The following is a 57,671-nucleotide window of genomic DNA, read 5'->3' on the forward strand; positions in this document are numbered from 1 at the left end:
TGGCTGCGCCCGGGGGGTTGCTCTAGCGGGCCCCCCCGGCGCGGGTGTGCGTGTTTTTTTTTCTGCTTCGGGGGCGGGGGTTTTTGGTTTTTTTTTTTTTTTTTTTCCCCCAACCCCGGGTCGGGGGGGGGGGTTCTTACTTTCTAAAAAACACCAAAAAAAACCGTTTTTTGGTTGTTTTTTAAATTTTATTTCCAAGTTCCCCCCCCGACCCCGTCTTCTGTCAGGCGAGCTTCGATACCGCTTCGCCGATGCGGCCGACCGCTTCCTTCAGCAGCTCGAGCGAGGTCGCGTAGCTGATGCGGACGTGCTCGTCGTTGCCGAACGCCGAGCCGGGAACGACGGCGACCCTCGCCTCGTCCAGCAGATATCGCGCGAACGACGCGGAGCTGTCGATCCCCGAGCTCGAATAGAGCTCGCTCACGCGGGGAAAGACGTAGAAAGCTCCCGACGGCGGCTCGCAGTCGAGCCCCGGAATCTCGGCGAGCGCCGGAACCAGCCACGCACGCCGCTCCGAATAAGCCTCGATCATCTTTCCGATCGATTCCCGGCCGTTCACCAGCCCTTCGACCGCGGCCCACTGCGAGATCGACGAAGCATTCGACGTCGTGTGACTCTGAATCTTTCCCAGCGCCCTGATGATGTCGGGATGCGCCACGGCCCATCCGATTCTCCACCCGGTCATCGCAAACGTCTTCGACATCGAGTTGACGATGACGATCGAGGGGGAGAGCTCTTCGAACCACTCCATCGCCGAAGCGTGCTCCGCCCCGTCGTAGACGAAGTGCTCGTAGGTCTCGTCGAAGACGACGATGATTCCCTCCGAGTGACACAGCTCGGCGATCTCCCGCAGGTCCTCCCTTCCGATCACCGCGCCGGTCGGATTGGAAGGGGAGTTGAGGATGAGGACGCGCGTGTGCTCCGTAATCTCGCTCCGGATCTGTTCCGCCGTGACTCGGAAGCCGTCGTCGGCGCTGAGGTCGACGATGACCGGGGAACCTCCGACGATCTCGACCTGCTGGGGAAAGCTCACCCAGTAGGGGCTCGGAATGATCACTTCGTCGTCCTCATCGACCAGTGCGAGCATCAAATTGAACAACTCCTGCTTGCCGCCGTTGCCCGCTATGACCTGAGCGGGGGAGACGTCGAGCCCGTATCGCTCGTTGTAGTAGTCCGCGATGGCCGTCCGAAGCTCGAGGATGCCGTTCGAGTCGGTGTAGCGCGTATGTCCCTCACCGATCGCCCTGACCGCCGCGCTGCAGACGTTTTCCGGGGTGGCGAAGTCCGGCTCGCCCGGCCCGAGATCGATCACGTCGATCCCGCGTTTGCGGAGCTCGGCGGCATGTTTCGCAACCGCGAGTGTCGGTGAGGTCTCGAGGCGGCTGAGACGACCTGCAAATCGAACCATGCACCGATTCTACCCGAGGTACTGATTGACAACATCCCGAGCGAGTGAATAACCTCCGGGCATGGCACGACCCGTTCCCTTCACGGCCCATGGATGGTGGAACGAGTTGTAGACGGGGAGTGCTGACTGGCAGCGCCCCGGTACGGAAGGGGCGCGACACTCATGAAGACCTCTTCCGATGCCGGGAGAGGTTTTTTCATGAGCGAAATCTTTCTGACGATTCACGAGCCGGACGCCGCGGCGGCATTGAGCGCCATCGCGCAGGAGGGGAGCGCGCCGCTCGACGGGTTCGAGATCCGCGCCGATGCAATCGACCCGGATCGAAAAGGGATCGATCTCGCCGCCTTCCGCAAGGCGACCGATCGTCTCCTCGTCCATACGAGACGCTCATCCCCGGGCCAGGCGCGATTCGATCGCGAGGAGGCGGAGCGTGCACTGGCGTCGGGATTCGACCTCGTGGACGTCGAGTGGTCGCCCCGGCTCGATCCGGAATGGGTGCGTCTTCATCGAGACCGTGTGATCCTGTCGCATCACGACGCCGCGATGCCGGAGCTCGATCCTCTCGCGGAAGAGCTTCGACGTTTTGGAGCCGCGCGGATCAAGATCGTCGTGACGCCCGAATCGTTTCGCGACGAGCTGAGGATCCTCGAGCTCGTCGCCGGCAGCAGTGCGGCAGGCGATCTGACGGCGTTCGGGATGGGCGAACGAGCTCTGTACAGCCGGGTGGTCGCACCTTCCCTCGGGTCGAGGATGACGTTCGTCGCCAGGGAGGGACGTCCCGGCGCGCCGGGACAGTTGACCATCGATGAGATCGAAAGGGCGGACGTCACGCGACCCGGTCGCGGCTATGCGATCTTCGCGGTCGTCGGCTCGCCGGTCCGTCACTCCCGCTCGCCGGAGATTCACAACCGGATCTTCCGCGAGCGGCTGCTCCCGGCTCGATACGTCTGCATCGAGCCCCGAACGGTCGCGGAGGTGATCGATGAAATGGCCGACGGGCATCCGCTTGCGCCGCTCGGAATCAGCGTCACGACTCCCTTCAAGAAGGACGCTTTCGACGCGGGGAAGAAGCGTGGCTGGAGAATCTCACCCGAGGCAGTGCGGGCATCGGCGGTGAACACGATCGTGATGACGGGGGGACCGGGATTGGCGGCGAACACGGACGTCGACGGCTTCGCACGCCTTCTGGGAGGCCGCCCGTCCGGCAGCCGCAGCGTCGCGGTCATCGGTGCCGGCGCGACTGGGAGGGCCGCGGTCGTGGCATCCCTGGCAGCTGGACTCGATGTCACGCTGGTCAATCGCGATTCCGAGAATGGTCGTCGCACCGCGCGCGAGCTCGACGTACGATTGCGCTCTCCCGGCCGGGCGCCAATCGAGGAGGACGTCGTCATCGACACGCTGCCTCCCGGTCTGATCGACGACTGGGCGGATCTGATCCGGCCCCGGAGGATGTTCATCGAGTCGAGCTATGCTCGCGGTACGGGGGCCTTCGCGACCGCGATCCGCAGGGAGGCTGGTCTGCAGATACACGACGGAATCGATCTCCTTCATGCGCAGGCCGTTCTCCAGAGTGAGCTCTTCGTGCGGGCGATCCAGCGGGCCGTCCGGAAGGAACGGAGTGAGCTATGATTCGGTTTCGATCGTCAGTCGGGCAGCGGCTCACAGGCCCCACCGCGCGTCCCGAAGGCGATTGTCCGCGCAGGACCTCCAGCATCTCATTGATGGGCAAAACTCTATGAAAACTCTGAAGTACCGCACTCCTCAGGCGAGCCGGTGGCTCCGAAAACAGACCGAGCAGCGGGCCGAAGCGCTCGCCGAAGCCGCCGAGGCTGCCGCGGTGATCGTGAACGAAGTTCGGGAAGAGGGCGATCGAGCCGTATCGCGATCGATCCGGCGATTCGATCGCGGCTCGCTCCGGCCGAACGAAATCCTCGAACGGCTCGGACCGAAATCGAAGTCCGGATCGGATCTCGATGCCACGGTCGACCGGACGATCGAGCGGATTCGTCAGTTTCACAAGCGTCAGGTGGAAGCGGATTACGCCGTCGAGATCAAGGGGCTCCGTCTGCAGCACCGCGTCCGGCCGATCGAGCGTGTCGGCGTTTACGTGCCGGGAGGGAAAGCGATCTACATCTCGACTCTTATGATGTGCGTCGTCCCCGCCAGGCTCGCGGGCGTCGACGACATTGTCGTGGCAACGCCGATGTCCGCGGCGAAGGCTCCGGAGTTTCGTGCGGTGTGCAGGAAGCTCGGCATTCGCGAGATCTACCGGGCCGGGGGTCCTGCGGCGATCGCCGCGATGGCTCTCGGCACGCAGACTTTGAAGAAGGTGGACAAGATCGTGGGCCCGGGCAACCGTTACGTGGTGGCGGCCAAACAGCTTCTCAGCCCCGAAGTCGGGATCGACATGACCGCGGGACCGGCCGAGATCGTGATTCTGGCCGACGAAACGGCGGACGTCGAAATGGTCGCGGCCGAGCTGCTGGCGTGCGCGGGTGTCGGAGACGGCACTCTCGCGATCTGTGTGACGCCGTCGCCGAAGTTCGAGAAGGATCTCGTGAGCCATCTGAGGAGCTCGAAACGGACGCATGGACGGTCGATTGCGGCCGAGCGGTCGCTCGAGCGCAGCGGGGCCATCCTGCTCGTCAGCAACGAGAAGGAAGCCGTGCAGTTCATCAATGAGCATGGACCGCAGCAGGTTCAGATCATCACCAGAGAGCCCGCAGAAGTCGCTTCGCACATCGTCAACAGCGCGAGCATCGTCCTCGGTGCCCGAACGCCCGTCACGCTCGGAAGCTACGCAGGTCCGAATCACGTCCTCCCGACCGACGGAACCGCTAGGTTCAACTCACCGCTCGGTGTGTATCACTTCTACCGGAGGACCAACATCGTCGAGGCAGGCGAAGACCTCGCTCCGGAAATCTTCGACGATGCGATCGAGCTCGCACGAGCGGAAAGAAAACCGCTCCACGCGGCATCTCTCGAATCGAGTCGGGAGGGAGGCGAGTGAACGGTTTCACGGTCATCCCCTCGATCGATCTTCTCGATGGCAAAGTCGTCCGCCTTCTGAGGGGCGACTTCGACGAGGTCACGCAGTACGGGGATCCGATCTCGACGGTCGAGCGGTGGCAGATTCCGATGGGCGTGCCCATCCACGTGGTCGACCTCGAGGCTTCGCGAAAAGGGACGCCCACGGAGGTTAAGACGATCGCGAAGCTCGCACAGCTCGGCTACCCCACGCAGATCGGCGGAGGTGTCCGCTGTCTCGAAGACGCGAAGCTCTGGATCGATGCAGGGGCCTCGACGCTCGTCATCGGAACCATTGCGGCCGAGGATCCGGTGATGCTCGAAGCGATCGTACGGACCGTTGGCGCGGAGAAAGTGCTTCCCGCCGTCGACATGAGCCAAGGGGTGGTACGCGTGTCGGGTTGGGAGACGAGCTCCTCGAAATCGGCTCCGATGATCTTCGAGCATCTGGAGAGAATCGGGCTCACATCGGTCCTGATCACCGACATCTCCAGGGACGGGACAATGGATGGGCCCAACTTCCGGCTCTATCGCGAGATCCGGGAGCTCACGAAACTGCGGGTGATTGCTTCCGGCGGAGTCGGAACGCTCGAGGACATCACGTCGCTCGCACGCATCCCGGCGCTCGATGGGGTCGTGATCGGAAAAGCGCTCCACGAACGGACGTTTACCTGGGCCGAGGCGCACGCGCGCGCGATGACGGCTGCGTCGCTTCCGGCAAAGGTGGTTCCGGTGATGGAGATTCGCGACGGAAGGCTGATGAACGGCTACCCGGGAACGCGTGATCCTGGAAGCCCGTCGGAGCTGGCGGCGCGATGGGAAGCGGATGGCGCCGACGAGATTCTGATCATCGAGCGATCCGAGACGACCGGCGGAACCGAAGCCGGCATCGCCGTGATCCGTGAGATTACGACGCGCGCGTCGGTGCCGATCGTGGCGGGAGGCGGGATCAGCGAACGCGCCCAGGTCGCCCGTCTCCGCGAGGCCGGTGCTGATCGTGTGCTCATCGCCGCGGGGGAGCTCGATCTCGATTCTCTAGCCGCCGCCGTGGTCGAGTACGGCTCGGGCGCAATCGTCGCTCGGATCGACGTCCGGAATGAGGGGGGGGAGATCTCGGCGATGGGGCAGAACGGGGACGAGCTCGATCTCTCCGTCCTTGCCACGCGGCTGGATGCGATGGGAGTCGGCGAGATCCTCATGGCGTTCGACAAGGACGGCGATCGTTCGTTCTCTCCGGTCCCGGCGCTTCGAACGGTGGGCGCCGCGGTGCGGACGGGTGTCTCGATCCTGATGAACAGCGCCTCGCGGGAACCGATGCTCGATGCGATCGAGGCGGGCGGGGCCCGCGGAGTCGCGATCCGCGATCTCGGAGAAGCGGGCTCGAACCGACTCCTCGCGATCAAGGACGAGCTGCAGCAGCGAGGCATCCCCACACGACACAAACGGAGAAGGGCGCGGTGAAAGTGCAGTCGCTTCCCGGTTTCAGGGATTTCGATCCGGAGCGGATGGCGCTCCGCAACCACATTCTCTCGACCTGGCGGGAGGTTGCGCTCGCCTGGGGATTCGAGGAATACGATGGCCCGCCGCTCGAGCCGCTCGAGCTCTACATCGAGAAATCGGGCCCGGAGATCGTCGAACAGCTCTTCAATTTCACCGACAAGGGCGGCAGAGAAGTCGCGCTTCGTCCGGAGATGACGCCGACGATCGTCCGGATGCTCGGCGGCCGGATCAAGGGGATGCCGCTTCCGGTCCGGTGGTTCTCCATGCCGCAGCTCTTCCGCTACGAGAAGCAGCAGCGCGGGCGGCTCCGCGAGCATTTCCAGCTCAACATGGACATCGTCGGGGAGACGTCCGTCGATGCCGATGCCGATCTGGTCTGCGCGGCGTTCGAAGTTCTCCGGCGTCTCGGGCTGACGAGCGACGACGTCGTCGCCCGGATCTCCGACCGGAGAATTCTCCGGCAGCTTCTGCTCGAGAGTGGAGTTCCGGAGAATGCCCTCCACGTCGCGTACAACGTCATCGACAAGGTGGAGCGGGACCCGCGCGCGACCTGCATTCAGCGGCTCGTCGCGATCGGTGTCGATGAAAAGTCGGCAGACCGGATTCTCCGATTCGCCGAGATGTCGCTCGACGACATCCGGCGTGAGTTCCCCGAGAGCGGCGAGCTTCGCTCGATCGCGGAAGAGCTCGATCGCTATTTCGAAGCGATTACGAACCTCGGTTTCGGCGAATGGGTTCGCTTCGATATGAAGATCGTCAGGGGTCTCGCGTACTACACCGGAATCGTCTTCGAGATCTTCGACCGGAAGGGGGAGTTGCGCGCAATCTGCGGAGGTGGCCGCTATGACGGGCTCTTTGCCTCGCTGACCGACTCCGATGTTCCGGCGCTCGGCTTCGGCTTCGGCGACGTCGTTCTCGGGGAGCTTCTCCGGGACCGGTCGCTCGTTCCGAAGGTCTCGTCCGGACCGGATACGGTGGTGATTCCCGTCGACGAATCGGTGCGACCGGCGGCGCTGAAGCTGGTGGCCGCTTTGAGGCGGCAGGGGCGCCGGGTCGTCTTCCCCTACGGTAAGAGCGGTGTCGGCAAGACACTCAAGAAAGCCGCGTCGCAGGGAATCGCTCAGGCCTGGATTCTCGGACCGGACGAGCTGGCGAGGAACGAGGTGAAGGTGCGCGAGCTCTCTTCCGGTGAAGAAACGTCACGAGATCTCTCGGGGGTGCTCGGAGAAACGAGCGGTGGCTGAAGGATTCTTCACGGCGCTTCGGAATCCGGACGTTGCCGAGCTCGACGAGCTCCGTCGCGAATGGGAAGTCATTCCCTTCGTTCGTCTGCTCTGCGCGGATACGATTACACCCGTGGCGGCGTTTCGGAGCCTCGCCGACGGAGGTGAGGCCTTCCTGCTCGAGAGCGTCGAGCGGGGAGAGCAGCTCGGTCGCTACTCGTTTCTCGGAGTCCGGCCGCGCCGGTCGCTCAGCATCGACTGCGACGATGAAGGAGCAGTGGACCGGCTCCGCGAAGAGCTGAGGCCTCTGCGCGTATGGAGATCGGATGTCCTTCCTCCATTCTTCGGAGGGGCGGTCGGCTACATCGGTTACGGCGCGGCGCAATGGACCGAGAAACTTCCCGACCGCCACCGCTCCGACGACGATGGGCCAGACGCCGAGATCGTTTTCTTCGATCACGTCGTCATCTTCGATCATCTGATGTCGCGTCTTCTCCTCGTCGTCAACATCGTCTCGTCGCGAGAGGAATCCTCGGAGAGTCTGATCGCGGAAGCGGCGGCGATGCTCGACGACTACGAGAATCTTCTCGCGCGGGCGGCTCCCGATCTGGTGCGATTCGACTCGACCGTAGATTCGAAATTCGAATCGAACTTCACCCGGGAAGAATTCGAATCCGCCGTCGAGCGTGCGAAGGAGGAGATCCGGGCCGGGGAGGCGTTCCAGATCGTTCTGTCGCAGCGGTGGACCGTCCCGTTTCCAACCTCGGAAGCGCTGATGTTCTATCGAGCGCTCCGCGCGCTCAATCCCTCTCCCTATATGTTTCTCCTTCGCACGGACGATCTCACAGTCGTCGGCTCGTCCCCCGAGCTGCTCGTAAGCGTCACCGGCGACCGGCTCGAGACGCATCCGATTGCAGGGACCCGCCCGCGAGGCAGAAACGCCGAGGAGGACAGGAGGCTCGCCGAGGAACTGCTCGCCGATCCGAAGGAGAACGCGGAGCATCTGATGCTCGTCGATCTCGGACGAAACGACATCGGCAGGGTGAGCCGCCCGGGAACCGTCCGGGTCGAACGCTTCCGGGAGATCGAGCGGTACAGCCATGTGATGCACATGGTGAGCAGCGTGACGGGGCGGCTCCGGGAGGATCTGAGTCCGATCGACGCTCTCCTCGCGGCGTTTCCGGCCGGAACCGTCAGCGGCGCGCCCCGGATTCGCGCGATGGAAATCATCGATGAGATCGAGCCGTCGCGACGAGGCGTCTACGCCGGTGCAATCGCCTACTTCGGCTTCTCCGGAAATCTCGACTCCTGCATCGCAATCCGAACGGTCGTTCTCAGCGGCGACGTCGCCTCGATCCAGGCGGGTGCCGGGATCGTCTTCGACTCGGTCCCGGCCACCGAATGGCAGGAGACGGTCAACAAAGCCGAGGCGATGCGCACGGCGCTGTCGCTGGCCCGGGGCGCGCTCGAACAGGACCGGGCGCTCGAGGCGGAAAGAAAATGATTCTCGTCATCGACAACTACGACTCCTTCACCTGGAATCTCGTGCAGCTGCTGGAGATGGCGGGAGAGAAGGACCTCCGGGTCGTCAGAAACGACGAAATCACGGTCGGCGAGGTCGAGGACATGGGCCCATCCGCGATCGTGATCTCGCCGGGACCCGGCCGGCCCGAAGGCGCGGGGCGGTGCATCGAGATCGTCAGAGAGACTTCCACCGTGCCGACTCTCGGTGTATGTCTGGGACACCAGGCAATCGCGGTGGCGCTCGGAGGATCCGTCCGTCGAAGCGACGTTCCGCGGCATGGCAAGATCAGCCAGGTCAACCACGACGGCAAGGGACTGTTCCGAGATTGCCGGCCCGGGATGAGCGCGGTCCGGTACCACTCGCTCGAGATCGATCGTGAAACTCTTCCCGCCGAGCTGAAGGTCGTGGCAGAAACTCCGGACGGGACGATCATGGCGATCGAGCACGTGAGCCGCCCTCTGTGGGGAGTGCAGTTTCACCCGGAATCGTTCGGAACGGATGATGGTGCGAAGATGATCGGCAATTTTCTCGAGGAGAGACGGTGAAGGAAACGATTGCACGTCTGATCGGCGGTGACGATCTCGCGGCAGACGAGGTCCGGGAGCTCTTCGGAGCGATGATGGACGGGGAGCTCTCGGAGATTCAGAAGACCGCGGTGCTGGTCGCCCTCCGGATGAAGGGCGAGACTGCCGAGGAGATACGAGGTGCGGCCGAGGCGATGCGGAGCCGGATGTCATCGATCGAGGTCGACACGACCCATCTGGTCGATACCTGCGGGACGGGCGGCGATGCCCGTGGCACGGTGAACATCTCGACGATCGCGGCGATCGTCGCGGCTGGAGCGGGAGCGCGCGTCGCCAAGCACGGCAACCGCGCGGTCTCGTCATCGTGCGGGAGCGCGGACATCCTGCGCGAGCTCGGCGTCAATGTCTTGATCGATGCAGATCAGATGAAGGAAGTTCTGCGACGCGTCGGCATCGCGTTTCTCTTCGCCCCGGCGCTGCATCCGGCGATGGCGCAGATGATGCCGGTCCGGACCGAGCTCGGCGTCCGAACGGTCTTCAACGTCCTCGGACCGCTGACCAACCCGGCCCGTGTGAAGCGTCAGGTGCTTGGCGTGTTCGCATCGGAGCTGGTCGAGCCGCTCGCGGAGGTGCTGCTGCAGCTCGGAGCCGAACATGCGATGGTCGTTCGCGGTCTCGACGGGATGGACGAGATCTCGACGACGGCGCCGACGCTCGTCGCGGAGGTTCGGGACGGGCGGGTCACCACGTCGCAGCTCGACCCGGAGAGTCTCGGATTCGAGCGCGCCTCGCTCGAAGATCTTCGCGGCGGCGATGCAGCGACGAATGCGGGCATCGCCAGGGAAGTGCTGAATGGCGATGAAGGAGCGGTGCGCGACATCGTGGAGCTGAACGCCGGCGCCGCGCTCTACGTTTCGGGACTCGCCCGGACGATCGAGGATGGGATCGAGCTCGCAGGGGAGTCGCTCGACTCCGGCGCCGCGAGAAACACGCTCGATCAACTCGTCCGCGTTTCTCACGAGGTCGCGGAATGACTGGAATTCTCGATCGGATCGTCACCGGCACGAGGAGAGATCTCGATCGCCTCACCGAAGCCGAGCGGGAGCGGATTCACCATGCTGCGGCGGCAAAGGGAAAGGGCGACCATCGATTCCGCCGAGCGCTCGAAGAGCCCGGCATCCGGATCATTGCCGAGATCAAGGCCGCCTCCCCCTCGGCGGGTACCATCGCCGGGGAGGTCGATCCGGAAGCGATCGCGCGCCGGTACGCGGAAGGAGGAGCGGCCGCGCTCTCGGTCGTGACCGAGCCGCATCACTTTCGCGGGTCGAGAGACTGGATCCCGGAGGCGAAGAAGTCGGACCTGCCGGTCATCATGAAGGATTTCGTGGTCGATCCCGTCCAGATCGATCGTGGCTTTCTCGCGGGTGCCGATGCCATTCTGCTGCTCGCTTCGATTCTCGACGAAACGCGGTTGCGCGAGCTTCGGCAGAGAATCGAGACTCTCGGTCTCGATGCGCTCGTCGAGGTTCACGATGAAAAAGAGCTGGATCTCGCGCTTTCCTCGGGGGCGCCGATCGTCGGAGTCAACAATCGCAACCTGCGTACGTTCGAGGTCGATCTACGAACCGCGGAGCGAATCGCCCGGCGCATTCCTCCGGACGTCGTCATGGTCGCCGAAAGCGGCATCCACACGAGGCGCGACATCGAACGGCTCGAGGCCGCGGGTTATCGGGCTTTTCTCGTCGGGGAAGCGCTGATGCGGGCCGGAGATCCTGTGTCACTTCTCAGGACTCTGACTGCCGCGGAGGTGGAATCATGACGCTGGTCAAGATCTGCGGAATCACCCGTCCTGAAGATGCCAGGCTGGCCGTCGAAGCCGGGGCGACGTGGGTCGGAGTGATTTTCGCTCGAGAATCGAGGCGAAAAATCGATGACGCCGCGGCGAAGGAAGTGAGAGCGGCACTGAACGATCTGGGACATGGTGAGCTCGTCGGAGTTTTCGTGAATGAGGATCCCGCGCGGATCAACCGGCTCTGCCGGGACGTCGGTCTCGATCGTGTGCAGCTCCATGGTGACGAGTCAGACGTCGACATCGAACGCATCGTTGTTCCGGTGATCCGAGCCATTCGGGTGGGTGCGGCCCCTCCGGAGATGCCAGTGGGGGGTTCGCCCGGGATGTGGCTGTTCGATACCGCCGACGCGTCGGGAAGGGGAGGCACGGGAAAATCTTTCGACTGGAAACTGCTCGACGCATTGCAGGGACATCGCCCGTTTCTGCTCTCCGGCGGACTCGATCCGGAGAACGTCGCCGACGCGATTCGCCGCGTCCGGCCCGACGGAGTCGACGTGGCCAGCGGGATCGAGTCGTCCCCCGGAATCAAGGATCACGACAAGCTCCGCGCCTTCATTCGCGAGGTGAAGAATGCGTGAGACGCTTCCCGACAGTGACGGATGGTTCGGCCGGTTCGGAGGGAAGTACGTCCCCGAGACGCTGATCTACCCGATCGATGAGCTCGGGAAAGCGTACGGGAAGGCGAGAAAGGATCGCGACTTCCGCAACGAGCTCGATGATCTCCTGCGCGACTACGTCGGCCGCCCCAGCGCGCTGACCGAGGCACCCGGGTTTGTCTATGCGATCGGCGGTGACTTTCGCCTCTTTCTCAAGCGAGAGGATCTGAACCACACCGGCGCCCACAAGATCAACAACGCTCTCGGTCAGGCGCTGCTTGCCAGGCGGATGGGGAAGAAGCGAATCATCGCCGAGACCGGTGCGGGCCAGCACGGCGTCGCAACAGCGACGGCCTGCGCGCTGCTCGGGCTCGACTGCGTCGTCTACATGGGACGCGTCGACATGGAGCGACAGGCACCCAACGTCTACAGGATGAGGATCCTCGGAGCCGACGTCGTCCCTGTTGATTCCGGAAGCAGGACGCTGAAGGATGCGATCAACGAAGCGATCCGCGACTGGGTCACGAACGTCGCGACGACCCACTACATCATCGGATCGGTGCTCGGTCCGCACCCCTACCCGATGATCGTCCGGGATTTCCAGTCGGTCATCGGACGGGAAGCGATCGAGCAGCTCGACAATGCCGTCGGGAGACTGCCGAACACCGCAATCGCATGCGTCGGCGGGGGCTCGAATGCAATCGGTCTTTTTCACGCGTTGATCAGGAAGAAGAAGGTCCGGCTGATCGGGGTCGAAGCGGGCGGATCCGCGCTCGAGCCCGGGAAGCACGCCGCACGATTTTCCGGCGGTTCGGAAGGCGTCCTTCACGGAACCCGATCGATGTTGCTCCAGGACGAGGCGGGACAGATCCTCGAGACGCATTCCGTTTCGGCAGGGCTCGACTATCCGTCAATAGGTCCCGAGCACGCGTTTCACCAGGAGTCCGGGCGGATCGAGTACACCTCGTGCGACGACGACACCGCGGTCGAGGCCTTCCACCTGCTCAGTCGATCGATGGGGATCATTCCCGCCCTCGAGTCCGCTCACGCCCTCGGTTATCTCCTCCGGAATCCGGACGAGCATCGCGGGGAGATCGTCCTGCTCAATCTCTCGGGAAGGGGAGACAAGGACGTTGCGACGGTCGCCCGGCTCGAGGGGGATTCGATTTGAGCCGGATCACGAAAATGTTTCGCCGGCTCGACCGCGAAGAGCGGTGCGGCCTGATCGCGTACGTCACATGCGGACATCCCGACCTCGAAACGATTCCGGAGATCGTCGAAGCGCTCGAAGCGAGCGGCGCCGATGCCATCGAGCTGGGAGTCCCGTTTTCCGATCCGATCGCCGACGGTCCCGTCATCCAGTCCTCTTCCCGGCATGCGCTGCAGCGAGGGGTGTCGACGGCGGATTGCATCGCCGTTGCGGCCGCGATTCGTGAACGATCGGAGATTCCGCTCATACTTTTCTCCTACGTCAACCCGCTCATGAGACTCGGCGCGGGAGGTCTCGCGAAGAGCGCCGACGCCGCCGGGATCGATGCCGTGCTGATCACCGATCTCCCGCCGGAGGCCTCGGGTGAGTTTCGCCGGGCACTCTCCCGCCGGAAAATCGGAATGATCTTCCTCGCATCTCCGACCTCGTCGGCGGCGAGGCTGCGGCTCATCGACCAGAAGAGCGACGGATTCGTCTACTACGTGTCGACGACCGGCGTCACCGGGCCCCGACGCGAGCTCGAGGAAGATCTCACCGCGCGGCTCGATGCCGTCCGGGCGAAGCTGAAGAAGCCGCTCGCCGTCGGCTTCGGGGTTTCGGAGCATCAGCACTACGAAGCGCTGCGGGATCACTGCGACGCTGTCGTCGTCGGAAGCGCGATCGTCCGGGCGATCGGTGAGGGTAAGCGCTCCGGAGCCGCAAAGCGAGCGGCCTCGGTGGTGAGCCGGATCAGGGGTGGCGTGTAGGGGTGGGACCAGACGGCTGAATCGCTCGAACCGGTGCCCTAAACATCAGACCACGCGGTGGTCGCCAGGCTCCGGCAACGCTGTGAGGCGGGGTCCGGGTCTGAACTTGGAACTTAACTCGTGAAATTCGGTATTTTTTCAACCGATTCCGGAGTTAAGTTCCAAGTTCAGACCCGACCCCGTCGTTTCTTAGCATCGTCGCCGATATGACGGGCGCGACGAGCAGAAAACCCGCCGAGACGAGCATCGCGATCCGGAATCCCGCGGAGAATCGCTCCGGGGCGAGATGCTGTGCTGCGGGAAGCCCCGCCAGCAGTGGAATGACGCTGATCCCGATGAGCTGAGCGAGTCTCGCGACGGCATTGTTCGCTCCGGAGGCGAGCCCCGAGTGTGCGTCGTCGAGAGCGCCGAGCGCGGTCGCGGTCAGCGGGGCTACGGTTAGCCCGAGTCCGATCCCGAAGACCACGATCGGGACGAGCACGGCGGGGACGTAGGGATCGCCGTCGGCAACCCGGCTCATGAAGTACGTTCCGACCGCACAGATCGCGGGCCCGGCGATCAGTGGGATCATCGGACCGTGCAATCCGGCCCACCGCCCCGCGAGCGGCGAGAGGATCAGCAGCAGCAACGTGACCGGCGCGGTTGCCAGACCGGCCTGGAACGCCGAATATCCGAGCACGTTCTGCAACTGAATTGTCAGAAGGAAGAAGACCGTCCCGAGAACGCCGTAGACGACGATGGTGATCAGGTTTGCGGCGATGAAGGGGCGCGACTCGAAGATCGGCGGCGGCAGGAGGCGCGTCTCCCCCCGGCGGCGCTGCTGAACGATCAGTGCAGGGAGGAAAGCGAGGAAAGCCACACCCGCGGAGAGCACGGGCAACGAGGTCCATCCCTGGACCGGACCCTCGATGAGCACGAAGAGGAGAGTGCCCGCCGATGCGATCAGCAGCGCAGCTCCGGCGTAGTCGATCGCCGATCGTTTCGCCGGCTCGTCGCTCGGGATCGATCGCGTGAGAAACGCCGTCACGAGCGCCAGCGGGAGGTTCAGAAAGAAGACGACGCGCCACGAGATCGCATCGACCAGCCATCCGCCGACGACCGGGCCGAGCACAGTCGACAGGCCCGAAAAGCCCGACCAGAATCCGATCGCGGTGCTTCGATCCTCCGATCGGAAGCTCGCCTGGACGAGCGCGAGGCTCGTCGGGACGACCAGAGCGGCCGCCGCACCCTGGAGCGTTCGGAAGATGATCAGCCAGACCGCCCCGGGCGCGAGACCGCACGCGAGTGACGTTGCCGCGAAGGCGATCACGCCCCATGTGAAGACACGCTTCTTACCGACGTTGTCGGCGAGGCGGCCGACGGGGAGGATGAGAGCGCCGAGCGTGAGGAGGTAGCCGTCGAGGATCCATTGCAGCTCGGAGAAGCTGGCGCCGAGCTGCTCGGCGATTGCGGGGAGCGCGACGTTGACCGCGGTGGAATCGAGAAACGCCATCCCCGAGGCGAGGATCGTGGCGGAGAGCGTGAGGAGACCCTGCCGGGAGCGGAGCTCGAGCTTCATCGGAACGCATTGTAGAATGCGTGCGAGCCGAGAATGCGTGCGGAAATAGGTATGACCCTCATTGGCGATCGAATGAGACACGGAGGCTCTCGATGACAACCGGAGAACCGGAATCGGTCAGTTCGATTTCATGCCGCGTCGTCGCCGCTCGCGAGGACGACTCGCGCTGGTGGAGTTTCTACCTGATCAACGACGAAGACTCGCCTCTCGGCTCGGCCGTGCTCGACAAGGTCTGTTACGAATGGGCCGACCAGTATCTGGAGACGAAGGAACCGAACGAGTGCGTGATGAATCTGGCGCCCGGGGACCGGGCACGGATCTGGCGGGACGACGGAGAATCCGAGACGCGCATCGACCTCTGGCTCACCATCGAGCACCGAGGTCAGAGGGGACGATTCCTCTTCGAATTTCCAAAGCTCTACAAGCAGACCGGGAATCATCTGGACGGACTCGGCCCGGGCGCGTGAGGTCGAACCGTAACCGGTTGCGCCCCGACTGGAGATTTTCTGTCGACCCCGCCTCGTGAGGCTGGAACGGTCTCAGGCAGGGGAAAGGAGGTTCACACCGTGAGCGAAGTCTATGTGAGCACGGACGTCGACGCCGATGGCCCGATACCCGGCCCGCACTCGATGCTCAGCTTCGGGTCCGCAGCCTATACTGCGGACAAAGAGCTCCTCGGAACCTTCTCTGCCAACCTCGTCGCGCTCCCCGATGCAGAGCCGGACCCGGATACGGCCGCGTGGTGGGCCGGTCAACCTGAAGCATGGGAAGCGTGCAGGAAGAATCCGAGAGAGCCGGAGCTCGTCATGCGTGAGTACGTCGAGTGGCTGAAGAGTTTGCCGGGCAGTCCTGTCTTCGTCGGCTATCCGGTCACGTACGATTTCATGTTCATCCACTGGTATCTGACTCGATTCACCGGCGAGAATCCCTTCTCGCACTCGGGACTCGACGTCAAGACGCTCGCGATGGCGATGCTACGGAAACCGTATCGTGAGTCCACGAAATCGAACATGCCAGAACGATGGTTCGACGATCTCCCGCACACGCACGTCGCCCTGGATGATGCGATCGCTCAGGGTGCGCTGTTCTGCAACATGCTTCGCGAGCTCCGCGGAGGACAGGTGTAAAGCAGGGAATCGCGATATGAGAATCTCATCGATGGTGCGCCGTACGAGAACATTACTCCAATCCCGAAAACGCGGAGGACCGGCGATGACCGATCCAAGGGACCTTGAGTCGAATACCTCCCCGAACGTCCTGCACCGTGAGATTTTCTCTTCATCTGGTGAGCTTCTCGCAGCGCTGACGACGGTCCGGCGTGTCCATCCACCACTGATTCCGTACCAGGGCGGTGACCGTACCGTCCGAAGCGATCAGGAACAGATCACGCGGAGACGCGACAATGAACGGCATCTGGAGACGCTTCGCCGCCCGCTGATCACGGAAGGAGGGAGCCGGGGCGTCCTTCGGATGGGTATGGGCGACGGCGATCGTCCCCACCGGAATCTTTCCGGTGAAGCGCTCCCGCCTGTATCCATTGTGGTACGGCCAGAGCAGACAGCGGTAACGACCCTCCTCGTCGAGCACGAGAAATGCGCCCCGCTCGGTGTTGCGGTGGCCGCTGCCGGATCGTCGCACGAGGTCCGCGAAAAAAGCCATGATCGCGGGACTCTTCAATAGCTCATCCATTTGATCCAGGGCGGTTTCCGCCGCATCTGTTCGCCGATCCTGCGCAGAACCGGGACCGGCAAAAACTGAGAAAAAGAAGGAAAAAAGAACCAGGACGATTGATCGCACAGCCGCCTCCCTCGCCCCGGGCAGGGCGTAGAATGGGCTCGGGCCGCTGCGACCTGAGCCGGCGTGCTGCGCAGCACTTTGTATCCTCCAGAATACTTTCGGCGTTTCGCCGAGTCGTCCGAGAGCGGTTGGAAAATGGCAGGAACTGAATGATGAGGGTTCGATTCGACGTCTTCACGCTCGACGGCGGCACGCGTGAACTGCTGCGCCGAGGAGCGTTGGTAGGGATCACACCGAAAGCCCTCGCCCTTCTCGAGTACCTCGTGCGGGAGCGTCCGCGTGCCGTGTCAAAGCGTGAGATTCTGGAGCGTATCTGGCCGGACGTAATCGTCGAGGAGCAGAACGTGAAGAATCTCGTTCGGGAGATCCGAGCGGCGCTCGCCGATGACGCGACAAATCCTCGCTTCATACGGACGGTGTTCGGTCACGGCTACGCCTTCTGCGCGGAGGCGTGGATACCGCGCTCACCACCGGGACTGAAGACCCCGCGACTCGTCCACGCCGAGGGCGTCCATCATCTGGCGCCGGGTGAGAACGTCATCGGAAGAGGAGAGGACTGCTCGATCGTCCTGGATTATTCGGGACTGTCGCGTCATCACGCGACGGTGCGGTTCGCCGATGGGGAAATCATTCTCGAGGATCTCGGCAGCAAGAACGGGACGTGGCTCAACGGCCGGCGGATCGAAGCGCCGGAGCTCCTGCGTCACGGTGATCGGATCCGGATCGGAACCGTCGTTCTGGAGTTTCGTGCCGACGGTCGCGCGGACACGACCTCGACGCTTGCCGGATTCTGAGATCGGCGTCAGCCGTCAGTCGTCGAGCTCCTCGGACCAATTCAGAACGACGTTTACCGGGCCTACCTCTTCATTACTTTTAACGAGAAGGAATCGATCGCCGAAAACATCGAAACTTCGAATCCCCTCGATCGTGAAGAGAAGACGTGGAGTCGCAGGCTTCAAGCTCTCCCCTCGTCTCTCCATCTCTACAAAGTAAAGATCGTTGCCGCGCCAGTAATAAACCTCAGTTCCGTCGGCTGACCAACGGGGTGGGCGGCCGCCCCAGAGACGACCCCAGAACGTACCCACCCCTTCCGCCGATACCTGCCACCGCTTTCCGCTCTCCAGAGACTGGATCTGGACCTCCGTCCCTTTGTCGTGGTCGGAATAATAGGCCAGCCACTTGCCGTCGGGCGAGATGCTGGGCATGAACTCGTTGTGCGGAGTGCGGACCACGGGACGGGGGACACCGTTACCGGTGAGTGGCAGAAACCAGATGTCATGGCCGGTTTCCGGCGCCTGGCGTGAGAATGCGAGAACGGATCCATCCGGCGAGACCGATACCGGGCGCCCGGGTGAAGCGATCAGCCTTCTTGATGGAGCAGCGCCATCGACTGGCGCAGCCACGATCGATTTCAATTGTCCCGAAAAATAAATCACCTCGGTCTCATCGTGAGACCACACGGGATACACCTCATCTCCTGGCTCGAAACTGAGTCGGGTCGCGACGCCAGTCGGGAGGTCATAGGTCCAGATGTCGTCGTTTGCGGCGCCCACCGTCAGGGCAATCCTCTCCTGGCTCGGGGCAACGGTGGCGTAGACCATGTCGAAGTCCAGCTTCGCCAGCGTCTCAGTTCGGCCAGTTCGATCCGCAACGAGGAGAGAGGTCGATCGCGAACCGGTGCCGGGAAGGTACACCAACGCACGATCCGTGACGTCGAAGTGAGCAGCCCCGCTGGAGGGACTCCACACCACACCCTCGAGCACCTTTCGAGGCTTTCCTGCAACCGCCCACCGCCTCTCGTCAAGGGGGAGGGTATAGATATCAGCGTCACGTCCGAAAAACAGATAGCCGTCGACATAGCGGGCGCAGGACCCTCCTTCCCAGATCACCCGCCACTGCCTCGTTTTCAGCGAAAGAACTGCGATTCTCGCCTCGTCGAACGACGTCATCTGTTCCGTTCGAATCGTGAACAGCAGCGATTCGCCATCCGGAAGCGCGTGAGGCCACCGATGGCTATTTTCTCCCGCGCTCGAATCGGGAACGGTGATCTCCTCCGGCCGGCCTCCATCGGCGGGCACCCTCCAGATGCCTCCCGAGGACGAACGAGAGTAGTAGATGAATCCATCGCGGCTCCAGGTTGCGCCTCGTCCGGCCCCTCCCACTCCAGTCGCAAGGGTCCGGGGAACTCCTCCGCCAGCTGAGACCCTTTTGATGTCCCTTCCCGAGAAGAATCCGATCGAGCGGCCGTCGGGTGAGAAAAAAGGCATCCACCCGTTCTCGATTCGGGTGCCTGCGTGGAACTCGTCGAGACGTCTGACGTAGAACCCAGGCGCTCCCTGTTCCACACGACTGTAAATGATGGAGTCACTGTTTGGAGAGACGGCAACCGTGGGAGTGCCGTGGCCTAGCCCCACACCCTCGCTGCCTGTGAGAGGGACGGACAAGCGAACCACTGAGCGATCGTCGACGCGCGCCTGACGGGAGGCGAGGGCCCAGGCGGCCGCCATGGCAACTGCGGCGACTACCAGCGCGGTTATCGCCACGAACCGCCAGCGAGGCCAGGAGCGCACGGCGTTTTCCGGTTCGGTCGCGCTCTCGCGGATCCAGCGCAGTTGCTCGGCGAGATCGTGCGCCGACTCCCATCGTGCCTCCGGATCCTTTGCCAGACATCTGTCGACAAGGTATTGCAGCGCGGGACGAACCGTGCAATCGATCTCGCGAAGCGGTCGTGGGCTGTCCCGGAGAATCGACGCAACGATGTCGGCCTTGCTCTCTCCCGTGAACGCCGGCCGGCCGCCCGCCATCTCGTAGAGGACGAGTCCGAGAGCGAAGATGTCGCTCCGCGAGTCCGCCTTTTTTCCGGAGAGCACCTCGGGAGCCATGTACCGGAGCGTGCCGGCGAATCGTCCCTCCTCGGTTGGATCGAGGCGGATGGTCGTGGTCGAGTCTCCCTCGACGAGGTCGAGGAGAGGTCTGGCGAGACCGAAGTCGAGCAGCTTCGCTCCCGATCGCGTCAGCATGATGTTCGACGGCTTCAGGTCTCGATGGATAATGCCCGAGCGGTGCGCCATCGCGAGGGCTTCGGAGATCTCGATTCCGTAACCGAGGAGCTGGTCGTGGGGGAGCGGTCCACGCTCGAGACGTTCGGCGAGGGTTTCGCCTTCGCAGTACTCCATGACGAGATAGGTAAATCGGGATTCTTGAGCCGAGGGATCCTTTCTCGTGCCGCTCCGGGCCGTCGCTTCTCCAACGTCGTGGAGGACGCAGATGTGCGGGTGGTTCAAGGTCGCGACCACCCTGGCTTCCCGATCCAGCCGGGCTCTCAGGTGTATGTCTTCGGCGAACTCGGCGGGGAGAACCTTGACCGCCACCGGCCGGCCCAGACGCGTGTCCTCCGCTTTGTAGACCTCTCCCATCCCGCCGGTGCCGATCGGCGCGACGATCTCGTAGGGCCCTAGGCGAAGCCCGGATTGAAGCGTCATCGCGGAACTTCAGCATACACCCGATCGCAAGCCTTACGAATCGGGCATGCCCCTGAAAGCAGTCTCTCCGGGCGGGAGAAGATGGGAAGAAGAGCCGAGAAGAGGAGAAGAGGATCACACCTCAGTACAGTCATCGTAGTCGGAACCAGAATGGCTCCGCCGTTCAGAAAGAATTCGAGGCACGCCTCGCGACCTCCGGGAACGCGGCCGAGAAGATGCGTCGCCTCGGTGAGGTTGGGTCACAGCCAGAGAATCAACTTCCGGCCTCGTTAAGTTGCGTTTCTGGCCCTGGCCCCAACTTCCCGAATCTTGACCCGGGCACGCACTCCGATGGGTGGCCCCAATTTGCCTTTTTCGCTTAGGCTTCTGCCAGTAGATTTGTTCGGAAATGTCAGCATGGAGAGGCGCCCGATCGGGCGCCTCTCGTACGTTCAGCGATCAGCGATCAGCAATCACTCGATTGAACAGTTGTCGGAGCTCTGAGACGTCAGCCGTTTTACCCGCGTTTTTGCAGCGAGAGGCTCATCGCACGGTCCTCTGGCGACTCCCGAAGGTTGCACGCTTCTTCTCGGCCTGTCACACGCCGACTTCCGCGGCATTACAGCCTGACGGCAGAGGCGGCAATTGTCAGGACGGATTGGAGGGTCACCCATTGCGACCAGACCCGGTTTGATCCGCGCAGCATAGAGGGTCAGACCTTCGAAGGTGTGACCCCGATTTCTGGATGTTACTCAGCGCTATCACGTTCCACTGCTGCCCAAAACGAAGATTAGAATCCCGGCACGAGTCCAATCAGGTCGTAAGTGGCGGTCGATGGGCCGATGGGCGTGATGGTGATACGGGACGCCGGTAGAGCAGGAAGAAGTTCGGACCTGGAGCGACAATGCGATGAGCTGGATGCCATGAGCCCGAAGGAGCGTGAGAAACATCTCATTCCGCAGGGGAAGTGTTCTGACGGCTGCGCGAGGAGTTCGAGAAGGGGGTAGACTTTTCGCCTTGATTCGACGTCACGGTCATCAGCCGCATCGCGGAGCTCATATCGCGTCATAGGCTGGGTCGGTATCGTATGTCGCAACGAAAGGAGGAAGCGATGAATCGCGGAAACCGTCACTGGAGGGGAATCATCATCGTCGTGGCGACTCTGGCGTGGGGGGGCCCTGGGGCGCTCCGGGCGGACTCGGAGATCAAGGCTCTGGTCGGCGGACGGTTGATCGATGGCTTCGGGGGACGGCCGGTGGCGAACAGCGTCATCATCGTCGAAGGCGAGCGCATCCGGGCGGTGGGGCGGATGGGAGAGATCGAAATCCCCGAACAGGCCGAAATCATTTCGACTGAAGGGATGGATGTGCTGCCGGGGCTTTGGGACATGCACGTCCACCTGATGATCAATGGTCACGCGGACTACGACCACTGGTTCTCGACCTATCCCGATCTCTACCGCAGTGTCATTATGCCCGCGTCCGCGAACCAGCTCCTGCTCGCGGGTGTGACGAGCGCCCGCGATCTCGGTGCTCCGCTCGAAGACATCATCGCCGTCCGGGATGCGATCAACCGCGGAGAGATTCCGGGACCCACGATGTACGTCTCGGGTCCGTTCATTCAGCACCGGCCGTATCCCGGCACCGAGCAATACCGTTGGGGGGTGAGCGGAGCGGAAGACGCACGAAGAAAAGTGCGGCGGCTGATCGAGGCCGGCGTCGACGTGATCAAGCTGATCGATCAGGATCAGATGACGATGGAGGAGGTCCGGGCCGTCGTGGAGGAGGCGCATCGCCATGGCCGCACGGTCGTCGCGCACGCGCACCGTCCGGAGGAGATCCGGCGCGGACTGGAGGCCGGCGTCGACTGTTTCGAGCACACCGGGCTGGCGAGTGCGCCCGAGTACCCGCCGGACGTCATTGAGATGATTCGGGAAAGGACGGCTCAGATGAACCGCGGGCCGCTCTTCTGGACCCCGACCGTCGAGGGGCTCTTCAACTACGAAGCGCTGCGGGACAACCCGGAGATCCTCGATTCGACCGAGTGGCATCTCGGACTGCCCGAGGAGATCATTCGCGACATCCGGGACTCGTTCCGCCATCCGGAGCGACTTTCCTACTTTCAGCTAACGCCGCTCCGCCGTCCGACGCTCCGGCATAAGATCGAGCAACTGCGGGAATCGGGAGTGGTTCTGCTGATCGGCACCGACAGCGGAATCCCGATGAAGTTCCATAGCCAGTCGACGTGGAACGAGCTCGAGGTCTGGGTGCGGGGGATGGGCATCAGCCCGATGGAGGCGATTCGGGGCGCCACCTACTGGCCATCGGTCCTGATGAAGGTGTCGGACGAGGTGGGCACGGTCAGCGAAGGAAAGTACGCCGACCTCATCGCGGTGCGGGGAGACGTCCTGAGGCACATCAGCCTTCTTCAGAGGGTCGATCTCGTGATGAAGCGGGGGACGCGATACAAGTGAAGTGACGTCGCTCAGCGGGCAGTCTGAGGCTGGGTTTTGAAACCCAGCCATTCAGGCGAACGCCGGGTCCGCTCGGCTGATCCTGAGCAGGTGGAGAAAGGCTGGTTTTCCGGAGCTGGCCCCACCCGTGGGCCTGCGGCTACTCGAACGGTACCAGGCACTCTTTCAGTCTGGCAGGGGCCGGGGTCCGCCGGATCCGACGGTGATTCGATCACGCCCGAGTCGCTTCGATGCGTAGAGCGATTCGTCCGCGATGCGAAGCAGCGCTCCGACCTCCTCTCCGTGGTCCGGGTAGACAGCGATTCCGATCGAGACGGTGATCGGCATCGAGACTTCTTCGTAGTGCTGGATGCGTAGTTCCTTCTGGAGACGGTTTGCGTAAATGAGAGCGCCCGCTTCCCCCGTGTCGGTCATGGCGACGAGGAACTCTTCTCCGCCGGTCCTGACGGTCAGATCGCTCGTCCGAGCCGTGTCACGTATGACGTGAGCGACACGCACCAGGATTTCATCGCCGCGAGCATGGCCGTACGTGTCGTTCACCTTTTTGAAGTGATCGAGATCGATGGCGATGAAGCTCACCTGAGTTTTGCGACGGCGGGCCATTGCCATGTGGATCCGCAGGTACTCGTCGACGAACCGGCGGTTGTAGAGGCCCGTCAGAGGATCGGAGATCGCCTGTTGCTCGAGCTCCCGATTCTTTTCGTCATGATCGAGCATCATCTGAACATTCTCGATCCCCAGTGCGATCAGGTTGGCCACGGAGGCGATCATGCTTGCTTCCCGCGGGGTCAGCGCGTGACGCGTGGTGCTCAGCGCGGTGATCACGCCCACCGCGCGTGTCCGCCCCTGAAGGGCTACACAGACGAGCGGATACAGGCGCTCATCCCTCGCTCGGTCCTGAAGCTGGAATTCGCTGATCGGAAGGTCCCGATTGTGGATCGTTCCGGAAAGCCGGCTCTGAACCTGCTCGTCGATCTGTTTTTCCTTGTCGCGTGCAGCGCCGTACGAGGCATGCAGGCGCAGACGCCCACGCTCGAGAAGATGGACGACCACTCCATCGACGAGCTCGTTCCTGATGAGAAGGTCGATCGCGTCGGCGAGAAACGCGTCCGGATCTGTTGCTGCGGCGGCGAGCAATCCGACCCGACTGAGCGTGTCCGCCTGCTCTTTTCGTAGCCGCATCTTCCTGCGCGAGATCCCGAATGCCAGCAGGAGGAGCACCAGCAGAGTGATTGCGAAGGCGACCGCTTTGCCGTACCGGTTCACCCATGCGCCGATCGGAGATGCCTTCGACTGCACGCTGATCCAGGAGGGCGAGCCAACCATGAGTTGAAAGCCGTCGTTATGGGGAGGGTTTTCTGAATAGATGGTCACGACACCGGTAACGCTCACCTCGGACGAAGGCGGAACAGAGGTCACCGCGAAGTCCCGCAGCACGCCTGGCGGCAACGCCAGTCGCATCGTGGAGCCCGCGTGCTGGAGGTCATAACCGACGTAGGGACCCAGCTGGACCGGGGTCCCGATGGAGCCGCGCACTGTTACAAGCTTTCCGTAGTGCTTCCATTGTGCTGCCTCTTGCAGAGTCAGCACGAGCGGCTCGGGCAACTCCCGCTGGCCTAAAATCGCGACGCGAGGCCGGTTGATCTGAATGGCGCCTCGATACTGATCGACGGTGCCCACCACGTCGATGAGCGCGCCTGGCGGGATGTTGGGTCCACGCTCGGCAATGGAGAAAGCGTACGTGCCGGCCGTCTCATCCTGGAAGTAGACGTGCAGCCTCTCCTGAGAGACGACGCCGGAGCCGATTGTGACTGTTCCCCGGACATGAACAGGTTCGCCGAGCCTGTCAGGGATCGTATCTCCGTTCGAATCTCGAATTACCTCAGCGATTGTGATTATGCGAAGAGATGCCGCCGCCCCGGAGGGTGTCTCGCTCTGTTCCTGGGCTGATGACAGCGCCGGAAGCATCGCGGCAATCGCCAGGAGGGTCCGGAGTCGTTTCGAGCAGACGGCGGGCATGATCAGATCGGCTTCATCATACCGGTGTTGCGGGCGGATCGCATCTGCCGATGCGCCCTTGCGGCAAGGCGCTATGGCGATTCGGTCTGGTTTTTTCGATGTGCGGGAGGCTGCTTCCTCGCCGATTTCTGCGCTGTTCCATTCCCAATGGACTTCCTCGGCTTCACGTTATGATGCCAATCATGATCGGATCGACGGTTTCGCACTATCGAATCCTCGCTCCACTGGGTGAGGGTGGGATGGGCGTAGTCTTCGAGGCGGAGGACACGCGGCTGCGCCGACGCGTGGCGCTGAAGTTTCTTCCGAGCGGAACCGCCGTCAGCACCGAGGCGGTTCTGCGCCTGAAGCGCGAAGCGGAAGCGACGTCCGCACTGAATCATCCGAACATCTGCACCATCTTCGACATCGGGGAACACGCCGGTGCTCCTTTCATCGTGATGGAGAAGTTGACCGGGTCGACGCTCAAGCAGTACATCGGGGGCAGGCCTCTCCCCCTGGAGCGCCTCCTCATCCTTGGGGCCGAGATTGCCGACGCGCTGGACGCGGCGCATGGCGCGGGAATCATCCATCGGGACATCAAGCCCCAGAACATATTCGTCACCAGCCGCGGCACAGCGAAGCTGCTGGATTTCGGTCTGGCGCGACTCGACGACACGAAAGCAGCGGGAGCGGATCCTGTGGATTCCGAGTCGCCGACGGTTGCCTTGCCCGGCCAGCTCACGGCGTTAGGCGCCACGGTAGGCACCCTCGCTTATATGTCTCCGGAGCAGGCGCGTGGTGAACCGGTGGACGCGCGTTCGGACCTCTTTTCGTTCGGCGCAGTGCTGTACGAGATGGCGACCGGCCGCCCACCTTTCGTCGGCCAGAGCTCGGCTGTCATTCTCGACTCCGTTCTCAACCGGGAACCGCCTTCTCCATCGCAGATCAATCCAGCCCTGCCGCCGGAGCTCGATACCCTGATCGTGGGCGCTCTGCAGAAAGATCGAGACGTGCGCGTGCAGAGTGCAGCAGAGATTCGCGCGCAACTCATGCGCCTCCGGCGACAGGATGCGACCGGTCAGAGCCGCCCCGCCGCTCCTGCGCGTATGCTCTCCAGCCGCAAGGCAATCGCAGCATCGGTAGTTCTCGCCGTCCTGATCGTCGCAACGGTCTCGGTCCTGCTCCTGAGACGCAACCATACGGCCGATGACGCCGGACCGATCACCTCCGTTGCTGTACTTCCGTTTGTCAGCGCAACAGGGAGCGAGGAAAGCGAGTACGTGAGCGAGGGACTCGCGGAAACGCTGATGAATCACCTGTCGAGAAATCCGCGGCTCAGGGTGATTCCGCGGAGCACGGTATTCCGATACAAAACCGAGAAGATCTCTCCGAAGCGAATTGCGGAGGAGCTCGGGGTCCGCGCGATCGTGGCGGGCCGTCTCGTTCAGCGTGGGGACCGATTGACCGTACACGTGGAGCTGATCGATCCGAGAGCGGATGCTCAGTTGTGGGGCGCGCGATACGAGCGGAGTCGGGCGGAGCTCCTCACATTGCAGCGCGAAATGTCGGAAGAGCTCGCGCGCGCACTAAGGACGCGCGGCGCTCCGGTCGAGGAGACGTCGCCGCGGCATATGACCTCCGATGAAGAGGCGTTCCAGCTCTACCTGAAAGGCCGTTACGAGTGGAACAAGAGAACGGGACCAGCGCTGCGAACTGCGTTATCGCACTTCCAGTCTGCCATCGCACGTGATCCCGACTTCGCGCTCGCTTACCTCGGGCTCGCCGACACGTACGCAATCATGGAACAGTACACCGATGAGCCGGCCGCGGTTCTGCTGCCGAAGGCGAGAGAGGCGGCAGTGCGCGCCCTGGAGGCCGATCCCTCGCTCGCCGAAGCCCACGCCACGCTCGGCCTGATTTATCAGCAGATGTGGCGATGGGAGGAAGCCGAAGCCGAATTCCGGAAAGCCATTGCCCTCAAGCCGAACTACCCGACGGCGCGCCACTGGTACAGCATTCATCTGCGCTCCGTCGGCCGACCGGAGGAAGCCCTCGAGCAGATCCGCATCGCCCAACGGCTCGATCCTCTGTCAATGATCATCGGCGTTGCCGCGGCGTCAACACTCGCGGAGTCCGGACGTCATGAGGAAGCGATCAAACGATACCTGGAGCTCGATCCTAACTTCTACATCGTCCAATCGCGTCTCAGCCGGTCATACTCGGAACTCGGAAGGCATGACGACGCCGTACGCTCGGCCCGCTATGCCGTGCAGCGTTCGGGCGGAGCTTGTGAACAGCTGGCGGATCTCGGGAGGGCCTGCGCAATGGCCGGCGATACGAGCTGCGCGACGGCAGCCTTGCAGGATCTCCGGAGCGGTTCCGACGGAGCGGCTTGTGATCCGGTCTGGGCTGCGTACGTCCATGCCGCACTCGGTCAGGCTGATGCCGCCTTCTCCGCTCTGGAGAACGCCTACGATCAGAAGAGCGCGAGGCTCTCGTACATCGAGACCGACCGGATCATGCTGGGACCGCTGCAGACCGACCCCCGCTACGCCGAGTTGCTCCGAAATATGAGCATTCGATGATCGCTTCGATCACCTTTTGCTGACCCTCGCGAAATGCGCCGCCCGGCTGATCAGGCGACTTCCTGAGACAGCCGAGAGCAGTGGCTCCGACTTCACCGTTTCTCTGCTTCGTCCTTACAGCGAAACCGACTCCCATCCCATGAACTGCGGATGTCCGATCATCATCCCCTCGGGCATCCTGGCCGACGCATGCGCCTTTCGAAACGCTTCGCTCCTCGTCCAGTCGACGAACTGCTGTTCGGTTTCCCACATCACGTGACTGGCGTAGCGATGGGAGCCGTCGTCGTGATCGGCGCCGCGCACGAGATGGAACTGCATGAAGCCGGGAACTTCGTCGAGGTGCGTCGTCCGCTCCCGCCATCGTCCTTCGAACTCTTCACCGCGTCCCGCGGCGATCCGGAAATGATTCATAGCGATGTACATGACGAGAGTTGTAACACATCATTCGGAAAGCGCCCCCGGCAGGGCTGCAGGAGCGCGCGCGCGGTCGATCTTCGACTGACCACAATCCCGGGCGAGAGACCTCACCGATTTAAATTGCAGTCCGCGCCCTCATACGCCATCATTCCACAATCAGCCCATGACACTGCCAAACGGAAGCAACCTCGGGCCGTACCAGATCGTTTCGCGACTGGGTGCCGGTGGCATGGGAGAAGTCTACAGGGCACTCGACACGCGGCTCGACCGCAGCGTCGCCGTCAAGGTACTTCCTTCTGATACTTCGGGAGACGAGAAAGCCAACGCGCGGTTTCAGCGTGAGGCGAAGCTCATCTCGCAGCTCAGCCATCCGAACATCTGCGCTCTCTACGACATCGGCAGGTCCAACGAAACGACCTACATCGTCATGGAGCTGATCGATGGAGAGACTCTCGGCTCGCGCCTCCAACGGGGTCCCCTCCCTCTGCGCGAGATCTTCCCCTGCGCGATTCAGATCGCGGATGCTCTCGACCGCGCGCACCGCACGGGAGTGATTCACCGCGACCTCAAGCCGGGCAACGTCATGCTGACCAGGGGAGGCGCGAAACTCCTCGATTTCGGTCTGGCGCGTGCGATCAACCCGGTGGTCGCAGAGGATGATCCCACCCAGGCCGCACCTCTGACCTCCGCTGGAATGGTCGTCGGAACACTGCCGTACATGGCTCCCGAGCAATTGCACGGTCGCGAGACCGACGAACGTTCGGATATTTTCGCGTTTGGCGCTTTGCTCTACGAGATGATCACCGGCAGGCGGGCCTTCCACGCCAGCAGCTCCGCGAGCCTGGTTGCGCAGATCCTCGAGCACGAGCCGCCCGCTCCATCCTCGCTTCAGCCCATCACACCCGCTGCACTGGAACGAGTGGTCATGACCTGCCTCGAGAAAGATCCCGAGCGGCGATTCCAGTGCGCTGGTGATCTCGCAAGAGAACTGCGTAGGATCGAAACAGGGACTGCCATCGAGCTGGAAACGGCGACCACGATCGGACCGCTTAAGTCGCGGCCGATGCTCTACGGTCTGATCGCAGCCGGCGTCGTCGTGGCGCTCGCCGCGGCGGTTGCGGGATTTCTCGCCGGCCGCCAGGGAACCGATCCGGCACCTAGAGCAACGTTCACTCAGCTGACGTTCGGCAGCGGCGAAGAGCTTCATCCGACGATCTCACCTGACGGGAGAATGTTTGCTTACGTCAAGAGGGCCGATGGTCAGCGGGACATCTTCCTGCAACGGACCGGAGGATCGAGCGCCATCAATCTGACCGAGGGAAATCAGCTTGACGATGAGGCACCAGCATTTTCACCCGACGGCAATCTGATCGCCTTCCGGTCGGACAGGGACGGAGGCGGCATCTTCGTCATGGGGGCTACCGGGGAGTCGGTTCGGCGCCTGACGGAGAGCGGTTTCAACCCCGCCTGGTCGCCGGATGGCTCGAGGATCGTGTACTCGACGGAGAGGACCGGTACTCCGCGCACCGTCTACGGCGGTGGTGAGCTCTGGACCGTCGAGCTGGGAAGTGGACGCTCGGAGCGGCTTTTCGAAGGTCCCGCTCTGCAGCCGTCCTGGTCACCCGATGGACGGCGCATCGCCTTCTGGGCCGGCCGCAGTGGTGGCCACCGCGACATCTTCCTGATCGACGCAACAGGGGAACCGGAGAGCCTGGTCAATGTGACGGCGGATGCTCATCTCGACTGGAATCCCGTCTGGTCGCCCGACGGGACCACTCTCTACTTCTCGAGTGAGCGCAACGGCACGATGAATCTCTGGCGCGTCGCCATCGATCAGACTTCGGGGAAGCCGGCCGGCGCGGTCGAACCGCTCAACGCCGCCTCGCCGGACGCGTCGTCCATCTCTATTTCAGGAGACGGCACGCGGATACTGTATCGATCCACCTCTCACTACGGAACACTCGAAAGGATCCGTTTCGACGCCACAACGGAAACCGTGGAAGGGGACGGAGTCGTGTTCGACGGGTCGCTTCCCATTCGCAACGCGGCCGCATCCCCCGATGGTTCGTGGATCGCATTTTCGACCTCCGGCATTCAGGAGGACGTGTACGTGATGGCGGCCGACGGCACCGACGTTCGGCAGCTGACCAGTGACGCTTCGCGTGATCGTGGCATCAGCTGGTGGCCGGACGGCTCGCGCATCGTCTTCTACTCCAATCGTACCGGCACATGGCAGGGGTGGACGATCCGTCCCGACGGAAGCGGCCTCGAGCAGCTTACGGAAATGGCGGCAAACTGGCCGCGGATCTCCCGCGACGGGACGCGCGTCACGTTCGTTGGCGAGAATCAAGGAATCGTCGCGGAGCTTGCGACCCTGCCGGTAAGTGAGGGGAGGCCGCTTCCCCGGGTCGAAGGGAGTTCCTTCGCGCCCGCGACATGGTCGCCCGACGGAACGAAAGTCGCGGGAGCACCGTGGGGCAGTGTAGGTACCTACATTTACTCGCCGACGATCGGCCCCGCCTGGTCTCCCCGACGGCGAGGATCAGCGCTTTCATCGACGACCGGCGCCTGCTGTTGATCGAGCGCGACGGACGGATTCGGGTCGCGGATGTGGCAACACTGGAAGCGCGAGACGTCGGGCACGTCCCGACCTCGGACGACACGGACGCGCTCGACTCCATCTCGATCTCGACCGACGCCGACACCATTCTCCTGGTCCGCACCCGCGCCGACAGCGACATCTGGCAGATGACCATCCCCTCCACTCCGAGCCGGTAACTCATGAGGGGTCCGCGCGGCTCGGAAACTGTCGTGACATCTCTCCACCAGGAGTAGAATGCTCTCGAGCCGAAAATGTACGAGGAACCGAAAAACGAACGTGTGGTCCCCATTGGGACATTTTGATTTTTTACCCATTTTTTACGCGATCACTCACTCGCGAGTGCCCGTTCGGGCAACAGCCCGCGAACGGGCTGTTGCCCAAACCCGGGGATAGAGACGATGGCGGGGAAAAGTCCGCCCATGTCATCCTGAGCCGCCGAAGGACGGCGAAGGATCTGGGGGTGGCTCGCGAATCATCGTGGTGGCGGGCCGGAGGAATCATTCATGAGCCCGCGCCCAGATCCTTCGCCGTCCTTCGGCGGCTCAGGATGACGAGTGTGAACGCGTCGACCATGTCCGGCGAAGCTCGTGAATCGCGGTTGAAGAGGCGGGCGCGACCTGATCCGGTTCTCTCGGGTTTTTCGGTTTGGGCAACAGCCCGCGAAGACCTGACCCTAATTTGGAATTTGCCAATATGCCCAATTGGCCGCTGTCCACCGATCCGGGGCAACCTCAACCCTCTACAGCGAAGGAGCGAAAGATTGAAAGGATCATCGTGGTTCATGGTTGTAGCTCTCATGGCCGGGTTGATTGTTTTGACCGGCATGATGGGTCGCCGTTCGCGCCGGGAAAGGGCCCACCTCGCCGCTCACAGTCGGTCTGATATTAACGCTCTTGAATACAGGCGATGTCCCTTCTGTCGGGGAGAGTTACGTCACTTATCGGGCTCCGGCAGGGAATACTTCGGCGCGACTAAAGACGTCGACGATTTCAAGTGCCGCAACTGCCGACTCAAGTTCCGGCACATCGTAAAGGACAACATCAGTACGTTCTACGAGTGGTGGGGCTTGAAGACTGGGTGGGATGAGTGGTCAGATTTGGTCACGCGCCATGAACGCTGACCCGCTCGCAGCAACCCAAGTTGGCTTAGACGGTCGCGAGAGCGACGCGTAGATCCCGGAGTCCATCGTGTAGTATCAGGTGAACGGGGAACACCGATGGGCAGCCCCTTCGCGAGCGGCACCGAGGTCTCCCGCTACCGGATCGCCGAGCGAATCGGGGCGGGTGGGATGGGTGAGGTGTACTCCGCGGAGGACCCGAGGCTCGGGCGGCACGTTGCGCTGAGATCCTGCCGCCGGGAGCTCGTCGAGAACGAGGACCGGGGCTGGAAGGAGGAGATGCTCCGCGCTGGTCGAAGGACGAGAACGAGTTGTTTTATTTTACTCCGGCCGACGAGCTGATGGCTGTCGACTTAGGCGTCGACGGTGAGCGGATCGAAGTCGGGAAGCCACGCCACCTCTTCACGACATCGACGTACCGCTGGAACGAATTTTTCGATGTGTCGGCTGACGGCCAGCGTTTTGTCGCCCTGTTTCCGCTATCCTTACTGAGAGGACGAGGGAATGGCGCGTTTATTCGACGACGAATCGAGTCGGGATTTCTTTTCCGAAAAATACTCCAGGATCCAATCTGCCGCGGCGCTCAGAATAGAGGAGGCCGTCCTCGGGCATGCTTCCGGGCTGAGCGGTTACACGACCGTCGAGCAGGCCCGGCTTCTCCGCGAGAGAATAGAGCTCTCTCCGGAATCGCGGACTCTCGATCTCGGCGCAGGGAGAGGATGGCCGGGGGCGTATCTGGCGCGTGAGACGGGATGTCCGCTCGTTTTTTGCGATACGCCTTTCGAATGTCTTCACGAAGCTCTGCTGCAATCCGGATGCGACACCGATACGAGCCTCTCGGCCGTCGTCGCGGATGGACGTGCGCTGCCCTTCCGAGCGGAGACATTCGACGCGATCGTCTTCGCCGACGTCTTCTGATGAATCGAGGACAAGCTCTCCGTGCTGAGAGCTTCCCGCAGAGTCCTCGCCCGGGATGGCCGTATCGGGGGCTACACGATTCATACGCCGCCAGGTCTGTCAGAGGAAGAGGAAGCGCTGGCGTGCGAGTACGGGCCCTCTCAGGTGAACGGCTCGTCACGACCCGATGAGCTCTTCGAGAGCGCCGGTTTCACCGTTCTGGAGATGGCCGACGTCACCGACTCGCTCGCGGAGGCGTGTCGTTCGCTCGCCGAAGGCCGGGCAGGGATCGAAGCGATCCTCCGCGAAGAGGAGGGCGATCAGAGATACGAGGAGGACCAGCAGAAGAAGTGGGGGATGGTGAAGGGAGTCGAAGAGGGACTCCTCCGAAGGACGCTCATCATCGCGGTGAAGAAGTGATGGTCACTCGGCTTCGAGGAGTTTGAGCTGCCAGAGATCGCGGGCGCTGCGATGCAGCACCGGCGCGAGTGCGAGGTGGCCCGTCTTCCCGATGCTCTTCTCGAGGAAACGGAGCTCCTCGAGCTTCGCCGCGATCGTCGGATCGGGTGGGACCAAAAAGCCGGACTCCCGCATCATGTCAGAGCGTGACCGCTTTTGCCGTCGTCAGACCGGAATCGAGAATGCGAGTCAGATCGCGATCACGAGCGAGCAGGTCGGCCCCGTGCAGCTCAGCCAGTTGCACGATCAGGCAGTCGATCGTCGAACGCACCGTCACCCCGCGTCTGCGGAGCTCGCGATACAGCTCCGCCGCGGAGAAGTACGTTTCCGGTTCGATTGGTGCGAGACAGACCATGTCGCGAAACTGTCGCTCGAGCGCCGTCAGAGTTCTGGAGCGCCGGAGACCCTGAAAAAACTCGGCGATCACGACGCCACACGTGACGAGCTCGACTTCATTCGTGATCAGACGCACGAGAATGTCGGCTTCCCTGGAGCCCGCCTCGTTGAAGAAATCCGCCCAGACGGACGTGTCGACCAGGACTCTCACCGCCGCTCTCTCAATTTGTCGATCTCACCTTCCCAGGCGACCTTTCCGCGGAGGTCGAGGAGTCGCTTCCGCCGTTTTGCTCGGGCAAAAGCACGCAGAGCCTCATTGACGACTTCGGTCTTCGTCCGACTCTCGGAGGCCTCCATCGCTTCCTCGAGTGCGATCTCGTCGATGTTGAGTGTCGTTCTCATTATCTGCCTCCATCCTCATATCATAACAGAGGAATCGATGCGGATCATTGCATACATTGGGTTCCAGCCTTATTTGGAGCGCGGTACGAAGTGCCGCTTCATTTCTTCCTCTCCCCGCCGACGAAGTGCGGGTAAGACGCGACGTTACTGCGGGGAGAGTGAAAAGGTGCCGCGGTGACACGAGCCGAAGATCTGGCGCTCGAGGGTGAGATGCCGGAGTCATCGTGTAATATCAGGTGAACGGGGAACACCATGGGCATCACCTTCGCGAGGGGAACCGAGCTTTCCCGCTATCGCATCGTCGAGCGGATCGGTGCGGGCGGGATGGGTGAGGTCTACTCCGCAGAGGACCCGACGCTCGGCCGCAAGGTGGCGCTGAAGATCCTGCCATCGGAGCTCGTCGAGAATGAGCAACGGGTCGCCCGGTTCGTGCGAGAGGCGAAGACAGCCTCGGGGCTCGATCATCCGCACATCGTCACGATCCATGAGATCGGCGAGGCCCAGGTGTCACCCGACGGTGCCGCGACGCCGTCGACGATTCACTACATCGCGATGGAGCTGGTTCACGGCTCGACGCTCGCGCGAAAGATTCACGAGGAACGCACGGAGCTGCGCGAGCGAGTACGCTGGCTCGCGCAGGCGGCTGACGCCGTGGCGAAGGCACACGACGCAGGCATCATTCACCGCGACCTGAAACCGGAGAACATCATGGTGACGGCGGACGGCTACGCGAAGGTGCTCGACTTCGGCCTGGCGAAGCTCACCGAGACGGGAGAGGTCAGTGCAGACAAGACCACCGCCGCAATGGATCGAGACACAGCCGAGGGTGTGGTCCTCGGGACGCTCGCCTACATGTCGCCCGAACAGGCGCGTGGCCAGCGGGTCGATGCCCGATCGGACATCTTCTCGTTCGGCTCGATCCTCTACGAGGCGGTGACGGGTCAGCGTCCATTCGAAGGGGATGAGAAGATCGAGCTGGCACACGCGATCGTTTCGCAGAAGCCAAAGCCGATCCGCGAGCTGAACCTCGCTTGTCCCGACGAGCTACGAAAGCTGATCGGACGCTGTCTCCGCAAGTCCCCTGACCGCCGCTACCAGTCGATGAAGGACATCGCGATCGAGCTCGCCGAGATGGCCGAGGACTGGGAAACACTGTCGGTGGGCGGGTCGACTTCATCTGGAGCGACCGTGCCATTCTCCGGCATCAGACACGCCGGCTGGAAGACATGGCTGGCGGTGGCCGGAGTCGTTATCGGGCTTTTGGCGGCGGGTGGGATCCTCACCGAGCTGTGGCGATCGCAGTCTACCGTCGCACCGGCGACTTCGAGTCCCCGCTTCCAGCTCGAGCCACCGTCAGGAGTGTTGATCGAAGAAAGCGGTGCGCAGACGACGTTCAGTCTGTCTCCGGACGGTCGCCTCATCGCGTTCATGACCCGGGGAGGAGAAAGACAGATTTACCTTCGCTCGATCGACGAGATCGAAGCTCGTCCATTCGTCGACGGATCCGATCCGTTCTTCTCGCCCGACAGCCAATGGCTCGGATACCGGTCGGGTGGTCGGATTTGGAAAATCCCTGTGACGGGAGGCATGCCGATCCCGATCTGTGACGCGCCAAGGGTACGCGGTGCGAGCTGGGGAGAGGACGGCACGATCCTCTTCTCGGCCGGGAAAGGTCTGCTCCGCGTCGACGAGAATGGAAGCGAGCCCGAGATCGTCACGGACCCGGAAACCGATTCGACTGGAATCCGGCACTACTGGCCGCAATACCTTCCCGGTGGCAAAGCGGCGCTGATGACGATTCATAAGGGCGTCACGGAGCGTAACCGGGAGCTCGCCGTGGTGACACTCGACACCGGTGAAATCCGCACCCTCGTGACAGGCGGTACGTCCCTGCGTTTTACTCCGAACGGTTATCTGCTGTTCAACCGGTACGGAACTCTCCATGCGGCGCCATTCGACCTGGAAGATCTCGAGATCACCGGTGAGATCAGGCCGGTTCTCGAAGACATCTACTACTATCCTGGAAGCGGCTTCACCGCGGCGGAGCTGAGCAGGGACGGCGCGCTCAGCTACATCCCCGGGGCACCCGGCCTGCGAGATGCTGAGCTCGTCTGGATCGACCGGGCTGGAGTGGTGGAGCCCGCTGACGAATCGAGCCGACCTTTCGGGGCACTCACCTTCTCCCCGGATGGACGGTACCTTGCCGCAAACATCCGCGAGGATCTCTCCGAGTCACGAGTTCACATTCAGGATCTCCGCACCGGAGGCTGGCGCTCGCTTCCGGGCCGTGTGGCTTCGAGCCGACTTGTTTGGTCTTCGGAAGGTAAATGGATTTATACGAGTGCAATCAGGAACGGACGCCCTCAGGTGGCTAGGATTGCAGCGGACAGGACAACTCCACCCGAGCCTGTAACACCCGGCGACTTACCCCACTGGGAGTATGTAAATTCAGTTGCACCTGACGGACGGCTCTTGTACCAGAAGCAGGTCGCGGCTGCCCAATGGGATCTCTATCTGATTGAACCGGATGGTAAAGGACGGCCGGAACCATTTCTCGCCACCCCGGCGCTGGAGGCAATGGGAAACTTCTCTCCCGAGGGACGGTGGGTGGCATACGAATCCTTCGAAACCGGATCTCGCGAGATCCACGTCCGCCCGTATCCGGAGGGGGCACCGAGGATCACGATCACCACCGAGGGAGGATCCGTGCCGTTTTGGAATCCGAACGGCGAAGAGCTCTTCTACCGCTGCGGCAAGACGGCTTATTGTGTCGTGCCTGTTGAGACTGAACCGACCTTCTCGGCCGGAGAGCCTCGTATTCTCTTCGAGGCGGACTTTCTCCCTCGTCACTGGCAAACCAGTATCGACGTCGCCCCCGACGGCGAGCGATTCCTGGTCATCAGGCCCGCCCCCGAGGAGGTCCCGGAACGGAAGATCGTCTACATCCCGAACTGGGTCCACGAGCTCGACCGGATCTACAAGGAGGGCGGCATCCGGTGAAGTTGTCGAGGGGCGCCTGACTGTTCCGAATCCTTCACGTGAAGCACAGGCCTGCGGGCCGTCTCCACGAGCTCGGGCCGGTCGACGTTGCGCTGGGGTGATGGATGCTCGGTCGAGCATGGCTCTGTTCAGAGCATAGAGGGTCACATTCGTTATTGGGTTCAGTCGCGCGAAAGAGGGGCTCCTCCGAAGGACGCTCATCGTCGCTGTAACGCAACGAGGTCAGGTCGAACGCTCAGCCGGATTCGAGGAGTCTGAGCTGCCAGATGTCCTGGTCGTTGCGATGGAGAATCGGCGCGATCGCGAGCCGCCCGGTCGGTCCGATGCTCTTTTCGAGATAACGGAGCTCTTCGAGCTTCGCATCGATGATGGCGTCCCTCCGAATCTCGAAGCCGTTCTCGCGCATCATCAGGATTCCCTTGGCCCGCAGGGAGAGCTCGGCGTAGAGGCGGAGATAACAGAGCATGTCCGCGAGAATCTCTCCCGGAAATCGTTCGCGAAGAGACTGAAGATAGGAGCCGACGCGCGATTCGCTGAAATACCCGGAGTGGAGCAGCTCGAGGAGCTCGCTGTCGATATCGAATCCTTTACCGAGCCAGGCCTGGAGGAACCGCTCGCTCTGGGCAAATACGACGATCACGATGGAGGGTAGCGCGATCATCACGAGAGCCGTCGACATCAGCGGTGAGATGAGAAAGTGGTTGAATCCGGAGTGGATCGCTACCGCGACGAGTAGCCCCGGTATCGTATCTGCGAGCTTCTCCCGGCCTCGTCTCTCTGCCAGCAGTTGTGCGAGCATGGCGAATGTCGCGGTCGTCCCGCCGTGCATCACCGCCGTACCGAATCCTCGCACGACCCACAGCGCAGTCGCAGATTCGGGCAGAGCCGTGAGGTAGTAGAGATTTTCCAGCAGCGCGAACCCGGTCCCGATCGCAAAGCCGTAGATCGCGGCGTCGACCAGGAAGCCGATCCTCTTCATGCGGAGAAGCAACACGATCGGAACCGCCTTGAAGATCTCTTCGACCAGAGGGGCGGCGAACCGTGTCACCAGCCTCTCTTCGATCCCGAAAAGCGGCAAGATCGTCACGTTGACGCCGTAGCTGACGATGGCGGCGGCGCATCCCGCGAGGATCGTGCCGATGATGTTGCGAAACCGGACGAGCTTGTAACTGTCGAGATAGACGAGGCTGGCCAGAAAGAGACAGACGGGGAGAAGTCCGAGGGCTGTCCTCATACGGATATCCTCGCCGGTCTCACGATGACCGTCAGCGGAGAAGCTTCAGTGACGCCATGAACTCGTCGGACGTATCGTCTCCTCTCTCCGCGACCGCATAACCGAACGAGAATGTCGCGTCGAGGTTTGAGAACATGACCAGAGAAACATCGACCTGCGCGCCGATGTTGCCGAGCGTGTCGCGCAGTTCGCTCTCGTCGAAGTTCGTGACGAGCCCGGAGGTGAAGAGCGCCGCCCGCGCCCAGCGGGCGTAGAGTCCCGGAACGCCGACGCGCTCGAACCGGACAGGGGGAAGTGTCAGCTCCAGCGTCACCTTCCCCCAAGTCGCCGCACCCGCCTCGTTGAGCTCGAGCCCCGGGAAGGCGTAGAAATTCCGGTAGCGCCGTACCGGACGATCATCGACCCAGTTGTTACCGAATCCGCCGAAGAAGAAGTTCGCGAATGCGTTGTCTCGATCGCCGAATGATGTTCCCGCCGAGGATCGAATCCAGAGTGACGTATGGTCGATCGGGAGGAGAAACCCGTAATCGAAAATGCCGTGGACCTTCGTAAAGAGCTCGTCGTTGACCCAGCTTGTTCCCCCCTGGAGTGCCCACTGGGTCCCCCGTTCGTAGTCGACGGCACCGATCGTTCTCTTCAGATTTCTGTAGTTGAGCTGAGCATCGAAGGTGGCAAACTCATCGAACGGCGCACTGACGTTCTGATACTCGGGGAGCGTGTCGATCCCTCCGTACCAGGAACCGGTCAGCGTGTAATCGAGAACGCGCGGCCGTTCGTAGATGAGGTAGTTGCCGTGAGCGAGTGAGGCGGAGTAGCCTTTCCGGCTCGTCTTTGTCGGCCCGAAGAGATCGTAGAAATCGGTGTCGTTGTAGCGGAGTCGTGCCTTCCACGGCGCGTGGTCCCAGCTCGCGGAGAAATGAAACATCTCCTCGTCGTCGAGGTCGTGCTCGGGTGAGACAGCGACCGTGGCATCGATCATGTGCAGGCCGAGGGGATCGGCGAAGTTGAACCTGAGGCCGACGGCCACCGAGTCCTTATATCCCTCGACGATGGGGTAGACCGAGGTGAGCCCGACTGACTCGAACGGTTTGTACTCTCCCGTGTAGGTCGTCACCTCGCGAAGATCGACGTCGGCGGGTGACCCTGCCATCCACTCTTCGAGTTGTGGGTGACGGTTGATCACCTCCTGCCCGAGGTAGCGGATCGCGTTGACATCCTCGGTGACCTCGATCGGTATCGACACCGGCACGAAACCCTCCGCGGTGTAACGGAACGCGATCAGCTCGTCATCGGAGATCGGCAGGGGACGAACCAGGCCGGTCTCGGCGTTGGAGAGCGCTTCGATCTCGCCACTCTCGAAGTCGTAGCGGAAGATATTCGACACACCGGTGTAGTAAGAGGTGCCGTAGAGGTAGCGGTCGTCTGGAGAGAAGACGAAGTTTGCCGGTGTATTGTTCTCGAACTCGTAGAGAATGTCGTACGAGCTGTCGCCGGAGAGAAGACGCTCGATGTCGAGCCGGACCAGCTGCTGTCGTCCGCTGATGTCGATCATGGAGCAGGTGAGGGTCTTCCCGTCGTTCGAGATGGCGAGATCGAAGATGTCCCGCCCGTAATCGAGCGTCAGGATCGTGTTCCACCCGTCCCACGGTGGAGGGATCCGCACGAGGGTAGAGAGGCCGTTGTGATGCTGAACGGCCCATATCGACTGGTCCTTCGGATGGACGACCAGGTCGCCGATGCGCGCGTCTTTCAGCAGCTGGCTCGACTTGCCGGTCTCGATGTCGACGACCTCGAGGTCGCGCCACCCACCCGAGTTGTCGCTGGTGTAGAAGAGCTTGCCGCTCTGCGGATCCCAGGCGAGGGAGGTGACGTAGTAAAGGGCAGGGGAGTCGACTTCGGTGATGTTGCGCAACTCTCCTGTCTCGATGTCGAGAGCGACGATCCTCGCCGGCTCGGCGGGTCGGGTGATCGCTACATAGAGCTCGTTGCGCTCCGGATCGTAGTGAGAGCGTGAAACGGAGCCGAGTGTTTCCGGGTGGAGTGGCTCGCCACGGGTGACCGGATATTCGTGGATCCGCTCGAGATTATCGCGTTGCCATCCAGCTTCCCACGCGATCCATCGCGACCACTCATCGTCGAGAGATCTCCCGTACACCTTCTCGAACTGAGCGGCGAAGTATCGCTCGCTTCCTTCCGATCGATCGAACCACTCGAGGAGTTTCTCCGGGCCGTACTGAGCAGCGAGCCAGGTTACGAAGCGTGTCCCGTAGAGATACGAGTTCTGGCCGACCTGAAAATCGATCGTCGTGCCTTCCGACTCGAGGCCGACGATGTCGTAAAAGTACGCATCCTCGAGGGCCATCGTCCTGAAGACCATCTCGTCGTAGCCGCCGAGCACTCGGCCGATTCCCCCCGCCATCCACGTCTCGAGAAAGACGGCGATGCCCTCGTGGTACCAGCGTGGGGAGTACCAACGGGGGCTCGTGAGGTAGCTGTAGAACATCGAGATCGGATTCTCTGCGATCGGCGTGACCTTTCCGCGGAAGAGACTGCGCCAGAACTCATCCTGAGGAGCCGCCTTGTCGGTGGCGACGACGTGGACGAGCTCGTGGTGCATCAGCCAGTTCATCCGCTCGTTTGCGGGCATCGTCTCATAGACGTAATCGAAGGGCTCGATTCCGATACTGAGGTAATTCCAGGGTACGGTCGAGGTCCCGCCGTGGCCGAAGTCGCCGAAATCCTGCATCAGCAGCACCACTTCCTCCGAGGGGGTGTAATCGAACAGCTCGCGGTGGAAGCGGAGGGAGTTCTCGAACGAGCGAGCGAGATGGTAGGTGAGATACTCGTGCTCGGGAGTGTAGTAGATGAGGTTCAGGAATTCGGTCTGCCGCGAATAGAGCTTCTGGTCGGCACCGGCCGGAAGGCAGACGACTGCCATCACGATCGCGGCGATTGCCCGTTTGACTTCCATCAAAACCTCCTCGGATCGCGATCCGGTATCGATTACATCGTAAACGAAAAATGAAAAACGCCGCGGACCGGGAGTGGGCCGCGGCGCTTTCACAGGCTTCAAGCAGCCTTCTCTGTTACTGTGCGAACCTCGACTGGAGAGTGTCTGCGCGGTTGCTCAGCTGCGAAATACGGGACTGCAGCTGATCGCGATTTTGAACCATCTGGCGATTCTGCAGAAGCTGTCTGTCGGCGAGCATCGTGCTCAGGTTCGACAGATACTGCGGGAAGGTCCGGTCCGCCAGCTGGCGATGCTCGAGCATTCTTGACTGCAGCTCCGAGCCTCTCGCTTCGAGCATTCTTGACTGCAGCTGGCTTCTCTGTGCGAGATGCCTGTCGATCGCTCCGAGCTGCGCCTCGATACTGGCGAGCATACGGCTCTCGAGCGCCGAGACACGGTTACTGAGCTGCGCCTCGAAACTGCCGAGCTGTGCTTCGAACGACTGGAGGGCAGCGCGATTCTCGACCTGATTGGCCTGGTTGGCCAGCTGCCTGTTGGCGAGCGCGATCGAGTCACTGATGCTGGCGAGTTGTTTCGAAGCGAGCATCCGGTTCTGGAGGTGGAGGTCCATGTTCGCGAGCGCACGGCTCTCGAGCATGGAGGCACGCTCGGCCAGAGTGATCACGGAGCTTTCGAGCGCCGAGATCCGGTTCGCGAGAGCTGAACGGTCTGCCAGCTGCTCACGCGACTCGAGAGCCTGAATGAAGGAGCCGAGCTGAGCCGAGATGTTCTCCAGCATTGACATCTGGTCCGACATCGCTCCCAGGTAGTTCACCCGGTGCGCGAGGAAATTCTCCCGGTTCGCCATGAACGCGGGGAAGCGGGCAGCGAGCGCCTCGCGTGCTGCCAGCTGCCGCTCCATCGACTGAAGCTCGACCGTGGCGTTCTGGAGGAAACGACTCTCGAGCTGCTCTCGATTTGCGAGCTGCGCGCTGATGTTGGCGAGCTGCGCTTCGATCTGATCGATCCCGTGCGATGCGAGGAACCTGTTCGCGAGCTGAGAAGCAAAGCTCTCGAGCTGCACACCGAAGTCTGCCATCTCACTCGAGCTGAGCTGCTGGCGGTTCTCGAGCGCGGCGATTCGGCTCGCGAGCTCGGCTCGGAAGCTCTCGAGCGCGGCGATGTCGACGTTGCCCTTCAGCGCATCGCGCTGCTGGAGGATCATATCCATCGAGGCCAACGAATGACGAATATTGGCGAGAGCGCGATTCTGAAGCGCTTGGACGTGACTCGCGAGCTGCGTTTCCGCGCTGGCGAGCGCGGGACGAATGTTTGCGAGATCCGTCCCTTCACGATGCTGCATGACCACATTGGCGAGATCCGCCTGGATGTTGTCGAGAGTGGCGGCATCGTCCAGATAGCCGGCGTAGACGACCTGCTCGGCTTCACGTTCGAGCTCGTCACCGAGGATGACGTCCTCGTCACCGATCTGCTGCTGACGGTGCTTCTCCACTGCTCCGATCGCCCCGGCTGCATCCTCAGAGGTGAACGGAGGTGAAGGCCTGAATACGGCGAGAGCGATGACAGCCAATACAGCTACCGCCGCAAGTCCAACCAAAAACAGCGATCTTCTTTTCATGAGTTCCTCCTCGGTTTAAATGTTCCCTGGTGCTGGCTTCTGTTCTTCAATTACAGTTCACTGGGTAGAAAGTTGGTTTTCGCGCCTCGGGTCGCCGAGTCGAATTTGTTCGGTGACCGATTCGCCGTTGCGCGAGACGATCTCGATGTCAATGCCAGGGCTCGGACGCTCGAGATCGACGAGAAAGAGAGTCACTTCGACCCTCCGGGCGGCGGCGATTCGCGCCAGCCCCGGTTCGAGAGAGAGAGAGTCGACAAAGGAATCGTCGCGGCTGAAGCCCGCGAGACCGAGCTCACTCGCGTCGTAATGGATCTCGATTCCGGCCTTCTGACGGAGTGTCAGATCGAGCGCGATAGCGACGATCTCGCCCGACCGCGTTGCTTCGACACTCCCTTCGAGAGCGCTGTTCTCGATCATTCTGTTGTCGATGAGCTCCCATTCCTGCGTCGCTAGATGCGCTTGCATCGCACCCGTAGCATCGGTCGGGCTTATCGCAGGCGCGCTGGCATTGAAGAGCACGGGACCGAGAAGCAGGCCGACAATGAGACCCGCCGCGAGCGCCCAGGCGTAACGGAAAAAGCGACGGCGCTTCTCGGCGGCGAACGGAATCGGAGCCGGTCTCACCGCGGTGACACTGCCTGAATTCGACCTGATACGGGCCACGACTTCCTCCCGGAAGCCGGCAGGGGGCTCTTCCAATTCGATCTCATCGAGCTTTCCGGAGATCTCCCGCATCTGAGCTCGCAGTTTCGCCGCCTCGGGGTCGCTTTGGACCCGACGACGCAGCTCGGTCTCTTCTTCAGGCGAGATCGCGCCGTCGATCTCCAGATTGACCAGCTCGAATAGTCGTTCATCCGTCATTTTTCGTTTATCCAGCCTTTCCCGACGAGCAGCCTGCGCAGTTGACGGCGTCCGTCGAAGAGCCGCGATTTGACGGTTTTCTCGGGGATGTCGAGAATCCGGGCCATCTCCCGGTAGCTGAGATTAAAAAAGTGGCGCAGCAGTATGACCGCGCGGTAGTCCTGCCCGAGCTCGTCGAGAGCGCTGTGCACCTGCCGTCCTGTTTCGGAGGCCTCGTAGGCGCGGGCAGGATCGGGTCTGTTCGTCGGCAGCTGAGCCGGAAGATCGCTCTGCGGCCGGGGCTTGCCGAGAAAATTGATCGATTCGTTGATCGCAATCCGGTAGATCCAGCTGAAGAAGTTTCTCTCCGGATCGAACTGCCTCAGATTCTCGAAAGCTTTGACGAAGACGTCCTGCGATATCTCTTTGGCGTCCTCGTAGCTCCTGACCATTCGAAGGACCACATTGAAGACCGGTCCCTGGTATCTGTCTACGAGTAAGCCGAATGCTTCCACGTCGCCCTCCATACAGCGAGAGATGACTTCATGATCATCCTCACTCACGAAATACCGGGCGGGGTTGCGAAAAGTTGGTGAATCATTCGAGGATCATTCGATTTTGAAGATCTGATCGAATCCCGAGAAGTGGAAGATGTCGCGGATATGGCTACTGACATTGACGAGCCGCAACTCGTGGCCCTGCTCGCCGAGCCGTTTCTGCGCCGCGAGGAGAACCCCGAGTCCGGCACTGGAGATGTACTCGAGACCGGAGAAGTCGAGCACCCGGCTCTCCGTTGTCTTGGCGAGGTGGGGCTTCGCTTTGTCGACCTGCGCCGCATCGAGTCGGCCCTCAAACCGGAGCGTACCATTTGCATCTTCAGTGATTTCAAACATATCTAGGCTATTGACTTGACCATAGTGATGGTACCTTCCCGGCCGTTGAATGTGTAATCTACCCGGTCCATCACTTTCCGGATCAGGTGAATCCCGAGTCCACCGGGAGTGCGTTCCGAGACGGGCAGAGTGACATCGACTGCTCCCGCCTGTTCGAAATCGAACTCGTCCGCATCGAAGTCGGTAAGGGAGATGACGAGCTCGTCCTCCTCCCTCTCGAGAGTGACGAGGATGTCTCCCTCACCGTCCGGGTTGTACCTGACCATGTTCGTAAAAGCTTCCTCGAGTGCGAGATCGACTGCATGGCGATGCTGCGGTTCGAGATTCTCGGCCTCGAAAAAACGCTCGATAAATCGGACGATCTGCTCGATGGCGCCGATTTGTCGCTTGAACCTGGCTCTCATTTCTCTACCGTTTGTCCGAAGAGATGAAAAAATAGTATGCCCGGCTCGCGGCAGGGGTCAATCACGCTGGTGCGACACTAAATCGCAATCTGAGGCCCTCACTGGTTGAATGTGACGCAATGATGGAAACTCAGTCCGTACGCTGTACACACACGATGGCAATGTCGTCCGACTGGGAAGCGCCGCCGGCGAACTCGGTGGCGGCCCTGACCGATTCGAGGGCGATCTCTCGAGGATCTTCCGACTGGCGCCGCTCGAGCGTTTCGATGAGCCGCCCGACCTCGAACAGTTCGTATTCAGCGTTGGCAGCTTCGGTGATGCCGTCGGTGTAGAGAAAGAGTGTTCCACCTTTCGGCATCTCGAGCTCTCCCTCGGTGTACACATACGATCCGAGGACTCCGAGAGCGACTCCGGGATTGGTCTCGATCTGTGTCACCTGATCGGCGGCGATCAGGATCGGTGGATTATGACCTCCGTTGCAATAGGAGACTTTTCCGGTCGCCGGGTCGACCAGAGCGCAGAAGGCCGTCACGAACATCGAGGGGTCGGTTTTGGCGGCGAGCATGCGATTGAGGTCCGTGAGGATCCGCGAAGGGGAGTGGTCGTACAGAGCCATGGTGTAGAACGAGGCCGCCACACCCGCCATCACGAGTGCGGCTGTGATCCCTTTTCCGCTCACGTCGGCGATGATCACGTAGATTCGTCCGTCGGGGCGGACGACGAAATCGTAATAGTCCCCACCGACCGTCCGGCACGGCTGGTTGTAGCTGGCAAAGATGAACCCTTCAACTTCTGGAGTCGTCGATGGAAGGAGACGGCTTTGGATCAGGAAAGCGGTCTCCAGCTCCTTTTCCATTCGCTGCTTCGCCTCGACCTCCTCACGAAGGAGTGTCGTTTCCAGCTTTCTGGCTGCAATTCGTGCGACCTGAGCGGCGAGCGCGACGTCCTCCTCCGTGATCAGTCGCTGTGTCAGCTTGTAATCGATGTAGAGGATCCCGGTCACCTCGTCGCGGACGATGATCGGTGCGCAGAGAGCCGCCCGAATGCTCTGCCCCGCAATCGACTTCGCCGCGGCGAGATCGGAGAAGTCGGAGTCGTCGGCGAAGGATACGGCTCTCCGCTTTTCCACGACTTCATTCAGCAGGGTCCTGCTGATCCGCAGATCGGCGTCTTCTTCATCACTGCTCCGCCGGACCCTGACGTCAGTGAATGTTTCCCGGTCTGGTGCGAGAACACCGAGGGCGACCCGTGTAGGAGTGAAGAGCTCCATCACCTTGTCGACGATGAAATCGAAGAGCTCTTCCATCGGCTTCTCTTCGAGCAGTTCCATCGCGAGACGGTTGAGGAGATTGAGCCGCTCTGTCTGCCGGTCTTCAGAGCGCTTCTTGGTAGAGGCGTCGATGGCGGGGAGAGAGAGGTTGATGGTGGAGGAGGGGAGATCGGGAGTGATCGTCAGACGGCTCGGGGGAGCGGTCTCTCCTTCGTCGACCATGATGATCTCGTTCTCCCCGATCGTGATCCGGTCTCGTGGGGTGACCGGTATCAGGCTCTCGACTCTGTGACCATTCAGGTACGTGCCATTGGCACTCCCTTTATCTGAGACGAACCAGGCGTCTCCTTTCCGCGTGAGCTGAGCATGCTGCCGGGAGAGGTACCGGTCCGGGATCTGAATCGTGCACGACTCCGCCCGGCCGATCGTCACGACATCGTCGGTGAGTGCGTAATCCGTCGCCGCGACGTTGGGGCGGCAGACCCTCAGCTTGAGAACATTTTCGGAAACCGCCATCGGATTCCCCGCGTCTATCCGTCCAAAACCGGAGCTTAAAAGAATAGCGGACCCGGGCATGGATGTGCTAGTTGAAAAAGGCGACGACCGAAAAATGAAGGTCCCCTCATTTGCTTTGCTGAGCGATTCTTCGGCGGAGGACGGAATGAAGTGCCAAGGAGCATGGATGAGCCTATCCCTCCTTCGTCGGATCTTCGCGGGGTAAAATCACCCCTTGGCTCCGGAGGTACTTTCCCACTATAGGATCGACCGCAAGCTGGGGCAGGGCGGGATGGGGGAGGTCTACCTTGCCGAGGATCTCGTTCTCGGTCGAAAGGTGGCGATCAAACTGCTGTCAGAGGCAAGTCGATTCCAGGAGAACGCGATTCGCCGCTTCCGGGGGGAGGCGCGTGCGATCTCTGCCCTGAATCATCCGAACATCGTGATCATTCACGAGATCGGGGAGGACCAGGGTCAGTTGTTCATCGTCACCGAGCTTATCAAAGGAAAGACTCTGCGACAGATCATCGGGCACTCCCAGGAGCTCGCCGAGATTCTCGACATCGCCGTCGAGATCGCCGCGGCGCTGCAGGGAGCCCATGAAGCAGGCGTCATCCACCGCGACGTCAAACCGGAAAATATCATGGTCAACGAGTACGGAGTAGTGAAGCTGCTCGATTTCGGGCTGGCCAAGCTCACAGCCGACGATACCCAGCAGCCGGAGACGGGGATCGTGCTCGGAACGCTTCCGTACATGGCTCCGGAGCAGATCAGGGCCGAGCTGGTGGATGAGCGATGCGACGTCTTCAGCCTCGGAGTGATCATCTACGAGATGATTTGTCGCCGCCGCCCATTCGATCACGGCAGCTCCGAGGCGCTGATCAACACGATTCTCGGAAGCGAGCCGGACCAGCGCTGTCTTCTCCCGCTTCCCGGCGAGCTCCGGCGTCTTATCGTGCAGATGCTCTCGAAATCACGCTTCGAACGTCCCTCCAGCGAGGCAGTCGCACACCAGTTGCGGGCGATTCGCACGATTCTGCATCAACCGGCCCCTCCCCACGATGACGACGTCACACTGGAGCTGCACCGTAACGTTCCGGAGGAGGTGCCACATAATCTTCCTCCTGTCGAGGGCCCGCTCTACGGCCGGGACGAGGAGTTGCGCTCCATTCGAGCGATGCTCGAATCGTCCGAGATCCGTCTCATCACACTCACCGGCAGTGGCGGATGCGGGAAGACGCGCCTGGCACTGGAGATCGGGCACCAGTTGCGCGGCAGCTTCCGGAATGGCGTCTATTTCGTTCACCTCGATACTGTGGACGATCCAGATCTGGTTCCCGCGGCCATCGGCCGCGCCATCGGCATCAGGGAGAGCGAGGGCAAAAGCATCGAAGATCTCCTGATGCTGGAGCTCAGGAACAGTAAGACACTGCTCATTCTCGACAATTTCGAGCACCTGACAGAGGCGTCGATCTTCATTTCGACTCTTCTCACCGCGTCCGAGAGGTTGAAAATTCTCGTCACTAGCCGCGCTCCTACGCGCACACGCTGGGAGCAGGAGTTTCCGCTGGAAACGCTGGCGGTCCCAGCTCTCTCGGATCCCTTCCGGCAGCTCTCCGAGAGTCCCGCCATTCGATTGTTCGTCAGACACGCCGTGCGAACGATGCCGGCGTTCGAGCTCTCGGTCGAGAATGCTTCGGCCGTCGCCGAGATCTGCCGTGCACTGGAAGGAATGCCGCTGGCAATCGAGCTCGCTGCAGCGCGTGTAAAAGTCCTCTCGCCACGGGCGATCGCCGATCGACTCGGAAGTCCTCTTTCCCTTCTCACGGGGGGAGCGAGGGATCTGCCTGAACGTCAGCAGACCTTGAGAGCGACGATTGAATGGAGTGTCCGTCTTCTGACCGACGAGGAGCGACGCTACTTCAGGGTTCTCTCCGTCTTTCCGGGAGGGTGCGGGATCGAGGCCGCGGAATCGATCGGGGAGAGGACCGAGGAGGGGGATGTGCTCGAAATGCTGGGAGCCTTGGTGGACAAAAGTCTTCTGCGGCAGTATCCCGACGCGGACGGGGCGGTACGGTTCACGATGTTCGAGACGATTCGCAGCTTCGCCTCGGAAATGCTGGAAGAAAGTGGAGAGGCCGAATGGGTGCGCGATCACCATGCGAAGTTTTATGCCGGGTACGCCGAAGAGTCGGACCCGCATCTGATCGGCCCGACGCAGGCGGTGGCACTGAAGCGTCTCGAGACCGAGCACGCGAACCTGCGATCCGCCATCACGTGGTGCATTCAACGGGACGACACCGATACCGCTCTCCGGCTGGCCGGCTCACTTTGGCGCTTCTGGAATCTCACGGGGCGATTGAGCGAAGGACGTGCACTACTCGCGAAAATCGTCGACAGCGAAGAGGGCCGGGCTGCTCTCCGAATGCGCGCGTTCTACGGCGCCGGGGTCCTTGCGGATTCGCAGGGAGACTTCGAAGAGGCACAGCGCCACTTTTCCCGTATGCTCGAGCTCGCGCAGGTTGAAGGGAGCGAATGGGGTGTTGCGAATGCGACCAATAACCTCGGGATCGTCGCACTTCGTCGTGGCGATCTGTCTGCTGCCGAATCAGCGTTGGAGAAGGGGTTTCAGGCATGGAGTGAACTGGGAAACGATATGGCCGCGGCGCTCAGTCTCCAGAACCTGGGTAACGTCGCACGCGAGGCGGAGGATCTCCCGCTCGCAAAGCGACGGTACGACGAAGCTCTGGCCGGGTTCCGGCGTCTCGGGGATAAACGTGGAGAGGCATGGTCGCTCGACCTGATCGGCGACATCGAACGGCGGTGCGGAAACTTATCGGAAGCGCGGGAGCTGCTCGAGGAAAGTCTCGAATCGTTCATCGGGATCAACGATCACTGGGCGGTTGCTTCAGTCATGGCGGATCTCGGCAACGTGAATCGAGAGATGGGCGAGCTCGAGGAAGCGCGCGCTCTTCTCGAGGAGAGCCTGCTCATCTTTCGTGAGGTTTCCGATCTGAAGAGCTGCGCCGGCGTTCTCGACATGATTGCGGTGCTCTCCGGCGTAGCTGGGGAGCACGAAAGGACAGTGACGATCGCGGCTGCCGCCGTTGCGATTCGGCGTTCCATCGGTGCTCTCGCACCCACCAACCGGGGTAGTCTCGATGAGTATCTCATCGAGGCGCGCGAGCATATCGGGGATGCCGCAGCCGACGAAGCATGGCGACGAGGTTCAGAGCTCTCACTCGAGCAGACGATCCGTTATGCAGAGACCGGTTCCGGTCTATAATGGGGAATCGCTTTTACGGAGGTCGAAAATGGCGCGGTACATGGTGACCCGAACGCTACCGCCACTCTCGGAGGAACAGCTGAAAGAGGTCGGCAGGAAAGTGGTCGAGGCATGCAACGAGATCGAGGGGATGGAGTGGGTGCGCAGCCACATCACCTCGGATGGCAAGCATTCATTCTGCGAATTCATTGCACCATCAGCCGAAGCGTGTCGCGCGCACGCTAAGCGGGCAGGACTGCCTGTGGACGATGTCCACCCGATCGGCGGACAGATCGGCCCGAAAAGTGAAGCCTGACTGACGTTGAATGGGCGGATCGTCCCGAACCACCCGGCCGATCGTCCCGAACCACCCGGCCGATCGTCACGACATCGTCGGTCAGTGCGTAATCCGTCGCCGCGACGTTGGGGCGGCAGACCCTCAGCTTGAGAACATTTTCGGAAACCGCCATCGGATTCCCCGCGTCTATCCGTCCAAAACCGGCGCTTAAAAGAATAGCGGACTTCGGGCTGGAGGGCGAGGGCATCGGCTTACATACATGGAGCCTTCTTTCGCGGCAGGAAGAGCCATAACGGATTCACGATACGAACTGACCTTCAGTGCCGCGAGCTTCTGGGAAATCACGATCAAGAGCTCGCTGGGGCGAGACGAGTTCCGGGTCGAGCCCCGGCTTCTCCGCCGGGGTCTGCTGGACAACGGCTATATCGAGCAGTCGAACTCCCTGGAGCGATCCACCGCCCAATGTACCGGAACATCGACCGTTTCCGGACTCGAGCAGGCGCCCGATCTTCCGCGATCGGGTCTTCGTTTGATGATCCCCGAGCGGCTTGATATGGTCGAAGAAACAGCGCAGGGAGGAATCCTCGTGAATCGTCGATCGATCAATGGTTTTCGGCCGCGGGCTGCATCTGAGCGGAGCGGGGGGCTGTTCTCACGTCTTCTCATGGTGTTGTCTCCTGGTCGTAGACACCGCGTTTCCGGACGAGACGGAGATCACCCTGGAGGTCTGTCCTGCGGGGCTCGTGCAGTCTGCGAGCGAGACACCATCAATCTTTTCGAAAGGGGTAGTCGTGTCCATTCGAATCGGTTGCTTGTTCGGAGCGATTTTGTCTGTGCTCCTGGCCACTCCCGTCGTGGAGGCGGATGCTGGCCGATCACCTTCCGAGATACTGGAGCTCGAGCGGAAGGCGATTCTCGCCGCAAAGACGCTCGACGAGGTGATCCAGTACATGCCGCCCGGTTATCAGGACAAGGCGCGCGAATTGCCCGACGAAAGAAAACAGGCGGCGCTCGAGGAGTGGAAGGTGCACGTGAAACCGCTCATTTACGAAAAGTTGGTGGAAGGCGATCGCGGCGCTGTGCTTGTCGAGAATCCAGTCAGAGACAGCGTGGAGATCAAAGTCATGAAGCGTGACGGTGAGCGGTGGGTCGTCGTGCGCGAAATCGGGCACGTCACCGCGACCGCGAGTGCACGGGGAACGTTCTCGACGGAAGAGGCCGATGTGAACGTCACCTCCGCTCTCGTTATGCAGACGCACATCAATGGCATTCCTGTTCTCAGCCTCAGCAATGCGTTGCGGAATGCGCTGAACGAGGAGACCGAGGTTCCCTCGGTGATGATCCCGCTCCAGTCATGTCACGAGGCAGGCGTCTACGAATTGTCGCCGCGGAGCTCCGGAACGTGACCGGATGACGCTCGGCGAGCACATGCGGGCAGAGGGAGCCTCACCGGCCGCCGTCGAGCTGGTTCGCGACACCATGTGGTTCGGTGCCGCTGTAGAGGGTGGCTCCGCACTCTCGTCGGTCTTCTCGGATCTGGGGCTCTTCATGGGCGGCGTGCCGTTCGTCCTGACCGGAGGCAATGATCAGCTTCCCACGAAGATGGCCGACCGCCTCGGTCGCAACATCCGATACGGGGTGGAAGTCGTCGGCATCCGCGATGCCGGCGATGCGGTTGAAGTTCGTACCCGACGCGGCGATCAGTTGGACAGGCAGCAGGCCGAGCGCGTCATCTGCACGATCCCGGCGACCGTTCTCCGGACCATCGACTTCGACCCGGTGGTTCGACGAAGGAGTCACCGCGTTCGCGCCGACCGACCTCCCCATCGGGGACATCCTCAGGCAGCCATCACACGATGTCGGAGGACCTCGGAAGCGGGCGATTCTCGAAGCGCAGACCGTCGGACCGGACGCGCGGCGCCTCGCCGCGAGACCCGATTCGGAGATCATCGACGAGGTGGTTCATTACATGGAGATGGTCCATCCGGGGGTTCGTGAACATCAGGAAGGCGGAACGGTCTGGGCGTGGAGCCGCGATCCCTATGCGATGGGATGCGTCTCCTGGCCCGCTCCGGGAGATGTGCTGCGCTTCCTCGAGCCCCTGCAGCGTTCCTGGGGACGGGTGCACTTCGCCGGCGAGCACACGACCATCTTACGTTCGACGATGGAGGGGGCGATCCGTTCCGGTATCCGTGCTGCGCACGAAGTGAACGAGGCGTAATTTCGCAGATCGAATGCCTCCGGGTCAGGTCTGGTGTGGCCCCATTGTGCTGAAGGTGTGGCGCATTTCCCACTTCGCCCATTGCGCCATTTCGCCTATTTCCCGTAGCGTATGCATGGAGTGCGAAGGTTCGGACCATCGTCTAAGGAGGAGAGAAGACCATGACGACAAACTGTCCACAGTGCGAAGCACCCATCACGTTCTGGAGACATCTGAGGCAGCCGACGCCGTTCCGCTACCGATGTTCGTCCTGCAACACGAAATTTCGGCTCGAGACCCCTCGTATGAAGACGATCTTTCTCGCCGTATGTCTGCTCTTCGCCGTACTGGGAGCTACGTTCGTGATCGGCCTCCAGCAGTGGGGCGTGGGCTTCGGTATCGGCTTCGGGATAGTCATCATCGGCGTCCTGCTGGCCCTGGAAGTATGGGCGCAGCGGCTGATCACTGCCGGAGCGACATTCACGAAAATCGACGAGAAGCCGAAACGAACCGCCACCGACGCTCCCGGTGCGTAGGACCATCGGCGCGACTCTGACCGCCAAGCCCTACCCACGAGGAGCCGATCCAGATACGAGGTCGTCGGTTTTGTTGCTCGTGCGACCGGTCGAATAGTGGCGTCGAGACAGCCGGGCTGTTGAGGATGACCCGTAAGACCGAAGACCACGGGCATCATTCCGCGCGTAACCTGTTTCGGAATTCGTATTTCAGCTCGATGGCCCTGGCGACGCAGCGCAACCTGGAGCTTTCACGCCATGGACGACATCCGCCTTCGCGCGGCAGTCATCGAAGTGGCGCTGCATGGACTCGATCGGATCCAAAAAACGAAGGCCTGAACATCCCTCGGTTGAGTGCGCCTACGAGATCCCCTTCCCCCACTCCAGCACCTGGACCCTCACCTCGGCTCGTCCCGCGCTGATGAAGTCGAGCTGCTCCGCGGCGCGGCGCGAGAGGTCGAGCACAGGGCGGCTCGCCCTTTTGGGTTTGGCGAACGGACCGCGGTCGACCACGCGCACGTTCACCGACTTGTGGTTGCGAACGTTCGTCACCCGCAGAACGGTGCCGAACGGGTAGGCACGGTGCGCGGCGACCATCTGGTTCTGGCGAAACGGAATCCCGCTCGCGGTACGCCGGCCTTCGAACTTGTCGGCGTAGAACGTGGCCGTTCCGGTGATCTCTTCGAGAATCGCCGGCGAGAGCGCGTCGGCGATCGCGCCGGGGATGTCCGCCGGATTCGCGCTCGGGCGAGGCTGGGGCGGCGGTGCAGGCTCCTTTCGCAGGACCGGAAACTGGTCCTTCAGTTCCGCGAGCTTGTCGGAAGAGATCGTGCCCGTTGCCGCACTGGCTTCCGCAATGCTGTCGGCCTGGACCTCCGTCGGACCGTCACTTTCACATCCGAGCAGGGCTAGCCCGGCGGTACACACGACTGCTGCAAAAAGGCGCTTCAAGGGTCCTCCTTTGGACTAAGTTATTAAAAAGTAATACTTTCAAAGATCATTCCGAAAACGTAGGGAAGGGGGTCAACCGTCGCGGCCAGCCACTTGCTTCCTCTGGCTCGCGACGGACATCGACACGAAGGCAAGGCAATTCTACGAGCGCAACGGCTGGATCTGCTCCGGACCATATGGCGATTCCGAGCTCCGGTACGAACGACCGAATCGCTGACGGCCCGAAACTCCGTCGCACTCAAAAGCTGTCAAGGGGAGGAAATCACGTAAAGCCTCCTACCACGACTCTGGTGTTAGTTCTTTCGTGTCACTTCTCCACCAGGAATAGAAAGCACTTCTCCCGAGAAATGCATGGGAACCGAAAACGGAGGGCGTGGCCCCAATTGTTAATTGACAATTGTTGCCAGTCCCCAGGTGGTACCGGACCTGTGATGATCCGGATCTCAGATCCCGACAGATTTCGACGCTACAATCATTCCATGCTTCCGAATCTGAAGGTGCGCCGGGAGTTTCAGGATCGCTGCGCTAAATCATTCCTCCTCCTTGTCGCGGGAGTTCTGACCGCCGGCGCAGGTGCGTATTTCCTTTTCGCAGGTGACAGCGGGTTCGCTCTGCCCGTCGTTCTCGCGGGAATTGCAATCGCGGCGTGGGCAACCTATCTCCGGCGCTGCCCTGGGTGCGGGATCATGGTTACGGAATACGCGCCCCGCCAGTGCCCCGGATGTGAAACCGATCTGACACCAGTACCTGTTTCGCATCCCGATCGTGTGGACGTTCCCGCTCTGTACCGAAGGAACCGAAGGTTAGCCATCGGGTTGATGGTCGCAGCCATAGTGATCCTCGCTTCAGAGTCATTTCTCGCCTTCGGGTCTTCGGAGGCTGAGCTCAGCACCTTGCTACTGCCCGCGATCATCTCAATCATGCTGGGCATCGGTTCGGTCTTCGCCTACCGGTGTCCGGCGTGCCGCCAGATTCTGATGCGTCCTGGGAGCGGAAAAAGGATCGAACAGATGCGACTCCAGAGATTTAAGCCGGTGCCTTCCTGTCCCTTCTGCGGCATTGGCTATTAATGCCGTAAAGGTAAGTCAGGACCGAGCTGACCTCCCTTTCCGGGGGAGCACAGTGATTCAGAAGGGCAGGCAGAAGGATAGGAACCTCCGGCGGCGCGTCGATGAGGGCTTCGGTCTGCTTCCGGCAGGTGATCATTGTGGCACGCTGCGCGGGCTCATAAACTGGCTCGATGGCTGCCGAACCACCGGGAACTTTTCAGCAAATGCGTGCGAAAGTGGCCGGCGTGCTGATGCGCTTCGCGGCCTCGGGCATCGTACCCGCGCGCCTGTTTCTTCCTTCGCTGCCTGAAGAGCTTGCCCCGAAAATCGGGCGCCTGCGAATCGAGATCGTCAGCCATTGCTGGAACTACAATCAGTTTCTCGCCTACCAGCTCAGCTCGCTCGTCAACCACCCCCCGTCTGACGTGGCGGTCACTATGACTGTCTTCTATTCACCCGGAGACGAGGGGACGGCCGCGACGCTCGCATTCTTCGAGCAGATGAACGTCCCCGGCGTAACGTGGAACTGGCGCCCCCTCGACAAGTACTCGCTCTTCCGGCGAGCGATCGGGCGCAACATGGCTGCGAAGACCACCGAGGCCGACTGGATCTGGTTCACGGACTGCGACGTGATCTTTCACCAGGGGTGTCTCGATGCCCTCGGCGCGCAACTCCAGGGACGGCGCGACCGGCTGGTGTTCCCGCGAATCGAGCACTGCACGCCGCTGCTCGCCGATAACGATCCGCTGGTGTCGGCCGCAGTGGACGGACCGCGACTCGTCGAGATCGACACGAGCTTCTTCCATTCCCGGCTTCTCGACGTCGCCAAGGGTCCGGTTCAGATCACGCACGGTGATCTGGCCAGAGCCGTGGGATACTGCGAGTCGCTGAACGTCTATCAACGGCCCGAGCCGCGATGGAGCAAGGCGTGGGAGGACCGGGCTTATCGCTGGCTTCTCCGTACCGATGGAGCTCCGATCGACGTGCCGGGGGTGTACCGGATACGCCATTCGTCGAAGGGGCGGTACGGCAGGACCGGCCTTCTCCGAAAGGTGCGTGGCATGTCGAGACGTCTGCAGTCAGCGTGGCGAGACCGGCGCCTCGGTCATTAGGGAGACGAGATGAACCTGTTGGCGTATCTGAGAAAGCTCGACACGAAGCGACGCGACCGGAAGAAGAGACCCGAAATGAAAGCGTTTCGGGAAGCGGTCGAGCGGTTGAAGCCGGGCGACGTCGCAATCGACTGCGGCGCGAACGTCGGAAAGTACACGGTGGAGATGGCTCGGTCGGGAGCAACGGTCTATGCCTTCGAACCGAATCCGGCGGCCTATGAGGCGCTCGTCGCTGCCACGCGCGAATTCCCTCTCGTGAAGACGTTCCATGCGGCGGTCACGGCGACGCCCGGACCGGTACGGCTCTACCTGCACAAGTGGTCGGACGAGGATCCCGTCTACTGGTCGACCGGATCCTCGCTGATCGCACAGAAGAAAAACGTGCGGCGTGGGAAATCGATCGACGTCGAGGGGATCTCACTCTCCCGTTTCATCGTCGATCTCGACCGGCAGGTCCGGCTTCTCAAGATGGACGTCGAGGGGGCTGAGGTCGCAATCCTGAACGACCTTCTCGACCATGAGCTGCAGCATCGGATCGATGAAGCGTATGTCGAGGTCCACGACCGCAAGGTCGACGATCTCGCAGAATCGACGCGCGAACTGAAGAAACGCCTGTCGGAGCTAGGCGTCGCTCACTTCCGTCTCGACTGGCGGTAGCAGACGCTACAGGATCTCGACGTTGCGCTCGTCGACTACGAGGAACGCAGGTTCTCCCGCGATGATCTGGCGCGTCGAGGCGGATAGTGGCTCGCCGGGGATCGCATCGAGATCAGATGCGTCGGTATGCACCGTCGCATCGCGGAACCGGATCCGCTGATTCGCATTGATGTCCTTCGGCACCTCTGCGGGCTCGTCGATGAGCACGACGAAGAGCCGCTGGCCGTCCTCCTCGATCCAGAATCCGCGGTCCGTCGGTACCTCCGCGACTGTCGCTTCACCGCTGACCTGACGACCGCTCCAGGACACGGGTGAGACGCGAATGTCCGCCAGCCGGAAATCAACCACAGCGGTGTCGACCTCGCTGGCCGGTGGCGGATCGAGCGGGACAATCTCCTCGGCCACCTCGGTGTCGATCGGTTCGATCACTTCCTCACCCGTCGGCCAGAGCCAGACGAAAAGCAGGATCAGAAGTATGACGACGATTGCCGCCCACAGCCATGCGAGACCTCTTTTCGCGGGCTCCTGGTGCGGCGGTTCAGTGATGTCTCGATTTTCGATCATGACCTACCTCCTGCCCGTTGGGACGTGCAAGCACCAAACCCATTCAGTTTTCGAGACTTGCCGAACCCCTGTGCTGGCCGAAGGGGCACAGAAGGGGCATACAGCATAGAGCATAGAGCAGAGCATAGAGGGTCACACCTTCGTTATTCGGTTCAGTCGCGCGAATCTGACCGGCGAGACGATCCACGAGGAAAGCGATCCAGAAGCAGATCCTCGATTGTTGCTCATGCGAGCGTCCAAAAGTGGTGTCCAGACAGCCGGGCAGCTTCAGTATGGCGGTTGGATGAGGCCCTCGGCCGGTACGGAAAAGCGAAGGTGTGACCCCATCTCGATACGATGAAGGTCAACGACGGCCCACTCTCTGGATGTACACTTCGAGAACCATGGGCAACGGCCATGCGGGTCGAAGTCGCTTCGTGACGACGCAGTGGAGTCTCGTCCTGGCGGCCGCGGATCGAGATGGTACAGAGGCGCTGGCACGGCTCTGTTCTCTCTACTGGTACCCGGTCTTTGCGTTCGTCAGGAAACAGGTGCGATCGGCCGATGAAGCGCTCGACCTGACTCAGGGTTTCTTCGCGCGGCTTCTCGAAAAGGGTGAGCTGGGCCAGGCGGATCGAGAGCG

At 61.8% G+C, this 57,671-nt stretch carries 51 protein-coding genes (1 of these 51 running past the window's edge); 32 read left to right on the top strand and 19 right to left on the bottom strand.

The features are described from left to right. Positions 1–223: 223 nt before the first annotated feature. The gene (locus tag KY459_12385; GenBank protein MBW3565515.1) at positions 224–1,408 is read right to left on the bottom strand and encodes a pyridoxal phosphate-dependent aminotransferase; all 1,185 of its coding nucleotides are present in this window, start codon (positions 1,406–1,408) and stop codon (positions 224–226) included. 198 nt (positions 1,409–1,606) lie between these two features. On the opposite strand from KY459_12385, the gene KY459_12390 reads away from it, so the two are divergent. From KY459_12390 to trpA, 11 genes are all read left to right on the top strand, one after another. After that, entirely contained in the window at positions 1,607–3,037 is a 1,431-nt protein-coding gene (locus KY459_12390) for a type I 3-dehydroquinate dehydratase (protein MBW3565516.1), read from the top strand. 106 nt (positions 3,038–3,143) lie between these two features. Further along, entirely contained in the window at positions 3,144–4,418 is a 1,275-nt protein-coding gene (hisD, locus tag KY459_12395) for a histidinol dehydrogenase (GenBank protein MBW3565517.1), read from the top strand. Next, on the top strand, positions 4,415–5,896 hold the full coding sequence (locus tag KY459_12400; GenBank protein ID MBW3565518.1) for a hypothetical protein: 1,482 nt from the start codon (positions 4,415–4,417) through the stop codon (positions 5,894–5,896). The genes hisD and KY459_12400 overlap by 4 nt, the downstream gene beginning before the upstream one ends. After that, positions 5,893–7,179: a histidine--tRNA ligase gene (gene hisS / locus KY459_12405; protein MBW3565519.1), complete on the top strand. Its 1,287-nt coding sequence runs from the start codon at positions 5,893–5,895 to the stop codon at positions 7,177–7,179. The genes KY459_12400 and hisS overlap by 4 nt, the downstream gene beginning before the upstream one ends. Further along, positions 7,172–8,662 carry an anthranilate synthase component I gene (trpE, locus tag KY459_12410; protein MBW3565520.1) on the top strand — a complete coding sequence of 497 codons (1,491 nt, stop codon included), beginning with the start codon at positions 7,172–7,174 and terminating at the stop codon, positions 8,660–8,662. Before hisS ends, trpE begins: the two co-directional genes overlap by 8 nt. Further along, positions 8,659–9,228, top strand: coding sequence for an aminodeoxychorismate/anthranilate synthase component II (locus KY459_12415; GenBank protein ID MBW3565521.1), 570 nt, complete (start codon positions 8,659–8,661; stop codon positions 9,226–9,228). Before trpE ends, KY459_12415 begins: the two co-directional genes overlap by 4 nt. Then, positions 9,225–10,241, top strand: coding sequence for an anthranilate phosphoribosyltransferase (gene trpD, locus KY459_12420; protein ID MBW3565522.1), 1,017 nt, complete (start codon positions 9,225–9,227; stop codon positions 10,239–10,241). Before KY459_12415 ends, trpD begins: the two co-directional genes overlap by 4 nt. Further along, entirely contained in the window at positions 10,238–11,026 is a 789-nt protein-coding gene (trpC, locus tag KY459_12425) for an indole-3-glycerol phosphate synthase TrpC (protein MBW3565523.1), read from the top strand. Before trpD ends, trpC begins: the two co-directional genes overlap by 4 nt. Next, positions 11,020–11,637, top strand: a complete 618-nt coding sequence (locus tag KY459_12430) for a phosphoribosylanthranilate isomerase (GenBank protein ID MBW3565524.1) — start codon at positions 11,020–11,022, stop codon at positions 11,635–11,637. The genes trpC and KY459_12430 overlap by 7 nt, the downstream gene beginning before the upstream one ends. After that, complete coding sequence (gene trpB, locus KY459_12435; protein ID MBW3565525.1) at positions 11,630–12,826, top strand: tryptophan synthase subunit beta; 1,197 nt, start codon at positions 11,630–11,632, stop codon at positions 12,824–12,826. Before KY459_12430 ends, trpB begins: the two co-directional genes overlap by 8 nt. A gap of 14 nt (positions 12,827–12,840) precedes the next feature. Continuing rightward, entirely contained in the window at positions 12,841–13,611 is a 771-nt protein-coding gene (gene trpA / locus KY459_12440) for a tryptophan synthase subunit alpha (GenBank protein ID MBW3565526.1), read from the top strand. Between the two features lie 154 nt (positions 13,612–13,765). On the opposite strand, the gene KY459_12445 is transcribed toward trpA, so the two are convergent. Then, positions 13,766–15,169: a DHA2 family efflux MFS transporter permease subunit gene (locus tag KY459_12445; protein ID MBW3565527.1), complete on the bottom strand. Its 1,404-nt coding sequence runs from the start codon at positions 15,167–15,169 to the stop codon at positions 13,766–13,768. A 92-nt stretch (positions 15,170–15,261) separates the two neighbouring features. Between KY459_12445 and KY459_12450 the strand changes: the two genes are divergently transcribed. Then, the gene (locus KY459_12450; GenBank protein MBW3565528.1) at positions 15,262–15,636 is read left to right on the top strand and encodes a hypothetical protein; all 375 of its coding nucleotides are present in this window, start codon (positions 15,262–15,264) and stop codon (positions 15,634–15,636) included. 99 nt (positions 15,637–15,735) lie between these two features. Further along, positions 15,736–16,296 carry an exonuclease gene (locus KY459_12455; GenBank protein MBW3565529.1) on the top strand — a complete coding sequence of 187 codons (561 nt, stop codon included), beginning with the start codon at positions 15,736–15,738 and terminating at the stop codon, positions 16,294–16,296. 151 nt (positions 16,297–16,447) lie between these two features. Here KY459_12455 and KY459_12460 read toward each other — a convergent pair whose 3' ends face one another. After that, a complete protein-coding gene (locus KY459_12460) occupies positions 16,448–16,858 on the bottom strand; it encodes a hypothetical protein (GenBank protein ID MBW3565530.1) in 411 nt (136 codons plus the stop codon). A gap of 260 nt (positions 16,859–17,118) precedes the next feature. Between KY459_12460 and KY459_12465 the strand changes: the two genes are divergently transcribed. Next, positions 17,119–17,760, top strand: a complete 642-nt coding sequence (locus tag KY459_12465) for an FHA domain-containing protein (protein MBW3565531.1) — start codon at positions 17,119–17,121, stop codon at positions 17,758–17,760. Positions 17,761–17,775: 15 nt separating this feature from the next. On the opposite strand, the gene KY459_12470 is transcribed toward KY459_12465, so the two are convergent. Further along, on the bottom strand, positions 17,776–20,448 hold the full coding sequence (locus KY459_12470; GenBank protein MBW3565532.1) for a protein kinase: 2,673 nt from the start codon (positions 20,446–20,448) through the stop codon (positions 17,776–17,778). Positions 20,449–21,538: 1,090 nt separating this feature from the next. Here KY459_12470 and KY459_12475 point away from each other — a divergent pair. Next, complete coding sequence (locus KY459_12475) at positions 21,539–22,900, top strand: amidohydrolase family protein (protein ID MBW3565533.1); 1,362 nt, start codon at positions 21,539–21,541, stop codon at positions 22,898–22,900. 165 nt (positions 22,901–23,065) lie between these two features. On the opposite strand, the gene KY459_12480 is transcribed toward KY459_12475, so the two are convergent. After that, the gene (locus tag KY459_12480) at positions 23,066–24,919 is read right to left on the bottom strand and encodes a diguanylate cyclase (protein ID MBW3565534.1); all 1,854 of its coding nucleotides are present in this window, start codon (positions 24,917–24,919) and stop codon (positions 23,066–23,068) included. Between the two features lie 182 nt (positions 24,920–25,101). Here KY459_12480 and KY459_12485 point away from each other — a divergent pair, with 182 nt between their 5' ends. Continuing rightward, on the top strand, positions 25,102–27,483 hold the full coding sequence (locus KY459_12485; protein MBW3565535.1) for a protein kinase: 2,382 nt from the start codon (positions 25,102–25,104) through the stop codon (positions 27,481–27,483). A 114-nt stretch (positions 27,484–27,597) separates the two neighbouring features. Here the strand turns inward: KY459_12485 and KY459_12490 are convergent, their stop codons facing one another. Continuing rightward, positions 27,598–27,906 carry an antibiotic biosynthesis monooxygenase gene (locus tag KY459_12490; protein MBW3565536.1) on the bottom strand — a complete coding sequence of 103 codons (309 nt, stop codon included), beginning with the start codon at positions 27,904–27,906 and terminating at the stop codon, positions 27,598–27,600. Positions 27,907–28,063: 157 nt separating this feature from the next. Here KY459_12490 and KY459_12495 point away from each other — a divergent pair, with 157 nt between their 5' ends. The 5 genes from KY459_12495 to KY459_12515 all read left to right on the top strand — a co-directional run bounded on the left by KY459_12495 (position 28,064) and on the right by KY459_12515 (position 32,936). Continuing rightward, the gene (locus KY459_12495; protein MBW3565537.1) at positions 28,064–30,478 is read left to right on the top strand and encodes a serine/threonine-protein kinase; all 2,415 of its coding nucleotides are present in this window, start codon (positions 28,064–28,066) and stop codon (positions 30,476–30,478) included. Further along, entirely contained in the window at positions 30,475–30,678 is a 204-nt protein-coding gene (locus KY459_12500) for a hypothetical protein (GenBank protein ID MBW3565538.1), read from the top strand. The genes KY459_12495 and KY459_12500 overlap by 4 nt, the downstream gene beginning before the upstream one ends. Before the next feature lie 1,040 nt (positions 30,679–31,718). Continuing rightward, the gene (locus tag KY459_12505) at positions 31,719–31,961 is read left to right on the top strand and encodes a hypothetical protein (GenBank protein ID MBW3565539.1); all 243 of its coding nucleotides are present in this window, start codon (positions 31,719–31,721) and stop codon (positions 31,959–31,961) included. 162 nt (positions 31,962–32,123) lie between these two features. Further along, complete coding sequence (locus KY459_12510; protein ID MBW3565540.1) at positions 32,124–32,537, top strand: class I SAM-dependent methyltransferase; 414 nt, start codon at positions 32,124–32,126, stop codon at positions 32,535–32,537. A gap of 21 nt (positions 32,538–32,558) precedes the next feature. After that, the gene (locus tag KY459_12515) at positions 32,559–32,936 is read left to right on the top strand and encodes a hypothetical protein (GenBank protein MBW3565541.1); all 378 of its coding nucleotides are present in this window, start codon (positions 32,559–32,561) and stop codon (positions 32,934–32,936) included. A 3-nt stretch (positions 32,937–32,939) separates the two neighbouring features. On the opposite strand, the gene KY459_12520 is transcribed toward KY459_12515, so the two are convergent. From KY459_12520 to KY459_12530, 3 genes are read right to left on the bottom strand one after another with little or no spacing between them, the layout of a single operon-like run. Continuing rightward, entirely contained in the window at positions 32,940–33,113 is a 174-nt protein-coding gene (locus KY459_12520; protein ID MBW3565542.1) for a hypothetical protein, read from the bottom strand. A 1-nt stretch (position 33,114) separates the two neighbouring features. Next, entirely contained in the window at positions 33,115–33,522 is a 408-nt protein-coding gene (locus tag KY459_12525; protein MBW3565543.1) for a PIN domain nuclease, read from the bottom strand. Beyond that, positions 33,519–33,713, bottom strand: coding sequence for a type II toxin-antitoxin system VapB family antitoxin (locus KY459_12530; GenBank protein ID MBW3565544.1), 195 nt, complete (start codon positions 33,711–33,713; stop codon positions 33,519–33,521). Before KY459_12530 ends, KY459_12525 begins: the two co-directional genes overlap by 4 nt. 252 nt (positions 33,714–33,965) lie before the next feature. On the opposite strand from KY459_12530, the gene KY459_12535 reads away from it, so the two are divergent. Further along, on the top strand, positions 33,966–36,713 hold the full coding sequence (locus tag KY459_12535; protein MBW3565545.1) for a protein kinase: 2,748 nt from the start codon (positions 33,966–33,968) through the stop codon (positions 36,711–36,713). Positions 36,714–36,948: 235 nt separating this feature from the next. Here the strand turns inward: KY459_12535 and KY459_12540 are convergent, their stop codons facing one another. The 8 genes from KY459_12540 to KY459_12575 form a co-directional block, all read right to left on the bottom strand. After that, positions 36,949–37,947 (bottom strand): PrsW family intramembrane metalloprotease, encoded by a 999-nt coding sequence (locus tag KY459_12540; protein ID MBW3565546.1) that lies wholly within the window; start codon positions 37,945–37,947, stop codon positions 36,949–36,951. A gap of 31 nt (positions 37,948–37,978) precedes the next feature. After that, positions 37,979–40,918: a hypothetical protein gene (locus KY459_12545; protein ID MBW3565547.1), complete on the bottom strand. Its 2,940-nt coding sequence runs from the start codon at positions 40,916–40,918 to the stop codon at positions 37,979–37,981. A gap of 115 nt (positions 40,919–41,033) precedes the next feature. Beyond that, a complete protein-coding gene (locus KY459_12550) occupies positions 41,034–42,536 on the bottom strand; it encodes a hypothetical protein (GenBank protein ID MBW3565548.1) in 1,503 nt (500 codons plus the stop codon). Between the two features lie 57 nt (positions 42,537–42,593). After that, complete coding sequence (locus tag KY459_12555) at positions 42,594–43,397, bottom strand: hypothetical protein (GenBank protein MBW3565549.1); 804 nt, start codon at positions 43,395–43,397, stop codon at positions 42,594–42,596. Then, complete coding sequence (locus KY459_12560) at positions 43,394–43,891, bottom strand: sigma-70 family RNA polymerase sigma factor (GenBank protein MBW3565550.1); 498 nt, start codon at positions 43,889–43,891, stop codon at positions 43,394–43,396. Before KY459_12560 ends, KY459_12555 begins: the two co-directional genes overlap by 4 nt. 93 nt (positions 43,892–43,984) lie before the next feature. Beyond that, positions 43,985–44,269 (bottom strand): STAS domain-containing protein, encoded by a 285-nt coding sequence (locus KY459_12565; protein MBW3565551.1) that lies wholly within the window; start codon positions 44,267–44,269, stop codon positions 43,985–43,987. Between the two features lie 2 nt (positions 44,270–44,271). Then, the gene (locus KY459_12570; protein MBW3565552.1) at positions 44,272–44,673 is read right to left on the bottom strand and encodes an ATP-binding protein; all 402 of its coding nucleotides are present in this window, start codon (positions 44,671–44,673) and stop codon (positions 44,272–44,274) included. 130 nt (positions 44,674–44,803) lie between these two features. Further along, entirely contained in the window at positions 44,804–46,459 is a 1,656-nt protein-coding gene (locus KY459_12575; protein ID MBW3565553.1) for a SpoIIE family protein phosphatase, read from the bottom strand. A 214-nt stretch (positions 46,460–46,673) separates the two neighbouring features. Between KY459_12575 and KY459_12580 the strand changes: the two genes are divergently transcribed. The 6 genes from KY459_12580 (at position 46,674) to KY459_12605 (ending at position 52,737) form a co-directional block, all read left to right on the top strand. Beyond that, positions 46,674–49,724 carry a protein kinase gene (locus KY459_12580; protein MBW3565554.1) on the top strand — a complete coding sequence of 1,017 codons (3,051 nt, stop codon included), beginning with the start codon at positions 46,674–46,676 and terminating at the stop codon, positions 49,722–49,724. A gap of 28 nt (positions 49,725–49,752) precedes the next feature. Further along, entirely contained in the window at positions 49,753–50,019 is a 267-nt protein-coding gene (locus tag KY459_12585) for a DUF4242 domain-containing protein (protein MBW3565555.1), read from the top strand. Between the two features lie 809 nt (positions 50,020–50,828). Continuing rightward, positions 50,829–51,407, top strand: a complete 579-nt coding sequence (locus tag KY459_12590) for a hypothetical protein (protein MBW3565556.1) — start codon at positions 50,829–50,831, stop codon at positions 51,405–51,407. A gap of 4 nt (positions 51,408–51,411) precedes the next feature. After that, the gene (locus KY459_12595; protein ID MBW3565557.1) at positions 51,412–51,999 is read left to right on the top strand and encodes an FAD-dependent oxidoreductase; all 588 of its coding nucleotides are present in this window, start codon (positions 51,412–51,414) and stop codon (positions 51,997–51,999) included. Further along, the gene (locus tag KY459_12600; GenBank protein MBW3565558.1) at positions 51,959–52,222 is read left to right on the top strand and encodes an FAD-dependent oxidoreductase; all 264 of its coding nucleotides are present in this window, start codon (positions 51,959–51,961) and stop codon (positions 52,220–52,222) included. Before KY459_12595 ends, KY459_12600 begins: the two co-directional genes overlap by 41 nt. 161 nt (positions 52,223–52,383) lie before the next feature. Beyond that, positions 52,384–52,737, top strand: a complete 354-nt coding sequence (locus KY459_12605) for a hypothetical protein (protein ID MBW3565559.1) — start codon at positions 52,384–52,386, stop codon at positions 52,735–52,737. Between the two features lie 339 nt (positions 52,738–53,076). On the opposite strand, the gene KY459_12610 is transcribed toward KY459_12605, so the two are convergent. Continuing rightward, positions 53,077–53,667 (bottom strand): septal ring lytic transglycosylase RlpA family protein, encoded by a 591-nt coding sequence (locus KY459_12610; GenBank protein ID MBW3565560.1) that lies wholly within the window; start codon positions 53,665–53,667, stop codon positions 53,077–53,079. Positions 53,668–54,146: 479 nt separating this feature from the next. Here KY459_12610 and KY459_12615 point away from each other — a divergent pair, with 479 nt between their 5' ends. From KY459_12615 to KY459_12625, 3 genes are all read left to right on the top strand, one after another. After that, a complete protein-coding gene (locus KY459_12615) occupies positions 54,147–54,737 on the top strand; it encodes an acetone carboxylase subunit gamma (protein MBW3565561.1) in 591 nt (196 codons plus the stop codon). A gap of 203 nt (positions 54,738–54,940) precedes the next feature. Further along, complete coding sequence (locus tag KY459_12620; protein ID MBW3565562.1) at positions 54,941–55,828, top strand: glycosyltransferase family 2 protein; 888 nt, start codon at positions 54,941–54,943, stop codon at positions 55,826–55,828. A 9-nt stretch (positions 55,829–55,837) separates the two neighbouring features. Further along, the gene (locus tag KY459_12625; protein ID MBW3565563.1) at positions 55,838–56,485 is read left to right on the top strand and encodes an FkbM family methyltransferase; all 648 of its coding nucleotides are present in this window, start codon (positions 55,838–55,840) and stop codon (positions 56,483–56,485) included. Positions 56,486–56,491: 6 nt separating this feature from the next. Here KY459_12625 and KY459_12630 read toward each other — a convergent pair whose 3' ends face one another. Then, entirely contained in the window at positions 56,492–57,049 is a 558-nt protein-coding gene (locus KY459_12630; protein MBW3565564.1) for a hypothetical protein, read from the bottom strand. Between the two features lie 383 nt (positions 57,050–57,432). On the opposite strand from KY459_12630, the gene KY459_12635 reads away from it, so the two are divergent. After that, positions 57,433–57,671 carry the beginning of a hypothetical protein gene (locus KY459_12635; protein ID MBW3565565.1) on the top strand. It continues 478 nt past the right edge of the window, so only the first 239 of its 717 coding nucleotides appear in the window; its start codon is at positions 57,433–57,435; the stop codon falls past the right edge of the window.

This window comes from Acidobacteriota bacterium (assembly GCA_019347945.1).
Taxonomy (GTDB): Bacteria; Acidobacteriota; Thermoanaerobaculia; order Gp7-AA8; family JAHWKK01; genus JAHWKK01.

Excerpts from the sequence above, each read along its gene's own strand:
- KY459_12385 (MBW3565515.1), bottom strand. The coding sequence starts at position 1,408 with ATGGTTCGATTTGCAGGTCGTCTCAGCCGCCTCGAGACCTCACCGACA.
- KY459_12390 (MBW3565516.1), top strand. The coding sequence starts at position 1,607 with ATGAGCGAAATCTTTCTGACGATTCACGAGCCGGACGCCGCGGCGGCA.
- hisD (MBW3565517.1), top strand. The coding sequence starts at position 3,144 with ATGAAAACTCTGAAGTACCGCACTCCTCAGGCGAGCCGGTGGCTCCGA.
- KY459_12415 (MBW3565521.1), top strand. The coding sequence starts at position 8,659 with ATGATTCTCGTCATCGACAACTACGACTCCTTCACCTGGAATCTCGTG.
- trpC (MBW3565523.1), top strand. The coding sequence starts at position 10,238 with ATGACTGGAATTCTCGATCGGATCGTCACCGGCACGAGGAGAGATCTC.
- trpB (MBW3565525.1), top strand. The coding sequence starts at position 11,630 with ATGCGTGAGACGCTTCCCGACAGTGACGGATGGTTCGGCCGGTTCGGA.
- trpA (MBW3565526.1), top strand. The coding sequence starts at position 12,841 with ATGTTTCGCCGGCTCGACCGCGAAGAGCGGTGCGGCCTGATCGCGTAC.
- KY459_12445 (MBW3565527.1), bottom strand. The coding sequence starts at position 15,169 with ATGAAGCTCGAGCTCCGCTCCCGGCAGGGTCTCCTCACGCTCTCCGCC.
- KY459_12450 (MBW3565528.1), top strand. The coding sequence starts at position 15,262 with ATGACAACCGGAGAACCGGAATCGGTCAGTTCGATTTCATGCCGCGTC.
- KY459_12460 (MBW3565530.1), bottom strand. The coding sequence starts at position 16,858 with ATGGATGAGCTATTGAAGAGTCCCGCGATCATGGCTTTTTTCGCGGAC.
- KY459_12465 (MBW3565531.1), top strand. The coding sequence starts at position 17,119 with ATGAGGGTTCGATTCGACGTCTTCACGCTCGACGGCGGCACGCGTGAA.
- KY459_12470 (MBW3565532.1), bottom strand. The coding sequence starts at position 20,448 with ATGACGCTTCAATCCGGGCTTCGCCTAGGGCCCTACGAGATCGTCGCG.
- KY459_12475 (MBW3565533.1), top strand. The coding sequence starts at position 21,539 with ATGAATCGCGGAAACCGTCACTGGAGGGGAATCATCATCGTCGTGGCG.
- KY459_12480 (MBW3565534.1), bottom strand. The coding sequence starts at position 24,919 with ATGCCCGCCGTCTGCTCGAAACGACTCCGGACCCTCCTGGCGATTGCC.
- KY459_12485 (MBW3565535.1), top strand. The coding sequence starts at position 25,102 with ATGATCGGATCGACGGTTTCGCACTATCGAATCCTCGCTCCACTGGGT.
- KY459_12490 (MBW3565536.1), bottom strand. The coding sequence starts at position 27,906 with ATGTACATCGCTATGAATCATTTCCGGATCGCCGCGGGACGCGGTGAA.
- KY459_12495 (MBW3565537.1), top strand. The coding sequence starts at position 28,064 with ATGACACTGCCAAACGGAAGCAACCTCGGGCCGTACCAGATCGTTTCG.
- KY459_12505 (MBW3565539.1), top strand. The coding sequence starts at position 31,719 with ATGGGCAGCCCCTTCGCGAGCGGCACCGAGGTCTCCCGCTACCGGATC.
- KY459_12510 (MBW3565540.1), top strand. The coding sequence starts at position 32,124 with ATGGCGCGTTTATTCGACGACGAATCGAGTCGGGATTTCTTTTCCGAA.
- KY459_12520 (MBW3565542.1), bottom strand. The coding sequence starts at position 33,113 with ATGATGCGGGAGTCCGGCTTTTTGGTCCCACCCGATCCGACGATCGCG.
- KY459_12530 (MBW3565544.1), bottom strand. The coding sequence starts at position 33,713 with ATGAGAACGACACTCAACATCGACGAGATCGCACTCGAGGAAGCGATG.
- KY459_12535 (MBW3565545.1), top strand. The coding sequence starts at position 33,966 with ATGGGCATCACCTTCGCGAGGGGAACCGAGCTTTCCCGCTATCGCATC.
- KY459_12540 (MBW3565546.1), bottom strand. The coding sequence starts at position 37,947 with ATGAGGACAGCCCTCGGACTTCTCCCCGTCTGTCTCTTTCTGGCCAGC.
- KY459_12545 (MBW3565547.1), bottom strand. The coding sequence starts at position 40,918 with ATGGAAGTCAAACGGGCAATCGCCGCGATCGTGATGGCAGTCGTCTGC.
- KY459_12550 (MBW3565548.1), bottom strand. The coding sequence starts at position 42,536 with ATGAAAAGAAGATCGCTGTTTTTGGTTGGACTTGCGGCGGTAGCTGTA.
- KY459_12555 (MBW3565549.1), bottom strand. The coding sequence starts at position 43,397 with ATGACGGATGAACGACTATTCGAGCTGGTCAATCTGGAGATCGACGGC.
- KY459_12565 (MBW3565551.1), bottom strand. The coding sequence starts at position 44,269 with ATGTTTGAAATCACTGAAGATGCAAATGGTACGCTCCGGTTTGAGGGC.
- KY459_12570 (MBW3565552.1), bottom strand. The coding sequence starts at position 44,673 with ATGAGAGCCAGGTTCAAGCGACAAATCGGCGCCATCGAGCAGATCGTC.
- KY459_12575 (MBW3565553.1), bottom strand. The coding sequence starts at position 46,459 with ATGGCGGTTTCCGAAAATGTTCTCAAGCTGAGGGTCTGCCGCCCCAAC.
- KY459_12585 (MBW3565555.1), top strand. The coding sequence starts at position 49,753 with ATGGCGCGGTACATGGTGACCCGAACGCTACCGCCACTCTCGGAGGAA.
- KY459_12595 (MBW3565557.1), top strand. The coding sequence starts at position 51,412 with ATGACGCTCGGCGAGCACATGCGGGCAGAGGGAGCCTCACCGGCCGCC.
- KY459_12605 (MBW3565559.1), top strand. The coding sequence starts at position 52,384 with ATGACGACAAACTGTCCACAGTGCGAAGCACCCATCACGTTCTGGAGA.
- KY459_12615 (MBW3565561.1), top strand. The coding sequence starts at position 54,147 with ATGCTTCCGAATCTGAAGGTGCGCCGGGAGTTTCAGGATCGCTGCGCT.
- KY459_12620 (MBW3565562.1), top strand. The coding sequence starts at position 54,941 with ATGCGTGCGAAAGTGGCCGGCGTGCTGATGCGCTTCGCGGCCTCGGGC.
- KY459_12625 (MBW3565563.1), top strand. The coding sequence starts at position 55,838 with ATGAACCTGTTGGCGTATCTGAGAAAGCTCGACACGAAGCGACGCGAC.
- KY459_12630 (MBW3565564.1), bottom strand. The coding sequence starts at position 57,049 with ATGATCGAAAATCGAGACATCACTGAACCGCCGCACCAGGAGCCCGCG.